Source organism: Billgrantia montanilacus (genome assembly GCF_003336675.1).
GTDB classification, from domain to species: Bacteria; Pseudomonadota; Gammaproteobacteria; order Pseudomonadales; family Halomonadaceae; genus Halomonas; species Halomonas montanilacus.
Map to the genome: position 1 here is coordinate 1 of NZ_QPII01000012.1, position 56,529 is coordinate 56,529.

General features: G+C 59.8%; 57 protein-coding genes (1 of these 57 only partly in view). 28 read left to right on the forward strand and 29 right to left on the reverse strand.

What is annotated here, in order from left to right:
- The 7 genes from DU505_RS14985 to DU505_RS15010 all read left to right on the forward strand — a co-directional run.
- Positions 1-1,629: OmpA family protein (locus tag DU505_RS14985; protein WP_114479802.1), on the forward strand; the 1,629-nt coding region annotated here is incomplete at its 5' end.
- A 282-nt stretch (positions 1,630-1,911) separates the two neighbouring features.
- Entirely contained in the window at positions 1,912-2,103 is a 192-nt protein-coding gene (locus tag DU505_RS22395; protein WP_147273088.1) for a hypothetical protein, read from the forward strand.
- A 57-nt stretch (positions 2,104-2,160) separates the two neighbouring features.
- Positions 2,161-2,991: an SH3 domain-containing protein gene (locus tag DU505_RS14990; protein WP_114479803.1), complete on the forward strand. Its 831-nt coding sequence runs from the start codon at positions 2,161-2,163 to the stop codon at positions 2,989-2,991.
- A 31-nt stretch (positions 2,992-3,022) separates the two neighbouring features.
- Entirely contained in the window at positions 3,023-3,688 is a 666-nt protein-coding gene (locus DU505_RS14995) for a hypothetical protein (RefSeq protein ID WP_114479804.1), read from the forward strand.
- Positions 3,685-4,404: a hypothetical protein gene (locus DU505_RS15000; protein ID WP_114479805.1), complete on the forward strand. Its 720-nt coding sequence runs from the start codon at positions 3,685-3,687 to the stop codon at positions 4,402-4,404. Before DU505_RS14995 ends, DU505_RS15000 begins: the two co-directional genes overlap by 4 nt.
- Before the next feature lie 32 nt (positions 4,405-4,436).
- Positions 4,437-5,468, forward strand: coding sequence for a hypothetical protein (locus tag DU505_RS15005; protein ID WP_114479806.1), 1,032 nt, complete (start codon positions 4,437-4,439; stop codon positions 5,466-5,468).
- Between the two features lie 2 nt (positions 5,469-5,470).
- Positions 5,471-5,779, forward strand: a complete 309-nt coding sequence (locus DU505_RS15010) for a GFA family protein (RefSeq protein WP_479688576.1) — start codon at positions 5,471-5,473, stop codon at positions 5,777-5,779.
- 14 nt (positions 5,780-5,793) lie between these two features.
- On the opposite strand, the gene DU505_RS15015 is transcribed toward DU505_RS15010, so the two are convergent.
- From DU505_RS15015 to DU505_RS15055, 9 genes are all read right to left on the reverse strand, one after another.
- Positions 5,794-6,315, reverse strand: coding sequence for a methyl-accepting chemotaxis protein (locus DU505_RS15015; RefSeq protein ID WP_245947983.1), 522 nt, complete (start codon positions 6,313-6,315; stop codon positions 5,794-5,796).
- A 90-nt stretch (positions 6,316-6,405) separates the two neighbouring features.
- Positions 6,406-7,851: a uracil-xanthine permease family protein gene (locus tag DU505_RS15020; RefSeq protein WP_114479808.1), complete on the reverse strand. Its 1,446-nt coding sequence runs from the start codon at positions 7,849-7,851 to the stop codon at positions 6,406-6,408.
- A 388-nt stretch (positions 7,852-8,239) separates the two neighbouring features.
- Positions 8,240-9,100, reverse strand: a complete 861-nt coding sequence (gene folD, locus DU505_RS15025) for a bifunctional methylenetetrahydrofolate dehydrogenase/methenyltetrahydrofolate cyclohydrolase FolD (protein WP_220250802.1) — start codon at positions 9,098-9,100, stop codon at positions 8,240-8,242.
- 14 nt (positions 9,101-9,114) lie between these two features.
- Positions 9,115-9,990 carry a formyltetrahydrofolate deformylase gene (gene purU / locus DU505_RS15030; RefSeq protein ID WP_114479810.1) on the reverse strand — a complete coding sequence of 292 codons (876 nt, stop codon included), beginning with the start codon at positions 9,988-9,990 and terminating at the stop codon, positions 9,115-9,117.
- Between the two features lie 141 nt (positions 9,991-10,131).
- Positions 10,132-10,305 (reverse strand): hypothetical protein, encoded by a 174-nt coding sequence (locus tag DU505_RS22910; RefSeq protein WP_245947985.1) that lies wholly within the window; start codon positions 10,303-10,305, stop codon positions 10,132-10,134.
- Between the two features lie 13 nt (positions 10,306-10,318).
- A complete protein-coding gene (locus DU505_RS23045; protein ID WP_340148279.1) occupies positions 10,319-10,609 on the reverse strand; it encodes a methylenetetrahydrofolate reductase C-terminal domain-containing protein in 291 nt (96 codons plus the stop codon).
- Positions 10,610-10,731: 122 nt separating this feature from the next.
- On the reverse strand, positions 10,732-11,901 hold the full coding sequence (locus tag DU505_RS15040) for a glycine cleavage T C-terminal barrel domain-containing protein (RefSeq protein ID WP_181872840.1): 1,170 nt from the start codon (positions 11,899-11,901) through the stop codon (positions 10,732-10,734).
- Between the two features lie 418 nt (positions 11,902-12,319).
- Positions 12,320-12,802: an Lrp/AsnC family transcriptional regulator gene (locus tag DU505_RS15050; RefSeq protein ID WP_245947987.1), complete on the reverse strand. Its 483-nt coding sequence runs from the start codon at positions 12,800-12,802 to the stop codon at positions 12,320-12,322.
- Positions 12,803-12,978: 176 nt separating this feature from the next.
- A complete protein-coding gene (locus DU505_RS15055; protein ID WP_181872841.1) occupies positions 12,979-14,403 on the reverse strand; it encodes a dihydrolipoyl dehydrogenase in 1,425 nt (474 codons plus the stop codon).
- A gap of 386 nt (positions 14,404-14,789) precedes the next feature.
- Here DU505_RS15055 and DU505_RS15060 point away from each other — a divergent pair, with 386 nt between their 5' ends.
- From DU505_RS15060 to DU505_RS15080, 5 genes are all read left to right on the forward strand, one after another.
- Positions 14,790-15,269, forward strand: a complete 480-nt coding sequence (locus DU505_RS15060; RefSeq protein ID WP_114479813.1) for an OsmC family protein — start codon at positions 14,790-14,792, stop codon at positions 15,267-15,269.
- Positions 15,266-16,066, forward strand: coding sequence for an enoyl-CoA hydratase (locus DU505_RS15065; protein ID WP_114479814.1), 801 nt, complete (start codon positions 15,266-15,268; stop codon positions 16,064-16,066). Before DU505_RS15060 ends, DU505_RS15065 begins: the two co-directional genes overlap by 4 nt.
- 162 nt (positions 16,067-16,228) lie before the next feature.
- Positions 16,229-17,869, forward strand: a complete 1,641-nt coding sequence (locus tag DU505_RS15070) for an acyl-CoA synthetase (RefSeq protein ID WP_114479815.1) — start codon at positions 16,229-16,231, stop codon at positions 17,867-17,869.
- A gap of 79 nt (positions 17,870-17,948) precedes the next feature.
- Positions 17,949-18,431, forward strand: a complete 483-nt coding sequence (locus DU505_RS15075; RefSeq protein WP_114479816.1) for a methylenetetrahydrofolate reductase C-terminal domain-containing protein — start codon at positions 17,949-17,951, stop codon at positions 18,429-18,431.
- Positions 18,428-19,471, forward strand: a complete 1,044-nt coding sequence (locus tag DU505_RS15080; RefSeq protein WP_114479817.1) for a methylenetetrahydrofolate reductase — start codon at positions 18,428-18,430, stop codon at positions 19,469-19,471. Before DU505_RS15075 ends, DU505_RS15080 begins: the two co-directional genes overlap by 4 nt.
- A gap of 49 nt (positions 19,472-19,520) precedes the next feature.
- On the opposite strand, the gene DU505_RS15085 is transcribed toward DU505_RS15080, so the two are convergent.
- The 8 genes from DU505_RS15085 to DU505_RS15120 form a co-directional block, all read right to left on the reverse strand.
- Positions 19,521-20,480 carry a LysR family transcriptional regulator gene (locus DU505_RS15085; RefSeq protein WP_114479818.1) on the reverse strand — a complete coding sequence of 320 codons (960 nt, stop codon included), beginning with the start codon at positions 20,478-20,480 and terminating at the stop codon, positions 19,521-19,523.
- Positions 20,481-20,635: 155 nt separating this feature from the next.
- Entirely contained in the window at positions 20,636-21,958 is a 1,323-nt protein-coding gene (locus DU505_RS15090) for an MFS transporter (RefSeq protein ID WP_114479819.1), read from the reverse strand.
- Positions 21,955-22,521 (reverse strand): TetR/AcrR family transcriptional regulator, encoded by a 567-nt coding sequence (locus tag DU505_RS15095; RefSeq protein WP_114479820.1) that lies wholly within the window; start codon positions 22,519-22,521, stop codon positions 21,955-21,957. The genes DU505_RS15090 and DU505_RS15095 overlap by 4 nt, the downstream gene beginning before the upstream one ends.
- Before the next feature lie 196 nt (positions 22,522-22,717).
- Positions 22,718-23,242, reverse strand: coding sequence for a phasin family protein (locus DU505_RS15100; protein ID WP_114479821.1), 525 nt, complete (start codon positions 23,240-23,242; stop codon positions 22,718-22,720).
- 326 nt (positions 23,243-23,568) lie between these two features.
- Entirely contained in the window at positions 23,569-23,904 is a 336-nt protein-coding gene (locus tag DU505_RS15105) for a hypothetical protein (protein WP_114479822.1), read from the reverse strand.
- A gap of 225 nt (positions 23,905-24,129) precedes the next feature.
- Positions 24,130-24,579 carry a YHS domain-containing (seleno)protein gene (locus DU505_RS15110; RefSeq protein WP_114479823.1) on the reverse strand — a complete coding sequence of 150 codons (450 nt, stop codon included), beginning with the start codon at positions 24,577-24,579 and terminating at the stop codon, positions 24,130-24,132.
- Between the two features lie 135 nt (positions 24,580-24,714).
- Entirely contained in the window at positions 24,715-26,136 is a 1,422-nt protein-coding gene (locus DU505_RS15115) for a coniferyl aldehyde dehydrogenase (protein WP_114479824.1), read from the reverse strand.
- Between the two features lie 113 nt (positions 26,137-26,249).
- A complete protein-coding gene (locus DU505_RS15120; RefSeq protein WP_114479825.1) occupies positions 26,250-26,990 on the reverse strand; it encodes a dienelactone hydrolase family protein in 741 nt (246 codons plus the stop codon).
- A gap of 170 nt (positions 26,991-27,160) precedes the next feature.
- Here DU505_RS15120 and DU505_RS15125 point away from each other — a divergent pair, with 170 nt between their 5' ends.
- Together DU505_RS15125 and DU505_RS15130 are read left to right on the forward strand one after the other, a co-directional pair.
- Positions 27,161-27,934 carry an ADP-ribosylglycohydrolase family protein gene (locus DU505_RS15125; RefSeq protein WP_114479826.1) on the forward strand — a complete coding sequence of 258 codons (774 nt, stop codon included), beginning with the start codon at positions 27,161-27,163 and terminating at the stop codon, positions 27,932-27,934.
- Between the two features lie 200 nt (positions 27,935-28,134).
- Positions 28,135-29,343: a DUF871 domain-containing protein gene (locus tag DU505_RS15130; protein WP_147273089.1), complete on the forward strand. Its 1,209-nt coding sequence runs from the start codon at positions 28,135-28,137 to the stop codon at positions 29,341-29,343.
- A 44-nt stretch (positions 29,344-29,387) separates the two neighbouring features.
- Here the strand turns inward: DU505_RS15130 and DU505_RS15135 are convergent, their stop codons facing one another.
- Complete coding sequence (locus DU505_RS15135; protein WP_114479828.1) at positions 29,388-30,029, reverse strand: DsbA family oxidoreductase; 642 nt, start codon at positions 30,027-30,029, stop codon at positions 29,388-29,390.
- 234 nt (positions 30,030-30,263) lie between these two features.
- On the opposite strand from DU505_RS15135, the gene DU505_RS15140 reads away from it, so the two are divergent.
- Both DU505_RS15140 and DU505_RS15145 read left to right on the forward strand, forming a co-directional pair.
- Complete coding sequence (locus DU505_RS15140; RefSeq protein WP_181872842.1) at positions 30,264-30,554, forward strand: nucleotidyltransferase family protein; 291 nt, start codon at positions 30,264-30,266, stop codon at positions 30,552-30,554.
- Positions 30,547-30,909: a HepT-like ribonuclease domain-containing protein gene (locus DU505_RS15145; RefSeq protein WP_245947988.1), complete on the forward strand. Its 363-nt coding sequence runs from the start codon at positions 30,547-30,549 to the stop codon at positions 30,907-30,909. Before DU505_RS15140 ends, DU505_RS15145 begins: the two co-directional genes overlap by 8 nt.
- Positions 30,910-30,959: 50 nt before the next feature.
- On the opposite strand, the gene DU505_RS15150 is transcribed toward DU505_RS15145, so the two are convergent.
- The gene (locus DU505_RS15150) at positions 30,960-31,613 is read right to left on the reverse strand and encodes a 5'-methylthioadenosine/S-adenosylhomocysteine nucleosidase (protein WP_114479829.1); all 654 of its coding nucleotides are present in this window, start codon (positions 31,611-31,613) and stop codon (positions 30,960-30,962) included.
- A 21-nt stretch (positions 31,614-31,634) separates the two neighbouring features.
- Entirely contained in the window at positions 31,635-31,967 is a 333-nt protein-coding gene (hmuQ, locus tag DU505_RS15155; protein WP_114479830.1) for a heme-degrading protein HmuQ, read from the reverse strand.
- A gap of 139 nt (positions 31,968-32,106) precedes the next feature.
- Between hmuQ and DU505_RS15160 the strand changes: the two genes are divergently transcribed.
- On the forward strand, positions 32,107-32,322 hold the full coding sequence (locus tag DU505_RS15160; RefSeq protein WP_114479831.1) for a hypervirulence associated TUDOR domain-containing protein: 216 nt from the start codon (positions 32,107-32,109) through the stop codon (positions 32,320-32,322).
- 125 nt (positions 32,323-32,447) lie between these two features.
- The gene (locus DU505_RS15165; RefSeq protein WP_114479832.1) at positions 32,448-32,834 is read left to right on the forward strand and encodes a GFA family protein; all 387 of its coding nucleotides are present in this window, start codon (positions 32,448-32,450) and stop codon (positions 32,832-32,834) included.
- Between the two features lie 117 nt (positions 32,835-32,951).
- On the opposite strand, the gene DU505_RS15170 is transcribed toward DU505_RS15165, so the two are convergent.
- The 6 genes from DU505_RS15170 to DU505_RS15195 are packed head-to-tail and all read right to left on the reverse strand — an operon-like array spanning position 32,952 to position 39,697.
- Positions 32,952-34,598, reverse strand: a complete 1,647-nt coding sequence (locus DU505_RS15170) for a dipeptide ABC transporter ATP-binding protein (protein WP_114479833.1) — start codon at positions 34,596-34,598, stop codon at positions 32,952-32,954.
- Positions 34,595-35,449 carry a metallophosphoesterase family protein gene (locus DU505_RS15175; RefSeq protein ID WP_114479834.1) on the reverse strand — a complete coding sequence of 285 codons (855 nt, stop codon included), beginning with the start codon at positions 35,447-35,449 and terminating at the stop codon, positions 34,595-34,597. The genes DU505_RS15170 and DU505_RS15175 overlap by 4 nt, the downstream gene beginning before the upstream one ends.
- Before the next feature lie 58 nt (positions 35,450-35,507).
- Positions 35,508-37,061 carry an ABC transporter substrate-binding protein gene (locus tag DU505_RS15180; protein ID WP_114479835.1) on the reverse strand — a complete coding sequence of 518 codons (1,554 nt, stop codon included), beginning with the start codon at positions 37,059-37,061 and terminating at the stop codon, positions 35,508-35,510.
- A 55-nt stretch (positions 37,062-37,116) separates the two neighbouring features.
- Positions 37,117-37,992, reverse strand: a complete 876-nt coding sequence (locus DU505_RS15185) for an ABC transporter permease (protein WP_114479836.1) — start codon at positions 37,990-37,992, stop codon at positions 37,117-37,119.
- Complete coding sequence (locus DU505_RS15190) at positions 37,989-38,921, reverse strand: ABC transporter permease (RefSeq protein ID WP_220250804.1); 933 nt, start codon at positions 38,919-38,921, stop codon at positions 37,989-37,991. Before DU505_RS15190 ends, DU505_RS15185 begins: the two co-directional genes overlap by 4 nt.
- Complete coding sequence (locus DU505_RS15195) at positions 38,915-39,697, reverse strand: HAD-IIA family hydrolase (protein ID WP_114479837.1); 783 nt, start codon at positions 39,695-39,697, stop codon at positions 38,915-38,917. The genes DU505_RS15190 and DU505_RS15195 overlap by 7 nt, the downstream gene beginning before the upstream one ends.
- A gap of 114 nt (positions 39,698-39,811) precedes the next feature.
- On the opposite strand from DU505_RS15195, the gene DU505_RS15200 reads away from it, so the two are divergent.
- The 10 genes from DU505_RS15200 to DU505_RS15245 all read left to right on the forward strand — a co-directional run bounded on the left by DU505_RS15200 (position 39,812) and on the right by DU505_RS15245 (position 50,766).
- The gene (locus DU505_RS15200; protein ID WP_114479838.1) at positions 39,812-40,705 is read left to right on the forward strand and encodes a LysR family transcriptional regulator; all 894 of its coding nucleotides are present in this window, start codon (positions 39,812-39,814) and stop codon (positions 40,703-40,705) included.
- A 206-nt stretch (positions 40,706-40,911) separates the two neighbouring features.
- Entirely contained in the window at positions 40,912-41,847 is a 936-nt protein-coding gene (locus DU505_RS15205; protein ID WP_114479839.1) for a LysR family transcriptional regulator, read from the forward strand.
- Positions 41,848-42,102: 255 nt separating this feature from the next.
- Positions 42,103-43,140, forward strand: coding sequence for a TRAP transporter substrate-binding protein DctP (gene dctP, locus DU505_RS15210; RefSeq protein ID WP_114479840.1), 1,038 nt, complete (start codon positions 42,103-42,105; stop codon positions 43,138-43,140).
- 59 nt (positions 43,141-43,199) lie between these two features.
- Positions 43,200-43,694: a TRAP transporter small permease gene (locus DU505_RS15215; RefSeq protein ID WP_114479841.1), complete on the forward strand. Its 495-nt coding sequence runs from the start codon at positions 43,200-43,202 to the stop codon at positions 43,692-43,694.
- Entirely contained in the window at positions 43,691-44,968 is a 1,278-nt protein-coding gene (locus tag DU505_RS15220) for a TRAP transporter large permease (protein WP_114479842.1), read from the forward strand. Before DU505_RS15215 ends, DU505_RS15220 begins: the two co-directional genes overlap by 4 nt.
- A 4-nt stretch (positions 44,969-44,972) precedes the next feature.
- Positions 44,973-45,752: a M15 family metallopeptidase gene (locus DU505_RS15225; protein ID WP_181872843.1), complete on the forward strand. Its 780-nt coding sequence runs from the start codon at positions 44,973-44,975 to the stop codon at positions 45,750-45,752.
- A gap of 288 nt (positions 45,753-46,040) precedes the next feature.
- A complete protein-coding gene (locus DU505_RS15230) occupies positions 46,041-46,871 on the forward strand; it encodes an SDR family oxidoreductase (protein WP_114479843.1) in 831 nt (276 codons plus the stop codon).
- Positions 46,872-46,959: 88 nt separating this feature from the next.
- Positions 46,960-47,376: a DUF6544 family protein gene (locus DU505_RS15235; RefSeq protein ID WP_220250806.1), complete on the forward strand. Its 417-nt coding sequence runs from the start codon at positions 46,960-46,962 to the stop codon at positions 47,374-47,376.
- 322 nt (positions 47,377-47,698) lie between these two features.
- Positions 47,699-48,520, forward strand: a complete 822-nt coding sequence (locus tag DU505_RS15240; protein WP_114479915.1) for a hypothetical protein — start codon at positions 47,699-47,701, stop codon at positions 48,518-48,520.
- A 413-nt stretch (positions 48,521-48,933) separates the two neighbouring features.
- Positions 48,934-50,766, forward strand: coding sequence for an AAA family ATPase (locus DU505_RS15245; protein ID WP_114479844.1), 1,833 nt, complete (start codon positions 48,934-48,936; stop codon positions 50,764-50,766).
- A 66-nt stretch (positions 50,767-50,832) separates the two neighbouring features.
- Here DU505_RS15245 and DU505_RS15250 read toward each other — a convergent pair whose 3' ends face one another.
- From DU505_RS15250 to recB, 3 genes are all read right to left on the reverse strand, one after another.
- On the reverse strand, positions 50,833-51,057 hold the full coding sequence (locus DU505_RS15250; RefSeq protein ID WP_114479845.1) for a hypothetical protein: 225 nt from the start codon (positions 51,055-51,057) through the stop codon (positions 50,833-50,835).
- A 210-nt stretch (positions 51,058-51,267) separates the two neighbouring features.
- Positions 51,268-53,844 (reverse strand): exodeoxyribonuclease V subunit alpha, encoded by a 2,577-nt coding sequence (gene recD, locus DU505_RS15255; protein WP_114479846.1) that lies wholly within the window; start codon positions 53,842-53,844, stop codon positions 51,268-51,270.
- Positions 53,841-56,529, reverse strand: partial view of an exodeoxyribonuclease V subunit beta gene (gene recB / locus DU505_RS15260; RefSeq protein WP_114479847.1) — the 3' portion only. 1,292 nt of this gene lie beyond the right edge of the window; 2,689 of the gene's 3,981 nt are visible here — the last part of the coding sequence; the start codon falls outside the window, past its right edge — the gene reads right to left on this strand; it ends in the stop codon at positions 53,841-53,843. Before recB ends, recD begins: the two co-directional genes overlap by 4 nt.

The following is a 56,529-nucleotide window of genomic DNA, read 5'->3' on the forward strand; positions in this document are numbered from 1 at the left end:
GACGCCCTGGCGGAGCAGGAGGCTACCGAGCAGGCCGAAGCCGACGCCCTGGCAGAGCAGGAAGCTACCGAGCAGGCCGAAGCCGACGCCCTGGCCGAGCAGGAGGCCACTGAGCAGGCCGAAGCCGACGCCCTGGCAGAGCAGGAAGCCACCGAGCAGGCCGAAGCCGACGCCCTGGCGGTGCAGGATGCCACCGAGCAAGTCGAAGCCGATGCCTTGGCCGAGCCGGAAGCCACCGTGCAGGGCGAAGCGGACGCACTCGTTGAGCAAGAAGCCGATCAGGCCGAAGCCGATGCCCTGGCCGAGCAGGAGGCCACTGAGCAGGCCGAAGCCGACGCCCTGGCTGAGCAGGAAGCCATCGAGCAGGCCGAAGCCGATGCCCTGGCCGAGCAGGAAGCCGCCGAACAGGCTGAAGCCGACGCCCTCGCGGAGCAGGAGGCCGCAGAGGAGGCCGAGGCACGCTCCGTCGCCGAGCAAGAGGCCATCGAACAGGCCGAAGCCGATGCACTGGCCGAGCAGGAGGCCAGTGACAAGGCGGATGCGGAAGCTCTGGCTGAGGCCGAAGCCGACGCCCTGGCCTCTGCCGCCGCCCTTGAGACCCAGGAAGCCAGTGAGACATCCGAAACGGTCGTGACTGCGGATACTACGCGTACCAGCGACGAAGAGGCCCAGGCCACGACGGCGTCAGAAGCCGATGATGACGACAACCAGATATGGAAATACCTGGGAGCCGCCGCAGTAGGTGCTGTCGCAGGCGCCTTGATCCCCCAGCTCGGTGGTCGGGTCGTCGAGAATCAAGGCGACCGCATGATCGTTGAGCGCGACGGCGAGCTGCATGTTCGCAAGGACGAGAATCTCCTGTTGCGTCGTCCTGGAGTAACCGAGACTACCGAATCCTTTGCCGATGGCATCACCCGCTCCACCGTCACTCGAGAGGATGGCAGCCGGATCGTGACCGTTCGTGATTCCGGTGGCTTCGTCCTCAAGCGCACTCGCTATCTACCCGATGACACCGCTATCGTGCTGATCGACGAAACGGTCAAGGCCGATAGCTGGGTGTCTTCCGTCGACCTCGAGGAGTCCCTGCCACCCCTGCGCTACGACATGCCGGAAGAACGCTACGTGGTCGAATACCGGCGTGCAGATGAGGACATCCTGCGCGAAGCACTGCTGGCACCGCCGGTACAGGAGTTCGATCGGGCCTTCACGCTCCGTCAGGTGCGCGAAAACTCACGAGTCCGAGACATGATGCCGCGTATTGATCTCGACGTTATCCAGTTCGCGACCGGCTCGTCGGCCATTCAGCCCTCCGAGGCCGAAGCGTTGAGGCTGATCGGGAACACCATGGCCGACATCATCGAGCAGCACCCGGACGAGATTTTCCTGGTCGAAGGCCATACCGACGCCGTGGGATCGGAGCTGATGAATCTCGGGCTGTCCGATCGGCGAGCAGAAGCCGTTGCCCTGGCACTGACCGAATACTTCGCCATTCCCCCGGAAAACCTGATCGTACAGGGCTATGGTGAACGCTATCTGAAACTGGATACGCAGGGTCCCAGCCAGGTAAACCGACGCGCGAGCGTCCGGCGCATCACCCCGCTGATCGATTCAGGATTGGTCAGCCTCTAGAAAGCCAGCACCGGAATAGCCGACAGACAATGCGCTCTGTCGGCTTTCTTGTAACGTCGTTTCCATAGGGCGCCCTAAGGCGATGATGGCAACGACTTCGGCGCCTATGGGTACTTTCTTTCGTGTGTGGGTAAAGGATGCCCACTGCGTGGCCCACGCGGTTGCCTTTCCTTTCATCGGATTCCATTGGCTCGATACATGGGAGGAATCATTTTTCAGTGCTACGCTGAAACGTAAGTCAACATAAAGATACAGCCGTACACACAGGCAGGGAGCGCCCGCATGGAAAGGGATTCCTTTCAGGCTTGCATTTCCCTGCACCCGTATAACCGCCGGCTGCAGGTGAAGCTTGGCGGCACACTTCTCGATGACACCAGCTGTGTCATCGAGCTGCGTGAACGCGGCGCCGCGCCTGTGCCTGCTGCATCCGGAACAACGCTTGTGGTTTTTTCAATGGAAGGTCAGTCCTGTTGAGTAAAGGTACATCGCGCGTGGCTTGGCTACGCTTCGGAAGGCGTAGAGGGGGTGCTGATGCGTGGGATGGTGCAAATCCTGGTGGCTGGATATTTCTCGCTGGCCACTGTGCTGGCGGCTTCGGCAGCCCCGGTCCTGGTGCAGGGTGAGGAGGTAGGGCAGGGCGTGCTTCGCGTGCGGAGCGGCGAGTGCTTCGCTATCGTGCCGGAACATGTGATCGGTTTCGGACTGGGACTCAGCGTGATGTCGGCGGGTCGCGTCTGGGCGCCGGCCTCGCTTGAGACCACCTACGGTGACGACATCGCGGTGATACGGGTGGCATCGCAAGGCAAGATCACCTGTGGTACGGGCTGGCCGGTAATCGATAGCCTTGATGCCACTCTGACCGACGCTGTTTCGCGCAGCCGCCAGGGAGCGATCCTACGGGTGCGTGAAACAGGCGGCATCGTTTCTTACCCCGTGCACTTCACTGGGGTGGATGATCGCCATGTGGAGGTGAGGCCGGTCGATCAGGTGGACGAGGCCTTCAAGGGTGTCAGTGGTTCGCAACTGCTGTTGGATGGCATGCCGGTCGGCATGGTGCTCGCGATAGAGGATGGCGTGGTAAGAGCCTATCGCCATGATGCCCTCAGCCATTTAGTGGCACGGTTCTTTCAGGCTTCCGGTCCGAGCCAACTTCCAGCATCACAGTTGCCGGTGGAACCCCATGACGGCGTGGCCATTGTCACAGAAAGAACGGCTATCCGTGAGGAGCCCAGCCAGTGGTCCCCCGTGGTGCGCTGGCTGAGCGTGGGTCAAAGCGTCGAAATAACTGGCAAGGTGACGGGGCTGCCATGGTGGCAAACCCGAGAAGGCTACGTGCGAGTGCGCAATACCACTGCGCGCTGACAACAACAATAAACCTGCGTGAGAGGTGCTCATGAAATATTTCCGTGTCTGCTGGATCAGCTTGGTTCTGGCTCTGGGCAGTGCGCCGCTAATGGCGTTAGATCTAGCTAGTCTCGAGGCAGCTCAGGAACGGGCCGGGATCATTGAGCGGGTGAGTAACCTGCTTGCCGACGATAGTGCCGCGGTCCGACTAGCGGTATTCGAGGAAGTAATGAACGGGGAGGATCCGCTACTGCGCAGCATGGCCATGGAGACGGCCCTAAGTAGTGATGACGAGCGGCTGCAGACCGCTGGGCTGCGTCAGCTGATTCACAGCCGGGACTTTCTGGTTGTCGAACTGGTGGAGCCAACTCAGGCCAGCCAGGCCCAAGCGTATACTTACAGCTTGTACCGTGAGCTCACCCTTGCTGACTTGAGGATCAATTCTGCAACTGACGAAATTACCGGAAATTTCCGAACCGCGTCCGTTAGAAATAACGACTTCGTTGGCCAGTTGACACGCGGAGGACTGCAAATTGAATTAAAAAGCCATCGACGTGGCAACTTGCACCAATACAATTGCACACTGGCATTGAATGAGCTTTCCGGCGTTGAATTGGCTGGGGTGCTGGACTGCTCCATAGGTGGTCAGTACACAGCAGAGGATAATGCTGACGGTAACAGTGCCAGACTGCCGGTACGGATCCACTTGTCATGACTGTGTGGTGGAGCCTTGGATTAGGCCTGCTGTTAAGCAGCCTGGCGTATGCTCAGCCGCTTCCCGAGAGGGAGGTCACTGCCCGTATGGTGGATGAGGGCTTCTCCTCCGCTGTGCCGGTTTCGGGACGGCCGCTTGCGGGCGCGATGTTCGAGCAACGTGGGAAACCCAGTGGCAAGGAACTCTATGTGTGGGTGCCGGGCGGTCTGGGTATCAGGGATGCCGAGCTCTGCCTGTCGCTGTTGGCAAGAGATGGGCGTTATACAGGATTGCTGAGGGCACCCCTAGAAGCGGATGAAACCCCCTTCCTGCTACGGGTGACGTTCGAGAGCCGCGAGCCGGTCTTCTATGCCGAGGATCGTTCAGGCGTGCTGGCGGCCCTGGCGGAAGTGAAGCAGAGCTGTGACCCTGGGGAACCTGTCCAGCATATCCTGCCCGTTTCCTGGGAACGACCCGAGGAAGCGCAGCGGTTGGCCATCATGATCAACAGCAGCCGTATGCAGGCATTTCTTGTTGTTCCTTACCAGAGTGGGGCACCGCAAGCCATTGAATGCGAGCTCATAACGGACCCTCAGCGTATCGCCTTCGACCGACAATGCCTGATTGATATTGCTGAGCTTCGCGACCACGGTGAACCGCTATTCAACCAAACGGAACTGGTTCGTCTAAGGGGACCCAACCGTGCCCCGCCAGTTCCTTTCCCCTTAGCGCCATGAAACCACCGAAGCTGCTCTCTTCCGTTAATCGCATGATTGCCGCGATTATGACCTCTCCTGCAAGAGCTCGAAATCTGGGCCGCCCAGTCATTGGCCTGATCCTTACTTTGGTACTGCTTCCCGGGGTGGTCTATGTGTTGGCCGAGTCGCTACGTAAGCCCAGCACATTCCATATCGCCGCAGATACGGAAGTGCTGGAAATGGTGACGACGGGGGTCAGTGCCACGCGTTGGTACATTCAGCAGGCGGATGCCATGCTGGGGGCTGCGGATCCCCTGAGCCAGCAGCCCCTGGATTCATTTCCGTTCAGCGGTCTAGTGGAGATTGGACCCCGCTCGAACGTGCGGATGGTGCGCTACGGCAACGGCCCATTGCAAATTACGCTGCAGGAACATGAATCGAGTGCGCTGGAATCTTCCGGTTCATTGTTCAATGCTCACGATGGCACACTGCAGGGAGAAGCAACGCAAGAAGAGGCAAAGGAACTGACTCGTGCGATTCCAGTGGTTACGTTGGAGAATCTATCGTCTCAACCGACCACTTGGCACTGGGAAGATACCGCTTCACTTAACGTCCATATTGAGGAACTCCCTGTCAGTGGTAGCTTACTGGCGGTCGGTGCCATTGGCAGTGAGACTTATGCAGCCTCGGTGGGCGAGCCACCACCGGTACTGCGAGCAGGCCGTGTGATAGTGATGGAGAAACGGTTGCTTTCGGACTTGCGCTATCCCGTGATGGAATTGGACCTACAGCTGGGTGATGAGGTCTATGTCATGGATGCCAACGGCAATCCGGCTGATACGGCCTGCGTATTCTCCGTAGTTGGACAACAGGGGCCAGGTATTGAAGTTGCTTGCCATGCCACCGGGAAAACGTTACAGGTTAGCCGATTCGGTGGGCATGTTGTGAGAATGGAGCCGGGGCCATGGGATATGATCCTTGCTGAGCCTACACTTCAGGCAATGATACCGCTGCTTTTCTCATTGATTTACTTGTTGCTGCAGTGGCTAATGAGGTTGATTTTTCCTCGCCGCATTAAATCTCCCGATACAATGAAGGAGTAATAATAACTGGGCCCACTGCTTCTTCAAGGGGGAATGCGGTGTACAACTTCTCCGATTTTTGCATCACCTTGGGCGCTGAATACCTGAAGGAGTATCGCGCCACGCCGAACAAGGCGCGGGTGTGTTGTTCGGCGTGTGGTAGCCCGCTCAACAGCGCCCGCGACGACGCTCCCGAGGTCAAGCGGCTACGGCTGGGCACCCTGGATACTCCGATATCGCCCAGCAATCGCTACCACGCCTGGGTTTCCTCCAAGGCGGAGTGGTTCGAACCGGCCGATGAGATGCCCAAGTTTTCTGAGTTTCCGCGCTAGAGCAACGACAACAATTAACCAGCGGCATAGCTCGTCTGGCCCGCCAGCCTTGGCACGTGCTCCGCTGTGAGGGAGCCCACTGAATGGGACGGCAGGCTGGCGGGCTCCTGAGATCTGTCTGCCAGTTTGAATCGCGCGACGGCTTCATCGAGACGCTGCGCTTCGGCCTGAAGCTGGCTTGCGGCCAGGCTTGCCTGTTCGACGAGCGCGGCGTTCTGCTGGGTGGTGTTGTCCATGTCGCCCACCGCGGTGTTGACTTCGCCGATGCCGGCGCGCTGCTCATTGGAGGCCACGGCGATCTCGTTCATCAGCTCGTTGACGCGCTGCACCGAGGCCATGATTGCGCCCATGGTGCTGCTGGCGCTGTCCGCCTGCTGGGTGCCGGCCTCGACCTGGCGCACGGAGGTCTCGAAGCTGCGCTGGCTGTGGTTGACCGCATAGAGTCCCATGGCGCTCAGCGCAATCAACAGGGCGAGAAACGCGAGCAGGACCAGCGTCCAGCTCATTTTCACGGAAAGATGGCTCAGGCTTTTCACTTATGACTCCTGGTGGCCCCGGGGCAGGGCTCGAGTTGCATCGCGATGAGGTGAGTCGCTCAGCCCGCCGGTGGCCGGGCTGAACCGACCTCAGGTGTTGCTGGCCGTGCCAGCCGAGCCTTCCTGGCGATGGGAGTCAGCGGCTGCTTCCCGGTCCTGAGTTGTACTGCAGTTGCTCTCCTCGTCGGCGCGGGCCATTTGCTCGCGCTCGCGCTCCTCGTCGGCCAGGCTGACCCGGGGCAGAGCGAGATTGAGGGTAAAGGCGGTAATGGCCGCGACCACGATGGGGGAGCCACCGATCACGCTCTGTATCCACTCAGGGAGCTGGGCTATCGCTTCGGGCACCTGTGAGATACCCAGGCTCAGGGCCAGCGCCAGGCCGACAATGGTCATGTTGCGCGCCGACAGCTCGTCCTTTATCAGCAGCTTGATGCCGGTCATGGTGATCATGCCGAAAACGATGACGGTCGCACCGCCGAGTACCGGGTAGGGGATGGTCGTCACCAGAGCGCCGAACTTGGGGCTCAACCCGGCCAGCAGCATGAAACCGCCGGCAAGCGCCAGCACGAAGCGGCTGATGACACGGGTCATCGCCACGATACCCACGTTCTGGCTGAAGGTGGCAGTCGGCAGGGCACCGAAGAAGGCGCTCAGCGTGGTGGTCAAGCCGTTGCCCAGCAGCCCCCCGGTGAGCTCGCGTGTCGTCAGCTCGCGGTTCATGCCCCCCACCGTAGTGGCCGAGAGGTCGCCGATGGTTTGCACGGAATTGATCACGCAGATGATCACCATGGCGATGATGGCCGAGGTGTGAAATTCCAGCTCGAAGGGCATGAACCGGGGCACCGCCACCCAGCCGGCATCGGCGACCGCGTCGAAGCTGACCATGCCGAGCAGCAGCGACAGCACGTATCCCACCACGATGCCGACGATAATGGCCGAGAGCTTCACCACCCCCCTGCCGAACTGCGAGGCGACCAGTACCGTCGCCAGGGTGACGAGGGCCACCAGCCAGTTGAGCGGTTCGCCGAAACTCGGGGCCTCGACGTTACCGCTGCCCGCCATGTAGCGCACCGCGATGTCATACAGCGACAGGCCGATCACCAGCACCACGGTGCCGGCCACCACCGGTGGGAACAGGTGGCGGATGTACTGGATGAAATAGCCCACCACCATCATGCAGATGCCGCCGATCAGCTGGGCACCGAGGATGCCGGCCAGGCCGTATTGGCCGCCTACGGCGACCAGGGTGGGCACATAGGCGAAGCCTACCCCGAAGATGGCGGGCAGGCGAGCGCCGAACTTCCAGGCGCCGTAGAGCTGGAAAAGCGTGCTGACGCCTGAGGCCAGCACCGCGATCTGGATCAGCAGTAGCCTCTCTTCCACGCTGGCACCCACGACCCCTGCAACGATGATGGGCGGGGTGATGACGCCGGCGATCATGGCCAGCACATGCTGAAGCGAGAGGGGCAAGGCCTTGCCCAGGGGCGGCCTGCCGTGAAAGTCAAAGATGGACGTATTGACCTGCTGCTTGGGCATGAGGACTTCCGATCTGTTCTTGGATTTGTAGTACATCTGCTAGCTGTGATGTCTACAGTATCTGAAAAAAATTGTATACTAGAAATATTTTTCACATACAGATCCGCCTCAGCACACGCATGGCTGGGCTGTTCCCCTTGGTGTGCTTGACGTCAGTCATCTCGATCAAGCTAGACTCGTCGAGTCGAACGATTCGATGTGGGATGGAGAGGGCGCCCCCCGGCCTGGGATGCACCAAAGCCAAGCGAGAACGCTAGGCCGAAGATGGTCGCCAGGCCGAAGATGGTCGATCGTCGTGGTGCTTTATGCGAGGTCCTCTGTTGTTGTTGTTGCTGTCGCGTCGTTTGGGGGACGCCGGGCACTCCTGGGGCGCGCGAGGGGCCAAAGGTCAGGCCAACTGATGTTTCGCTGCACGAGTCGTGTTCAAAAGCAGGCAGGCGATCGTCATGGGACCCACGCCACCGGGTACCGGTGTAATTGCGCCAGCGATGCGGGCAACCGATTCGAAATCCACGTCACCCACGAGTTTTCTCTTGCCATCGACATCAATGGCGTTGATACCGACATCAATTACCGTTGCACCAGGCTTGATCCAGTCAGCGTTGATGAACTCCGCCCGGCCGACCGCCGCCACCACAATATCGGCATTGAGGCACAGTGCTTCGATGTTCTGCGTTCGTGAATGTGCAATGGTGACAGTACAGTTTGCCTGTAACAGCAGTGCAGCCATCGGCTTTCCCACAATATTAGAGCGCCCCACCACTACGACATTTTTACCACTCAGGTCCGGATGGACCTGGCTCAGCATGATCATGCATCCTTGTGGCGTGCACGGCACTAGCGATGGCCGCCCAGAAGCAAGGGCCCCGACGTTTAGTGGGTGAAAGCCATCAACATCCTTAGCTGGATGGATGGAAGCTATCACCTCCTCGTCATTGAGATGTGAAGGCAGCGGCAACTGCACCAGAATGCCGTGCACCTTAGGGTCATTATTTAGATGATCGATAAGCTTATTCAGGACATCCTGGGTGCATTCGGCGTCAAGCCGGTGCGCGATAGAACACATCCCCGCTTCTTCCGCCCGTTTTACCTTGTTCCTCACATACACCTGGCTGGCGGGATCCTCACCCACCAGAACCACCGCCAGTGTCGGCACTATGTCATGTTCCGCCCTGAGTAGCTCGACTTCAGAGGCGACTTCTTGCAAAACCTGGTCCGAGAGCTGTTTTCCGTCAATTAATTGAGCCATCATGCCCTCTGCGTCTATTTGAAAATAACGGTTTTATTGCCCGAAAGAAACACACGGTTCTCTGTATGCAGTCTAACGGCGCTTGCTAGTGCTTTCGTTTCGGTATCGCGACCAAGGGCTACAAGTTCATCCGGGTAGTAAGCATGATTAACTGGTAGCACGGACTGTTCGATAATCGGTCCTTCATCCAGGTCTGCGGTCACGTAGTGCGCAGTAGCACCGATCAGCTTGACGCCACGCTCAAATGCCTGGTGATAAGGTTTGGCACCTTTAAAGCCGGGCAGAAAAGAGTGATGGATGTTGATGGCCCGGCCTTGCAGCTGCTCACATAGTTTATCAGACAAGACTTGCATATAACGCGCCAGTACCACCAGCTCGGTTTCGGTCTCGTTGATAATGTTGAGTAGCTCAGCCTCCTTTTCCAGTTTGGTTTCTGCTGTCACTGGCAGGTGAACAAAGCGAAAGCCTTCACGCTCAACTAGCGATTGGAGATCCAGGTGATTGGATACTACCGCGGTAATATCGATGTTCAGTTCGCCTTTGTGATAACGGTAAAGTAGATCGACCAGGCAGTGGTCAAACTTGGATACCATGATCAAGACTTTGGTCGGGTGGCTGACCTCATGCATCGCCCACTCTATGCCGTGCTTGTCTGCCAAGTCATTAAAGCCAGTGCGGATGTCTTCGAAGAAATAGCTGGAATCCGGAGAGATATTGAATAACGTCCGCAGGAAGAACTGGCCGCTGATCTTGTCATCGAATTGAGATAGTTCTGCGATATAGCCGCCGCGATCCGTAATATAAGATGCGATCCCAGCAACGATGCCAGGCGCAGTTTTGCAGCTGACAGTGAGAACGTATTGGTTGGAGTAGTCCGTGATTTGTCTCATGGCAGAAAGCCTTTATATATTGATGTTTTTGGTTGTTTCGCTGGCAGCAAGTTGATGTCTTTGGTATTGTTTATTCTGGCGTCAGGGCGAACTGTCTGGCGGGTCGTTCACTATTGTTATCAAGGCATGCATTAATTGAACTCACCTTGAGGCGTCCTTATGGTCCTGTGTCAGGTTCGAGGCGTTACGTGCTACACGCAGCCAGGACGAACTGCCCTTCCGGCTGTGATCAACGGGCAATTGCACCACATGGATCTTTTCGCCCCCTTTCATCTTCTGACTTCCATCCCAGGCTTCGACCCAGACACATCTCATCTCCGGCTTGACCTCACAATGGCCGTTGGCGCGTACCCCCCCCACAAGGACCGTTCCGCAAAGATTTAGGGCAGTTCATAGGGCATGACATTCCGGTAGAGCTGAGGATGCACTGACCACACATCTTGCAGTCGAACAGCAATCCCTTGCTGATTTTTTCCAGCACGCTGACCGGCATTTCTGCTCGCTGGTAGCCTATCGACTTCCAAAGCGGCTGCATCTTGACGATTACCGGTTCGAATATTCGGTATAGGCTCTCAAAAAAACTTGCGTGCCGTACGGCCCAAAGACGAATGGAATACATGTGTCTCTCCTTTCACGGCAATGTCACTGTGGAGCTGATCCCTGATCCCTGATCCCTGATCACCATTGGCGTCGTACAGCACTCGAACACAATTCCCGAATGCTCGCATAATGAGCTGGTATTCAAGCGGATATGGCGATTTTCTTTTTGGGGTCGAAGAAAGGTTTTTCGACCACAACAGCCTGCACGGGTCCAGATGCGGTTGGGATTTCCAGTTCAGTCCCGATCGCGGCATGCTCAGTGGCAACCATGGCCAGAGCAATATTCTGCTCAAGACGCGGGGAATAGACCGCAGACGTCACCTTTCCGACGGTTTCGCCATCTTTGCTAAGCGGCCAGAACCGGGTGTTGGGTCTTTTGAGGGGCGCCATGTCAATACGCAGCCCGACCTGCTTGCGACTCACGCCATTTTTACGGATGCGCTGCAATGCGGTCTTGCCGATAAACTCCGCCTCCATGTCCGGGTTCACCAAACGGTCCATCCCAAGTTCGTAAGGGTTGGTGTTGATGTCCGCGTCAGCGTGATAGGAGAGCATCCCACCTTCGATGCGGCGAATCGTAGAGGTATGACCAGGCTTCAGCCCAAAGGGCGCACCTGCAGCCATGATCTTTTCCCAGAGTTCGTCCCCTCGTGTGCCGTCACGCAGATAAAGTTCATAGCCAAGTTCGCTCGACCAGCCGGTGCGAGAGACAATCAGTGGGATGCCATCAAGCTCTATCTCGCGCAACCAGTAATAGCGCAGATCCATGATGCTCTCGCCAAAGAGTTTCTTCATAACCTCGCCCGAGTTAGGGCCTTGTAATTGCAAAGGAGAAACATCGGGTTCGCGGATGCTGATATCTAGCCCGGAATGAACCGCAACACCTTGCGCCCACAACAGAATGTCGCTGTCAGCCAGCGAGATCCAGAAGTGATTTTCTGCCAGCCGCAGGAGGATAGGGTCGTTCAGAATACCACCGTCTGCATTGGTGATGAGTATGTATTTACACTGTCCAACAGCCATTTCCGACAAATCACGCGGGGTTAGACTCTGCATGAATTTCGCCGCATCTGGACCTGTGATTTCTACCTGTCGTTCGCCGGCAACATCGCAAAGGATAGCCTCATTCACGAGATTCCAGAAATTCTGCTCCGGATCTCCGAAGTCACGCGGAATATACATGTGATTGTATACTGAAAAGCCTTTTGCTCCCCAGCGGACTGTTGCGTCAAAGTAGGGGGATTTTCGGATCTGCGTTCCGAACCCAAAGTCATCTTCTTTTTCTATGTTAGCTGAAGTAGCATTTGTCATTGTAATTACCTTTCGTGATGTGAAATTCAAGAGGCTGTTTGAACTGGCTGATACGCACCTCACTATAGACTCACATGGCTCTGTCAAGCGGTCTAAAATCACCGTTAATTAAAACTGAACAGGCCAGTTTTTTACGGACCGCAGACCGTTTGGTCCGGTTTATCCGAACAAGGCTTCGTCTCTTCCGCGTACGGGATCTTCGTGCCTGACCTGGTGGCCACCCTCGGCGGCCTGCCGTTGGGCGCCACCGGATGGCTATGGCTCTCGGTGGGTATCGCCGCTTTCGGCGGGGGTCTATCTCATGACCGGTATCTGACTGTTGCCGGCACGATTGTGGCTGGGGCCGGTACTACCCTTCATGGCGGTATCGCTGGGGCAGGCATTCGACTCGCCTGTCACCGATATCTGCGATCCCGGTTCAATGTCCTGATTCAGCCATCAAGCGGGAAAGTTTGGGGTGAGTCGACTTTATGTCTCTGGTTGCGATGTAGGTCATGTAGCGTTCGACCCCCAGCTCCGCCGAAAGAAGTTCGTCCATTACGTGCTGAAAGGCGGAAAGGCTGGGCGCGACGACTTTCAAGACGTAATCCATGCCGCCACCCGTGGCGATGCATTCGACGATCTCGTCCACCTGGCGGATATAGGCCTCGAAGCGTTCGAAAGCCGATTTTTGATGCCCCTTAAGCGAAACGGTCACGATGACTTTCGAGACATCCACGATCCTGTCCAGCGAGATGTCCGCATGATAGCCACGTATCAGGCCCGCTTCCTTCAATCGGTTGAAACGAATCCAGCAGGGCGTCGGAGAAAGGTTGACCAGCTCTGACAGCCTTGTCTTGCTGAGCTGCCCGTGCTGCTGCACTGCGGACAGAATACGCATGTCCGCAGCATCAATAGTCATTTTCCTCATGTATTCTCAGCCTCTTGTGTGATTCCCGAAGGAGGGGCCGTCGTCGTTTCATGTGGATCTGGCCTGAGTGCACAGTTTAGATCGTTGCGATGGAATTGGCCTCGTGACGGTCGACACATGGACTGATCGAGATGCTGCGTATTCCTCGCCATGATGAATGAGTCGGGTCAATGGCTCATGTTTTCGGCTGCGTAGCGCCTGCACTTGTCCCGGGCGTCGATCAAGACGTCGCGTAACAGCTCTTCGGCGCTGGGATGGTAGACCGGCATCGACAGGACCTGCTCGGCCGTCATGCCGTGCGTGATGGCCAGGGCAAGCAGGTGTGCCAGGTGTTCGGCCTTGTACCCAAGCAACTCGGCTCCCAGTATGACGCCGGTTTTCGCGTCCAGATAGACTTGGATGCGCCCTTGGACCTTGTTCCAGACCACATGGCGAGGACTGGTAAACGGCAGGTCGCCAATGACGATCTCCTGGCCTTCAAGTTGCCGGAAGCTCTGGCCGATGGTGGCGATCTGGGGATCGGTGAAGGCCACCATCAACGGTGGTCTGCGCGTTGCAGGCACCGGATTCGGAAAGCTCAATGCATTATCGGCGGCGATACGCCCCTCGTCGAAGGCCTCGTGCCACAATGGCAGGTGGTCGGTCACATCGCCGGCGATAAAAATCGGAAGATCCGAGCAGCGCATCGTCTGCGGATCGAAGGTCACAGCGCCTGATTCGGTGACTTCCACGCCCGTATGCTCCATACCCAACCGGTCAACGTTGGGGGTCCTCCCCGTGGCAACGAGTACCCTGTCGAACATCCTGGTGAGCCGCTGTCCATTCGATTGCTCATACTCGATCCAGGCGCCTTCAACGTCCTCCCGGGTACATACCACCCGACCCACGGGGTAGATATCCAGTTCGGCGCCGAGGAGATCGAGCGCTTGCTGCTGCATGGCCGGATGGGTGAGGGCGTTGATCCTTCCGGAGCGGCCGAAAATTGTCGTCTCGACGCCCAGTCGATGGAGTGCCTGCCCCAGTTCCAGCGCAATTATTCCCGTACCGATCACGGCTATCGAGCGGGGCAGGTCCTCCAGCTCAAAGACCGTATCGCTGGTGAGGACGCGGGCCATTACGGGCTCGAACACCTCGCTGATCGCGGGCCTGGAGCCGCAGGCTAGGATGAACTTCTTCGCATTGACCTCGACAGACTCACTCACCCGGAGGCGGCCCGGTCCGATAAACCGGGCACGCCCTTCAAGCTTGTGGTGGGCCGGAATCTTGTCGACGTAGCGGAGATTGTTCGCGACAAATCGATTATCTCGCTCTCGGCGCAACCGTTCGAAGACCTTGCGGCCATCCACACGACCGGTTGCTGTCACCCCGAAAAACTCGCTGGTGTTCAAGTGGTGTGCACAATCGGCAGCGGTGATCATCAGCTTGCTGGGCATGCAGCCGACTCGTGCACAGGTAGTGCCGTAGGGACCATCCTGAATCATCACCAGGCTGTCGGTCTTGCGGCTGATCTTCGAGTAGGCGCCCAGCCCGGCGGTGCCGGCGCCGATGATTGCGTATTCAACATTCAAGGTCTTCATGGCAGATTCGCTCATGCGGCGCCTCATCGTATAAGGTGTTTTTCAAGTCATAACTTGGTGATTGAGGGTTGTCGCGAGGCTGCCGTAGTAATCTTGAATAGCTAGTGCTGTTTTAAGTGAGATCAATTAAATGTCGTCAGCCCAAAGCAGGCTATCCGGGCTCTTTCGATCGGTAAAGCGATAGATTCTAAGCGTTTAGGTTATTTTTTCTAATCCATGTGTGATGGGCTGTCGGTTCGGGACCGGTCTTGGTAGAAGTTTATGGCGAGCCCAGTTCACGCTTTTACAATGTTGCAAGGCATCACGTTAGCCAAGCTAATCCAACCGGTTAGAAATCGTCGCTTTCCAGGCGTTTCCCGAATCACCTACGATTCGGAGATTCGAAAAAAGGAAGCCTATCCATGTCAGCACACCAGTCCGCCATCCGTTGGCAGCGAAACCCTCACGAAGCCGACGTACAAACCTACTCGCGCAACCATCAGGTTACATTGAATGGTGGCCAGCAGGTCAACGTTTCCGCGTCGGTTGAATTCAAGGGTGATTCAAGTTGCGCCGACCCGGAGCAGATGCTGGTCAGCGCGGTGTCCAGCTGTCATATGCTGTTTTTCCTGGCGATAGCCGATTATCAGGGCTATCTGGTCGAATCCTATGAGGACGACCCGGTCGGCCACCTGGAGAGCAATGACAGGAAAGGCATGGAGATCACGCGTATCGAGCTGTCGCCCCGAATTGCCTTCGGCGGCGACAAGGTGCCTGACCAGAAGGTGATATCCAGGATCCACGCCAGCGCCCATCGTAGCTGTTTTATCCGTAACTCGATCACCGCCGAGGTGACAATCAATGATGTTGAAGCAGCCATTTCTGGCGGGAGTCATTTATGAATTACAGCCAAACGTCGGAAAATATTCTGCTCAGAGAGAATAAAGACGGAGCTGTCTATCTCACCTTGAATCGGCCGGATAAGTTCAACACCCTTTCCGAGGCGATGTTGACCGCGTTGCAGCAGGAATTGGATGCGATCGCCGTCGATCCTGCCGTTCGCTGTGTGGTGATCGGTGCCAAAGGGAAGGGATTTTGCGCCGGTCACGACCTGCGGGAGATGCGTGCCAATCCGGATCAATCCTATTACCAGGCGTTGTTTCGTCGCTGCAGTCGAGTGATGCAGAGTATCGTCGCGCTGCCGGTGCCGGTGATCGCCAATGTCCAGGGCATGGCCACGGCGGCGGGGTGCCAATTGGTGGCCAGCTGTGACCTGGCCATTGCCGCCCAATCGGCCCGCTTCGCAGTATCGGGCATCAACGTGGGCCTGTTCTGTTCGACCCCCGCCGTGGCGCTGTCACGCAACATATCCTCCAAGCGGGCGTTCGACATGCTCGTATCAGGCCACTTCATCCATGCGGATACGGCATTGGAGTGGGGGCTGTTGAGTGGCGTCACCGATGATGCCGATCTGGACACTGCCGTGGCCGACAAGGTGGCACAGATCCTGAGCAAGAGCCCTGCGGCGGTGCGCTTTGGAAAGTCCATGTTCCACCCCCAGCGTCAGATGGCCCTGGAGGATGCCTACGACTTTGCCGGCGATGTGATGGCCGAAAACATGCTCAGCCCTGATGCAGGCGAGGGGATCGATGCCTTTCTGGCCAAGCGCAAACCTGTCTGGGAGCAGCCAGGCCGCTAGCGCAAACGTCAGGTAGCCGTGATACCGGTCATACCGCGGATTCGATGGTGGCGTGGCAGTTGATACGCCTGGTGACAGCTGAACAGCGAATGGCTTGTACCCCGCCGTGCCGGTTGAAGAGCCGGGTCAGGAGCCCTCCCTTACAAAAACAGGGGTTAAACCATGAGTGATATTTGCCATTTCAATGATGCTCTCGAGAAAACGGCGGCGAATCATGTACCGCTGTCACCCCTAAGCTTCATCAAACGGGCTGCTGCCGTTTATCCTGACAGGACGGCGTTGATCTACAACGAGACGCGTTACAGCTGGCAGCAGACCTATGCCCGCTGTTGCCGACTGGCATCCATGTTGAAGCATTTCGGCATTGAAAGGGGCGATACGGTGGCCGTCATGTTGCCGAATGTCCCGGCCATGTACGAAGCCCACTTCGGGGTTCCCATGGTGGGCGCGGTGTTGAATGCGATCAACGTTCGCCTGGACCCGGAGGCGGTGGCCTTTATCCTCGAGCATAGCCGCTCGCGCCTGCTGCTGGTGGATCCCGAGTACGTGGACGTGGTCGAAAAGGCCTTGGCCCGGTTGGAAGGACCGGCGCCCAGGGTAATCAACGTATCTGACCCGAGCCAGGGCGAACAGCGTCTGATCGGCGCCCTGGAGTACGAGGCGTTGCTGTCCGAGCAGCCGGTGCTGGCCGACTGGGAACTGCCGGTCGACGAGTGGGATGCGATTGCGTTGGGTTACACGTCCGGCACCACCGGCAACCCCAAAGGGGTTGTCACCCATCATCGGGGCGCCTACCTGAATGCGGTCAGCAATGTGCTGTCCTGGACCTTGCCTCCCAGCGTGGTCTACCTGTGGACCCTGCCGATGTTTCACTGTAATGGTTGGTGCTTCCCGTGGACGTTGGCGGCAATCGGCGGGACCAGCGTCTGCCTGCGCCGGGTCGACCCGGAGGTGATCCTGCGCCTGATCAGGCAGCATCGGGTCAGCCACTACTGCGGTGCGCCCATCGTCCACTCGATGATCGCCGATGCTGCCGGTGCCGAGCAGGGAGCGATCGACCATAAGGTGTCGGGGCTGATCGCCGGTGCGGCGCCGCCGGCGTCCGTGCTGGAGCGGATGGAGAAGCTCGGTGTCGAGCTTACCCACGTCTACGGGCTGACCGAGACCTACGGCCCCGCCTCGGTGTGTGTCAAGCAGGATGGCTGGGACCAACGCCCCCTGGAGGAGCGGGTCAGGCTCAATGGACGCCAGGGGGTCACCTATCCCTTGCAGGAGTGCATCGCGGTACTGGACCCGACCACGCTGGAGCCCGTCCCTGCCGACGGTGAAACGGTGGGCGAGATCATGTTTCAAGGCAATATCGTCATGAAGGGTTATCTGCGTAACGAGGCCGCTACCAGCGAAGCCTTTGCCGGCGGCTGGTTTCACTCCGGTGACCTGGCCGTGGTGGAATCGGATGGCTACATCAAGATTCGCGACCGACTGAAGGACGTGATCATCTCGGGCGGGGAAAACATCTCCTCCATGGAAGTGGAGGAGATTATTCAGCGGCATGAAGAGGTCGAACTCGCGGCGGTCGTGGCTATGGTGGATGCCAAGTGGGGCGAAGTCCCCGCGGCCTTCGTCCAGTTGCGCCCCGGTAGCGAGCTGAGCGAAGACGCCTTGATCAGCTTCTGCAGGGAGAATATCAGCCGCTTCAAGGCTCCCAAGAAGGTGATCTTCGGGCCGTTGCCGACCACCCCCACGGGTAAGATCCAGAAGTTCCTTTTGCGCAAGCAGCTCGAGACCGGGCTGTCCGCCTGAGTCGAGCGAGGATGAGGCGTTGAAGCAGCGGCGCTGGCGGAACGACGACACGGTCCCTCGACGAAAGAAGGAAACTATCATGCACAGGGTGCGTCGCTGGGTGGTTCGCCATGCCAGACTCTTCGAGATGATCTATCGACGCTTCGAGCCGGCGCTGGTCAAGCTCGCTCCAGTATGGAGACGACTCGGTCACGAACGTGTCGAGGCGCCGGTCAGGGTGGTGGAGAAGGCCGCCAAGGGGGCGCTTTTCGACTGCCAGATGTGCGGTCAGTGCATTCTCTCTGCTACCGGCATGTCCTGTCCCATGAACTGCCCCAAGACACTGCGCAACGGCCCCTGTGGCGGGGTGCGTGCCGATGGGCATTGCGAGGTGAAGCCAGAGATGGTGTGTGTCTGGGTCGATGCCTGGGAAGGAAGTCGTCGGATGAAGCAGGGCGATCTCATCCACGCCGTCCAGTTGCCGGTCGACCATCGCCTCACGGGAAGCTCGTCCTGGCTTCGCGTGGTCCGCCAGCGGGACGGTACCTCCTCTTCAACCGTCAACAGAGAGACAACAAGATGAAGTTCGAAGACGAGCCCGTGCCGGGCTACTCCCTGCCGATCCTGCCTGGCCATGTCTCCCCCGGGCGGCTGGAGAGGGTGCTGCGGGCGGGCAAGTTCGCCATCACCAGCGAGATCGACCCGCCGGACTCTGCCGACCCGGCCGAGGTGCTCAAGCGGGCGGCAATCTTCGATGGCTATGTCGATGCCATCAACGCGACGGATGGCTCCGGCGCCAACTGTCATATGTCCAGCGCCGGGGTCTGCTCGCTGCTGACCCGAGTCGGCTATGCCACCATCCTGCAGATATCCTGCCGTGACCGTAACCGCATCGCCATGCAGGGCGAGATCCTCGGTGGAGCGGCCATGGGCGCCTGCAACCTGCTGTGTCTGACCGGTGACGGTGTGCAGGCCGGCGACCATCCCCAGGCCAAGCCGGTATTCGATCTCGACTCCATATCGCTGCTGCAGATCGCCCGTGGCATGCGCGACGAGCAGCGCTTCGAGAGCGGGCGGCGCATCGAGACGCCCCCACGGATCTTTCTCGGTGCGGCCGAGAACCCCTTCGTGCCGCCACTGGACTGGCGACCACTTCGCCTGGCCAAGAAGGTGGCGGCCGGTGCCCAGTTCATCCAGACTCAGTACTGCTTCGATATCGAACGGTTGCGCGACTTCATGCTCAAGGTGAACGATCTCGGTCTGCTGGAAGGCCCCGACCGCGTCTTCATCCTGCCCGGGATCGGGCCCCTGGCGTCTGCACGCAGCGCACGCTGGATCCGCGAGCATGTCCCCGGGGTGCACATCCCTGACGCGGTGATTGCTCGACTCGAGGGGGCCGAGAACCAGAAGGAGGAAGGCAAGCGACTTTGCATGGACCTGCTTCACGAAATCCGCGAGATTCCGGGAGTCAGCGGCGCGCACATCATGGCCTACCGCCAGGAGCACAGTGTGGCGGAGATCATCGAGACGACGGGGGTGCTCGAAGGCCGCGTGCCCTGGTACCCGGGGCGCGACGACCCGAAAGCGCTCAACCCCGAATCCCCAGATGCCTTGCAGCTCTAGCGTGATGGACCTCGATACCGGCACCGGGACGGTGCCTGATTAACTTGCCCTAGACCTGAGCGGCGTCACCGGCTAGACCGGGCGAGGTAATATCGGCTTCCTCCAGCAACCATTCACGAAACTGTCCGGCGATCGGTCGCTCCAGGCCTGTTCCCGCACTCACCACGTAGTAAGCCTGGTCACAGTTCAGAGGACGATCGAACAACACCGACAACTTTCCGGCGCATACCTCCGCCTGGTGTAGATCCCGACTGCCTAGAAGGACGCCCTGGCCGGCCATGGCCGCCTCCAGCGCCAGCAGCCCGTTGCCGAATCGCAGCTCCCGTAGCCTTCCGATTTCACAGCCCTGCTGCCGGAACCATTCTTTCCAGCCGTAGGGCTCGTTGATGCGGGTGAGGGTGCTGTCACACAGCAACGGCAGTCCGCGCAGTGTGTCGACACCATCCACGGTGGCGGCCAGTTCCGGTGCACAGATTGGCACCAGATCCAGGCCCATCATCCGCTGGGGCTCCAGGTCCGCGTAGTTGCCGTAGCCGAGTCGCACGGAAACGTCGATGCCCGCGCGCTTGAGATCGGCCAGGCCGAAGACGCTGTCACGGAGGCGGTCCACCGTATGCAGGCTCGCCTGCAGCCGCACTTCGGCGTCCGGGCAACGGGCGTAGAAACGGTGCAGGCGTGGCACGATCCATTTGGTGGCGAACAGGGGCTCGGCGCACACGGTGACGATCAGGCGCTCTTCGCCATAGGCGCGGATCTTGTCCACCGCACGACCCAGTGTATGAAACCCCTCATGCAGCTCCGGCAGGGCCACGCGCGCGGCCGGGGTCAGGCTGACCCGCCGATGGTGGCGGACGAACAGATCGACGCCGAGATACTCCTCAAGCGACTTGATCTGGTGGCTGATCGCCGCCGGGGTGACATTGAGCTCCTTGGCGGCCGCAGCGAAACTCCTGGTTCGCGCGGCGACCTCGAAGTAGGAGAGTGCGATCAGGGGTGGGAGCCGTGACATGACGAATTCTCACAAGAATGGCGGTGGGGCACTGTGCAACCAGGTGCTCCATTTAAGGGTCCCTATAATCGCCGAACTGGCAGGCGGCCAGTCCTGCCTCGCGGCAGCCCGACTGCCCCGGTTTTCACTGGCGGGCCGCCGTGACATAGCCTCGACTACGGGCGTGGCGTACTCTTGGCATCCTCTTCCTCCGCAACGGGTTCGACTGGCTCGCCATTTTCGTCCAGCAATTGGCGATCATACGCCGCCTGGAGGCCGGCATCTTCAACCGGCAGCGGCACCTCTTGTTCTTCTGCTGCTGTTTCATCAGTCCAGTCTGCCCAGTAATCAATATGGCCCGGATAGATTGGCGACAGAATCGCCACCACAATGCCGATAACCGAGAATACCGAAAACGCATAGGCATACCCGAAGCCGTCCACCAGCATGCCTGCAATGGGTGATCCCGCTGCTTGCCCGAGCGCAACAGCCATGAAGGGCAACACCGGCCCCATCGAGAGTCGACCGGGCAGCAGGCGGATGCCAGTCATGAGATACAACCCCGTAAGACTCATATAGGCAAGGCCGAAGACCAGCGCGGAGAACATCGCCAACCCTAACTGACTTGGGCTGGCGGCCAGCAATACCAGGCTCGAGGACAGCATCATCAGCATCAATGCTTGCGTAATAGGCGGATTATTGCGGTCAGCCAAGTCACTGACCATGGCACCACCGAGGCCGGCGACACCGACCGCGAACCATAGCCAACCGGTGTGGCCAGTGGGCAGCGCACCGAGTGTAACCGCCAGGTCCGGGGCGAAAAGCCAATACGGTGCAGCGATAAAGCCCATGGCAAAGGCGAACAACGTGAGCCGGATGAGGCGCGACCACTGCAACCTGCTGATTGGGGGCGGCGGCGCTGCGTTGGCGGGCATGATCCGTGATACCGAGGGGAGGAAGTACCACGCCGCAACGATCCCAATGCCCGCTAGCGCAGCGAACATTGCATAAGTGAAACGCCATGCATCGGACAGGAACACCACGGTAGGCACCGCGACGATGATACCTATGCTGGTACCTGCGTTCATGATCGAGCTCACTCGCCCGTGCATCGTGCGGCTCACCAGTGCCTGCATGGCAACGGTTAGTGCCGGCATCATAAAACCGGTACAGATGCCGCAGATAAACACGCCAACACCGAGCGATAGTGCACCTGAGGCCTGACTGATCAGGGCAAGACCGACAGCACCCAAACCACTCGACAGTATCGCTAATTTACGAGCACCAAGGCGATCAGCGGCGAGCGGCGCGACCAGCGTGGCGAGTACGAAGCTGATTAACGGCAGCGCCCCGATAATACCGATGAGGTAGGCCGACAGGTCCAGGTCAGTGCTGATGGAGGGTACGAACAGGCCGAAAGCGAAGCGTGCGAGCCCGAAACTGATCGCGATCAGCGCGGCACCAAAAAGGGCAAATCCCATGTTCGACAAGGTTCTCATTGGGCCTTGCTCCGGGCTGTTGCAATCAGGGTATCGACCATCGTTCGCGTGTCATCCAGGGCCGTCTGCGGGCCCAGCAGGGCCGCCGCCGTATTGCTGCCTTCCAGCACCATGAAGAGATGCCGCGCCAGGTCGGGTCGCTGGTCCAGGCCATCGCGGGCCACGGCTGCTTCGAGGCGTTTCATCAGGTCGGCCTTGGCGGCAGCCGCCAGGGCATGGATCTCGGCGCTGTGCTCGGCGAACTCGCCCATCGCCTTGACCATGATGCAGCCATGCTGGCTATACCGCTTCAGCCAGTGGCCATGTGCATCGACCAGGGCTCGAGTCACCTGGCCTGGCGAGGCGGAGGCCGCTGCCGCATCGAGGCTGGCTATGAAGCGTTCATGGCGGGTCGACAGAACTGTCGCCACCAGGGCTTCCTTGGAAGCGAAGTGGTTGTAGAGCGTCATGCGCACCACCCCGGCGGCAGCCACGATGCGGTCGATGCCAGTGGCGTGGAATCCCTGCTCATAGAAGAGTCGCTCCGCCGTGGCGAGCAACTGGTCGCGCTTGGAGGCTGGCATCGTACGCTGTTCCTATATAGACCGATCTATCTAAATTCAAGCCTATCTAAGTACAGGACACCCGGCGGTGTCAAGCGACCCCCTCTTGGCCCATTGCTGGGCCCGTTCCGGGGCGATGACAGCCAGACAGTAAAAAGGCCGCTTTCCCGGGGAAAGCGGCCCTGCACGTTACCACTTACTTATCAAGCAATCAGCATTACTTATCCGACGTGCTGGTCGACTTCTTGCTGTTGTCGGCCTGCCGCTGGCTTTTCTGTTGAGAATTGCCTACCTCTTCCTTGCCCTTCTGGAACTGGCCCTCTACTTGAGCTTTCCCTTTCTGCATGTTTTCTTCGAGCTGCTTGCTGCCTGAGTGCATGCTCTCAGACGTCAGCTGCTGGGTCTCCTTCAGGTATTCCTGACTCAAGGCCTGAATCCTGTCAGCGTCTTTCTTCATCTGCTCACTCAATTCCCGGACGGCCTGCTGCTGCTTCTCGACGACCTGCCGAAAACTGTCGGAATCCTTCACCTCAAGCCAGGAGCGGGACTGTGCCAGGTTCTTGTCCGCAAAGACCCGAACCGACTCGAACTGTACCGAGAAGAGTTTCTCAAAGTAATCGGTGGTCAGTGCCCCGTAGGCACGCGCCGGCTCCAAAACGGCGTTGTCGAACTGCCCTTTGGCCCTTTCGCTGCTTCGTTCGCTAGACTGGTTGCCATCTGACTTGGTCTTTTCAGCGCTCATTTAATTTCTCCATGACTTGTAACAAACAAGTGAAGTAATGATTCAAGTAATCTTTGCAATTCAGCAAGTCGTTCCTTAACAAGCTGATGCTGATGTCGCCTGTTTGTGTAGATTCCTTCTCGGGCTGGCAACTGCGGCTACATCACTCGAACCATAAACAGTCAAAGAGAGTCTTTCTGTGCGGTAGCACACCCAATGACATCCAAACCAGCGTTATTCAGCAGGAGGGCTTGGAATAAGGAGCTTGGACAAGGGGCTTGGAATAAGGAGCTTGGAAAAGGGCCCGCGTGAGATCGCGAGCCCTGAAAGTACTTGCGGAGAAGGGCTTAGGCGGCTCCCGGCTCCCGGAAGTGTTGCCAGGCATGGTGGTAGAGTACGCCGGCATAGCCGTTGCGCTGAATGATCTTGAGGATCTTCGCGGGGTTTTCGTCATCCAGGGCCTTGTGCAGTTTCGCTCGCTGCTCGTCATCGAGGGCCTCGTACCAGTGGTAGGGCTTGCCCTGGGCATTGCCATCCTCGGCCTTGCGCATCAGGTCCATTTCGATGCGCCCGCCATGTCGGTACAGGATATCGAAGCCCTCCTGCAACTGGGTCGTCGGCACATCGCACGGCTTTTCGAGGCCTTCCAGCACGTTGTAGTAGTAATAGCTCAGCGGTTGCATGTGGCTCCTCCAGAGGTATGCCGTTGCTCATCCCTACTAGGCACCGTCCGATAACTGCCTACGCTCGCCGACTTTTCGGACAGTGCCTAACCTGCTTTCCTTTTCTCCATCCTGCCTGAGACAAGGCGGCAAGCTCAATTGAAAAATGCGCACCATCCGGACACTGCTCCACTCCCGGGGGGTGGCCACGGTGAAGCCGCGCGACAGAGGCTTATCGCGTCGGGATCACTGCTGGAAGATATTCGGCCAGTGCTCATCGGCCGTGGCGATGTAGTCGGGAATGTTTCTTTCCCAGCGCCATTGGATCCATTTGCTGAAGTTCAGATAGAGCTTGCCATCGACGATCTTCCAGGCCTCGGGAACGGTTGCAGCGGCCTCACCACGCGCCGCCGCCCAGGCACACCAGCCGCCGTACTGGGGCGCATAGGTTTCGGGGTCCGCCTGGAACAGGTCGCGATGCTCGGCCGACACGAACTGCCAGGTAGCATTGCCCCACTCCCACTGATAGTCGGGCGAGCCCTGTGCCGGCTGCCCCTGGGTGAAGTAGGCCACCGGGTCCGTACCGCCGATGGCCAGGCCATCGCGTGTAAAGATGCGCCCTTCGGCGAACGCAGTCATGGGCCAAGTCAGGCCGATCATCAGGGCGACTACCAGCCACCAACTCGCACGTTTCATGGTTTGCCTCCTCGCGACTCGTCGCTAAAGAGGTACTGTCGAGAAATGGCTCTCCACCTTACAGGCGCTACCGGAGCACGATTTTCGGCAGGGAGCCAGCAGGCCCTCGGCGAGGTAGCGCAGCACCACCCACGTTCACCGCAGGATGAAGCGCAGCAGCCGTTCTGCCATCCTGCCGAATGGCGGACGTAGCAGTGTCGTGACGTTCCAGCGGCCTTGCACGTAAATCCCCTTGGCATGGCTCAGCCGGCGGAAACCTTCTATGCCGTGATAGGCGCCAATGCCACTCGCGCCGACGCCGCCAAACGGCAGGTCGTCCTGGGCGATGTGCATGAGCGTGCCGTTGATGGTCACATTGCCCGACGTCGTGCCGTCGAGCACCTGGCGCTGCGCCGCCTTGTCGTGTCCGAAGTAGTAGAGCGCCAGTGGGCGGGGGCGTGCCTCGACGATGTCGATTGCCTCATCAAGCGTGCGATAGGGGAACACCGGCAGGATCGGCCCGAAGATCTCCTCATGGGCGATGGTCATGTCGTCGGTGACGCCGAGTACCACCGTCGGACGCATGGCACGGGGATGAGCACTCGGCGCCTCACGGCCGATCTCGCGTACCGTCGCGCCCTTGGCGCGGGCATCCTCCAGCAGGTCGTTCAGGCGGGCCAGGTGCCGGTCGTTGATCACCCAGGTGTAATCCTCGCTCGCCGGGCCATCGGGGTAGGCGGCCACCACGGCCGCCTCGTAATGGGTGAGGAAGGCCGCAAGCTCCTCCTCATGCACCAAAGCGTAGTCAGGCGCGATGCAGGTCTGGCCACCGCTTACCAGCTTGCCGAACACGATACCGGCGCAGGCGTGATCCAGTGAATGACCTTTCTCGACGATGACGGGCGACTTGCCGCCCAGCTCCAGCGTCACCGGCACCAGGTGCTCGCTGGCCGCCTGCATGACCTTGCGCCCGACCGCCGTACTGCCGGTGAAGACCAGATGATCGAACGGCAGGCCGGAGAAGGCCGCGCCGACAGATGCATCGCCGTTGACCACCGCCACCTGCTCCGCTGAAAACAGCGCGCCGAGTATCTCCTCGAGTAGCGCGTTGATCGTCGGGGTGAATTCCGAGGGTTTCAACAGCACCCGGTTGCCGGCCGCGAGCGCGGTTGCCAGCGGCATCAAGGCGAGCACGACAGGGTAATTCCACGGCGCCATGACCCCGACAACACCCAGCGGCTGGTACTCCACTCGTGCCGAGCCGAACTGCATGTGAACGGCCACATGGCGCTTTTCCGGGCGCATCATGCGGCGCAGGTGCTTGTGCAGATAGTCGATCCCGCTGACCGTGCTCCCGAGCTCCATGATGCTGGTCTCGTGGCGTGAACGATGGCCGAAATCGGCGCTGATGGCCTCCTCGAGCCGGGTACGGTTCTCGATCAGCGCGGCGCGCAGCCGTGAAAGATCGGCGCGGCGCTCGGCGAGTGATGGCGCACCGTCGCGGCGATAGGCCTCGCGCTGAGCGGCGAGCAACGGAGCCAAGTCGACGGCAGGCGAGGCGCTGGGGTCAGTGGTCATCGGGTAGCTCCTGGGTTCTGGTGACGAATGGTCAAGACTACTACTGTGTCGTCGTCGAGCTTGATGAAGGTTGGTCTGGCCTTGCCGACCTCCTTAGTCAAAGGGAAGGCTTGTTACAGCGTCTCCGCCAGGAGCAGGGCCAGCCGCTTGTGATGCAGGTCGTCGGCGGCTGCGTCAAAGGAAGGAGCGTCCTTGGCCGTGAAGCCGTGGGCGGCGCCCTTGTAGAGCTCGGTGGTGAAATGCACGCCTGCTGCGGCCAGCGCCTCGTCCATGCGGGCAATCTGCTCGGGTGGCAGCAGTTCATCCTTGTCGGCGTGGCCGAGATAGACCCGCCCCTCGATGGTGCCAACCACCTGGACCAGGCTGTCTGGGTCGTCGGCCTCCGCCAGCCGGGCCGAGTGGAAACCCGCCGCGGCGGCAACGCGGTCAGGGTGCTCGGCCGCCATGCGCAGTGCGAAGGCCCCGGTCATGCAGTAGCCGACCACGCCCAGCTTGCCGCCGGCGAACTCGGCCTGGGAATCGATGCACGCCAGCAAGGCGACGAAGTCACGCGATTGCGCCGCGGGCGTCAGGTGGCCAGCATACTCGAACAGTGTCGGTCGCACGTCCGAGTCGCGGAACGACTTGCCCGCCGGTACGACGGGGCCGCGCGCATCGCGGTAGTAGACGTTGGGCATCAACACGGCATAGCCGTTGTTCGCGATTCGCTGGGCTTTCTCGTGATAGCACGGGCGCAGGCCACCGATATCGGTGAACAGCACCACGGCCGGTAGGGGGCCGTCGGCATTGCCGGGCGTGACGATATAAGCATCGATGGTGCCGTCGGCAGCAGGGATTTCGATAGCGCGAGACATGGATGAGCTCCGGGGTGTCGTTGGCGAATGGACGCGGGCAGGGACGAATGCACTCGAGAGGAATCTAACCGGAGACAGGCCCGGTTGACGAGGTGGTGACTGTCCCGCTATGCATAAGGATAGATCCCGGTCAGGAGCCATACCGTAAGCACGCGCTCGAGGAGGCCAATATGCTCGGCGCCATCGCCGGCGATATCATCGGCTCGGTACACGAGGGAAGCGGCACCAAGCACCGCGACTTTCCGCTGTTCACGCCGCACAGCACCTTCACCGACGACAGCGTGCTCTGCGTGGCAGTCGCCGAGGTACTGCTGCACGGCGGCGACTTCGTCGATGCCTTCCATGACTACTTCCATCGCTATCCAAACGCCGGCTTCGGCGGCGGCTTCATGCGCTGGGCGGCGAGCCGTGATCGGCAGCCCTACTACAGCTGGGGTAACGGCTCGGCCATGCGGGTGCCCCCGGTGGGCTTCGCCGCCACGTCACTGGAGGAGGCGCTAAGCCTGGCCAGGCGCAGCGCCGAGGTCACCCACGACCACCCCGAAGGCATCCGCGGCGCCCAGGCGGTGGCGGCGGTAATCTTCCTGGCGCGCCAGGGCGCCGACAAGGCGAGCCTGCGTGCCGAGGTGGAGCGGCGCTTCGGCTATGACCTCTCCCAAGCCCTGGACGAGATCCGACCTAACTATCGCTTTGATGTCTCCTGCCAGGGCTCGGTGCCGCCGGCGATCCTCGCCTTCCTGGAGGCCGACAGCGTCGAGGCGGCCATCCGCAATGCGGTATCGCTTGGCGGCGATGCCGACACCCAGGCATGCATGGCGGGCGCCATGGCCGAAGCCTTCCATGGTGGCCTGCCTGAGTCGCTGCGAAGCGAGACACTGGCGCGGCTGACGCGGGAATTGCGCGAGCTGGTGGAGGCCTTTGAGGCCAAATTCCCGGCATCCTGATGCCACGTCCGCACAAGTGTGGGGAGCCGTTTGCAGGGCACTTGATCCCCTTCGGTTGAACGGGGGATGCCGGCGAGCGTGCTGATAGGCTGGGGTTCAGTGCGCTGCCGCCGAGCATCGCGCGTTACAACGAACAAGGAGGGAATAGGATGCCGTTTTCAGGCTATTGCCTTGCACGCCCCGGGTGGACAGCCCGCTTCATGGGAGCCGGCCTTCTGGCGGCGGGGATGGCACAAGCCAGTGGCAGCGAACCCGAAGAACGGATGCCCGCGGGCATGCTGTTCGACATGGTAGACCCCACGCTGTGCATGATGCCCCCGCAAGAGGTCGATGACGCAGCGCTGGTGGCCATGCTCGATAGCGACGACCCCGAGATGGCGCCTCCCGTCACCGGTGCCTGGGAACACCGCGGCGAGCACTGGCGAGCCTACGGTCAGGGGTGGTTCAACGTCAGCGACAGCAGCGGGATGGTCGCCGCCACGGAGCTCATCCTGAGGAGCGAAAGCGACGAGCTGCAACACCTCTGCCTGGTTCTTTCCCCCCACCAGGGCACGCAGATGGTGGCGGGCGAGGCACACCTGGTCGGGCCGACCGTCGAGAGTGTCGATGGTGATACCTTCATGGTCGTCGGGCTGTTGGGCGAGCGGCTTGAGGGAGAGTTCGACTCCCATGCGGAAGTACTCACGCAAACCGGCAGCCTCGAACTCGAACGGCCCGCCGATGACATTCTCGCAGGAAGCCTGGCGTTCGACGCCCGACTTGTCGACATGCAGGGACAGCCACTCGAGAATGCCGAGGCTTCTCTGACGCTGGAGATCGGCGAGCTTCACCGCGAAGCCGCCATGCGGGTGGTCAACTGGGGCAGCGACGACCTGGAGGAGGCGTCCGCTCCTGCCGTCAGCGAAGAGGAGCTGGCCGAGGTCAGGGCACTGTTTCTCGATGATATCCGCCTGGAGCTGGAGCCGGCCCTGACCCCCGACAACAACGATATCGTGCAGCACACCGTCTACCGCTACGACTACGCTACCTTTGCCTCGCGCTCCGAGGACAGCGGCTGGCGCAGCACACGGGAAACCTTCTTCTACCGCGACGGCGATCAGCTCGTACCGTTCCAGCGGCCCTCCACGGACATGGATCTGCCGTTCTTCGAAGGGCTGGTCGACCCCGACTTCGTCCTCGACGAGGCCTCCGCCGGCGACTTCCGCTCGCTGCTGATGACACTGACCGGTGAAGACTTCTTCGATGAAGACGAGGTCAAGCTGGACAACATCGTCAATGTCCGTCCCGACGAGTGGATCTTCTTCACCGGGACCTTCTTCGACCACTACAAGGCCTTCGCTGCCTACACCGACGACGAAGGGCGCGTGGAAAAAGTCGTTTATCGGCTCAAGCAGCAGCCGGCGTCCTGATTCGGGTGGGCCCACCCCACTGCAGCACCACCCACGACCGCCTTTCAACCCCTGCCGGCCGCCTCGAGAATCGCCTGGCGCAGTGCCTCGGGCGGTTGGGCGCCCGACAGGCCGGTGGTGCCGTTGAAGATGAAGGTGGGCACACCGCTCACTCCCAGGCGCCGAGCCTCGTCGAGGCCGGCTTTTACCTCGGCCCGGCCCTGGTCGCTGGCGAGAAAGGCGGGGATGTCGATATCCGCTAGCCCGCCGTCTCGGGCGGCGCTGGCCAGTACCGCACTGTCACCGATATCCTCACCCTCGACGAAGTAGCGCCGGAAGAGCGCGCTGACCACCGCCGACTGGACGCCATGTTCCCCGGCGAGCCAGATCAGCCGGTGGGCGTCGAAGGTATTGGGGGTTCGCGTCATGCGTTCGTGGTGGATCTGGATGCCGGCCTGTTCGGCGGCTGCCTCCACCTGGGCGTCGAGCGCCCGGGAGCGCTCCCAGGAGCCGAACTTGGCGGTGCGGTAGTCACGCCGTGACAGGCCTTCGGCGGGCATGTCGGGGTTGAGCTCGAAGGGGTGCCAGGCCACCGATACTCTGAATTCCTCGGGCAGTTCGGCCAGGGCGAGATCGAGGTGGCGTTTGCCGATGAAACACCATGGGCAGATGGCATCGGAGATCACGGTGATGTCGACGTGGGGCATGGTCGCTGAGCCATTGGGTAGGGTTCCATCGAACCTTACCATCCCCAGGTCGTGATCGGCGCTCCTCATGTAGCCGGGCACCCTGACGCAGGCCGAGTTGGAAGCACTGCGAGACATCGGGGTCCGCAAGGCGCAGGGCTACCTGCTGGGGACTTACGCTACCCCATGTTAGGCTATGCCAAGAGAGGTGAATTGGACCAGAGAGAAACCTCGACGTTTCTGAGGGATCGGGACATGAACAGAACCAAGACCTTGCAACTATTACGAGATCACCTGACGACGCTGTCCAGCGAATACGGCGTAACCTCGTTGGCACTTTTTGGTTCCATGTCTCGCGATGAGGCCCGTGAAGACAGCGATATCGATATCCTGGTGAGCTTTGATGGCCCAGCGACCTCGGCTCGTTATTTCGGGGTGCAGTTCTACCTGGAGGACCTGCTGGGCCATCCAGTGGATCTGGTGACTGACAAGGCACTACGTCCTGAACTCAGGCCCTATGTCGAGCGTGAGGCTGTTCGTGTCTGAAGCCCGCAGCATGCGCGAATGGCGCTTCTACATCGTTGACATGATCGGCTTTGCCGAGAAAATCCTGTCCTATACGGAAGGCCTGGATCAGGATAGCTTCACCGCCCACGACCTTACCTACGACGCTACGTTGCGTAATCTTGAGCTCATTGGCGAAGCGGCAACCCGCATTCCCGATGAGGTTCGTCAGCAGTATCCGGATATCCCCTGGCGGATGATCGTTGCTACCAGGAATCGCCTTATTCATGCCTATCTGGGTATTGATGACGATACCGTATGGAGCATCATCCAGGACAATATCTCCGAGTTGCTGGAGCAATTACGTGTAATCAAAGCTCAGCAAGCAGGCGAGTAATGCAAGTGTCGCCGTTCTTCTCAATCCAGCCGTCCTGATTCCGCTAGCGCTCAGCGCTCCAACAGGCCCTCGGCGAGCGCCTCACCGAGGCGGTCGACGGCGGTGGCCAGCTTCTTGTCGATGACGTGCAGATACTCGGTCCAGTCGTCCACGTGGTGCAGCTCAGCCTTGCCGTCCGAAATGCCGCGCAGCACGACCAGCGGCACGTCGAAGCGCATGCAGGCTCGAAGGCAGGCGTAGCTCTCCATGTCCACCATCTCGGCGGTGATGGCGTCATAGGCCGAGCCCGAGACGATATTGGCGCCGGTCGATAGTGTGGCCTCGCGAATGCCGGGAATGCGCAGCGGCAGCGGAAGTGTCGCCGGCAGGTCGAGAAAGGGCGTGGCGCCCTTCTCGAAGCCCAGCGGCGTGGCGTCCATGTCGCGATAGGAAACAGAGGTAGCCTGATAGATCTCGGTCTGCTCCAGCACCCGGCTGCCGGCCGAGCCCAGCGACACCACCAGATCCGGCAGGCGCCCTTGCTGTGCGAGGGCGGCAAGGGCAGCGGTAACCTCGACGGCCGCCTCCACGGGGCCCACGCCACTTATGCGCGGTGTGAAACGCTGCTTGAGATGGCGCCCGTATTCGGCCTCGGCCGCCATTACGAAGAGAATGTCGCGGCCGCCCAGTTGCGTCAGCGGCGGCGTGTGCTGAGCCGCGCTCATGCTTCGATCCTCACCTGAGCCTCAGGCATCGCTCGCGTTGCCGACCGTCTGGATGACCTCGAACCCTTCGAAGTTCGGCGGGCCCAGGTAGAGCCCCTCGCGCTTGCTCTTACCGGCGTTGGCATGCGCTGCGCGGAACGCCTCGGAGTGCGTCCAGGCCTCGAAGTCCTCGCGCGAGCGCCAGATGGTGTGAGAGGCGTAGAGCACGTGATCCTCATTCTCGGGGCCGCGCAGCATATGAAACTCGACGAAACCGGGCAGGCCCTGCAGGTGGGTCTCCCGCTCCAGCCAGATCTGCTCGAACTCCTCCACTCTCTCGGGATTGACCCGAAAACGGTTCATGGCGATGAACACAATATTGCTCCTTGCGGTCAGGCGGCCAATGGTGACCGTTTGACGATGACACCTTCGCCGATGAGGGGCAAGATCACCGCCATTCGCTGGGCTATGCTACCAGCACGGTGAACCGTTCATTAGTGATGGGAGGCGAACCATGGCCAAGCGCTTCAAGGTAGGCGACCACGTCAAATGGAACTCCGAGGCGGGGCACGTCAGCGGGAAGATCATCCGCGTGCATACCAAGGACACGGAGTACAAGGGACACAAGCGCCATGCCAGCGAAGAGGAACCGCAGTACGAGATCAAGAGCGACAAGACCGATCACATCGCCATGCACAAGGACTCGGCGCTGACCAAGATCGATGAATAGCGAAGTTATTGCTGAGGCGCCTAGAAGCCCACTCAGCATCGCCAGCCTTCGCAGTGTGGCGTACGAAGGCGCCACCTTTGCCTGAAAAGGGTATCGTCATCGAAAGCCACCGGGGAGAGACGCCGATGCTCAAGGGAAGCTGCCTGTGCGGCAAGGTCCGCTACGAAGTCAGCGGAGAAATTGAAGAAGTCTCGATGTGCCACTGCAAGCAGTGCCAGAAGGCCCAGGGCTCGGCCTTCGCCGCCGTGGCGCCGATCCGCTCGGCCGACTTCCGCATCACCCAGGGCGCGGAATACCTCAAGGAGTACCGCGCCACGCCGGATAAGGCGCGGGTGTTCTGCGCCGAATGCGGCAGCCCGATCTACAGTGCCCGCGACGACCGGCCCGAAGCCAAGCGGCTACGGCTGGGCACACTGGATACGCCGATATCGCCTAACAAGCGCTACCACGCCTGGGTCTCGTGGTTCGAGCTTGCCGATGGGCTGCCCAAGTTTCCGCAAGCCTCGCGCTGAAGTAGTACTACCCTCCTGAGTCGCGTGGGAGATGCTGCCCAACGGGTCGTTCCCGAGCCATTGAGTTCTCCTCTCTGGGCGGCTGACAGGTTGGGCTGCGAAAGTAAAGTGCGCTGGTCATAAGGCAGAGAGCATAGGGCTGCGAGGAGCCTGTCGGCGAGGCTCAACATGAGGAACTGCCTCGATCAGTTGCCGGGTATAGTCGTGTTGCGGGGACGCGAGCACTTGACTCGTTGAGCCAGTCTCGACGATACGGCCGCCAAGCATCACGGCGAGGCGGTGGCTTACTCGTTCAACGACCGCAACGTCATGTGTGATGAAGAGCAGCGATAATCCCAGGCGCTGCTGAAGCTCCTGCAGAAGCTCGGTGACCTGCTTGGCAATCGATACATCCAGCGCTGACACCGGCTCATCGGCAATGATCAGCCGTGGCCGGACGGAGAGTGCTCGGGCAATGCATAGACGCTGGCGCTGCCCCCCTGAAAATTGATGTGGGTAGCGTTCGTGGTGTTCGCTACCCAGCGCCACCTCTTCCAGCAGTGTCACTGCCAGGTCCCGGCGTTCGCGCTCTTTCACCAGGCCATGGATCAGTGCGGGCTCGGTCACCAGGTTCCAGGCCGGTAATCGGGGATTGAGGGCAGCAAAAGGGTCCTGGAAAATCATCTGCACTGCGCGACGCATCGGCAGCAGATGGCGCCCCTTCAGGAGGGAGACATCGCGACCATCGAGTCGAATGGCACCTGCATGTATCGGCGTAAGACGCAGGATCGAGCGCGCCAAGCTGGACTTTCCGCACCCCGACTCACCTACCAAGCCCAAGGTTTCTGCGTGGCCGATATGCAGGCTGACGCCATCGACGGCACGCACCTCTTGACGTGGCGCGAAAGGGTGGGGACGTCGGCTCGGAAAGATCGTCACCAAATCACTAACGTCCAGTACCGGCGCTGACTCTTTCGGTGGGACTGGCGACCCGGCGCCAAGGCGTGGCGCGGCTTCCATTAGCAGGCGTGTGTAAGGCTCGCGTGGCGTGTCGAATAGCGCAGAAACCGAGGCCTCCTCGATTTTGTGACCGTCCTTGAGCACTACCACACGGTCTGCTATTTCCGCCACAACGCCCATATCATGGGTGATGAAAAGCACGCTCATGCCGGTCTCTTCCTGGAGCTGGCGCAGCAGCGCAAGAATCTCGGCTTGGGTGGTCACGTCCAGGGCGGTGGAGGGTTCGTCGGCGATCAGTAAGCTCGGCTTGGCGGCGAGTGCCATGGCAATCAGTACGCGTTGACGCTGCCCGCCCGAGAGTTCATGGGGGTACTGGCGGAGCCGCTGGGCGGCGTGGGGCACCTTTACGCGCTCAAGTGACTCGATGGCCAGGCGCTGCAATGCCCTGTGGGTAATCGCTTGTTCTTTTCCTAGTGCCTCGAATAGCTGCTGGCCGATGGTCATGACCGGGTTGAGCGCAGTCATCGGCTCCTGGAAGACCATGGACACCAGTCGCCCGCGGATAGCTTGCATCTGCTTGTCGGTGAGTGCAGTGAGATCATGTGTCTCATCGCCGAACAATCTGATGCGCCCCTGGGTAATGCTGCCGCCCTCATGTTCGATCAGCCTCAGGATCGCCAGAGCGGTGGCCGACTTCCCCGACCCCGACTCGCCGACCAATGCCAGGGTCTCATGACGGTGCAGGGTGAAATCGAGCCCTTTTACCGCTTGATGTTCACCGAAGCAGATATGCAGGTTCGAGACGTCAAGTAGCGGGGCTTTCATGATATCGCCTGCGCTGAAGACCAATGGGATTCGGGCTGTAGCGGCTTGAACCAGCGACTTGCAGGTGGCGTGAATGTTACGCTCAACGGATCTTCGCCATATACCTGCCAGCTCACGCTGTCGCCAAGCTCAAGGCATCCCCAGGCGCCAGCAGGCTTGCCCAGGGTCGTAAAGCTTTCAGTAAGCGACTGCTGGGCGAGATAGAAGACACCCCCCGCCTGAGTGACGGCATTCCAGTGCACGTGCCCCGAGAGGTGCACGATGGGTACCTGGGCACAGGCCATAATGTCACGCACTTGGGCTGACTCCGGGTAGGCGCTCAGGTGAGGTGCGCGTTCGAAATAGTAGTTTCCTACCGGTGGGTTTGGTGCAACGGGGATATGGCTGACGACAAGCTGCGGACGCTGAGCTCGCTGCAACGTCTCGGCTAGCCACGCGATATCCCCATCGGGTAGGGCCAGATGTCTCTTCCCACCCGAATGTAGACGCGGATCGGCACGCCATAGCACCAAGTCCCACTCGCCCAGTGCGACGACTTGATGATCCAGTGCTTGGCCGAGAATCTCGGCATTGTCAGCAACCGACAGGTTCTCCAGGTCGTGATTACCGTTGACATGGAAGCGTGGGCAGCGAATCTCCGTCAGTACCTCGGCAATTTCATTGGCCAGGCGGCGGTCGGTTTCGGGATCGACATCCGAGATACGGTCGCCGAGTTCGACGACGGCATCCGGCTGCAGGGCGTTGACTGCTTCGACGAAGTCGCGTGTGAGGCCAAGCGCTGCATTTCCGCACTTGGTACGCGTGTCGGGACCATGATGAATATCGGTGACGACGGCCAGTCGCAGAGCCATGATGGATCTCCTATGAGGCGCGCCGCCTCCTGGACGGCGCGCCATTCAACTTGGGGGTTCAGTTCGAGGCCGGAGTGATTCGGCCAGCCCGGAAGTCCAGCACGTAGGGGATATGGCTCGGCAGTGGCTGCCAATCGATGCCCTCACGCATGCCCCATGCCTCATAGGGCCGATAGAGCGGCAGCACCGGCGGATCCTGCTCGATACGCTCCATCAGCTCGGCATAGGCGCTGCGGCGCTCTTCCACAGAGTCTGAAAAACGGAAGCGTTCCCAGGTCTCCTGGTAAGCCTCATCGGTATTGAAGCGATCGCAGCTCTCCGAAGGCCCATCCGGCCCCCACATCACGCCGAAGGAGCCAAACGGGTCGGCAAAGTACATGGGGTTTGACCAGTTGCGGGTCATCAACTCCGGTGTGCAACCCGTCCACGATTCGATCACGTTGATCTCGCCATTGACGCCCACGGCATCCCACATCTCCATGATCGCCTGAGCGGCCATCAGGCCATTGGTGTAGTAGGCGGAGTGAGTGTCGTAGGTGATGGTGGCACCGTCGTAGCCAGCTTCGTCGAGGAGGCGGCGTGCCTCCTCGGGGTCATGTCGAAAGGTCTCGAGTTCCGGCATGTAGAGCTCGCCAAATTCCTGCATGGTGTGCGTCGAGGGCACTTCGGCCATGCCTCCCCATAGCGACTCATTGAGCAGGTCGCGGTCGATGGCCAGGCTTAGCGCTCGACGAATGCGCGGGTCTTCCAGCTCGGGGTGGTTGACGTTCATGATCATGACATGGAAGAGCGGTGTCACCGAGCCAGCTGTCTTCAGGCTGGGGTCGTTGTCGACCAAGTCCAACTGGTCGGGTGCCAGGTTGGTGATCATGTCCACTTCACCCGAGCGCAGCGCGGTGACCCGGCTGACCGTTTCGGGAATACGCGAAGCGATGACCCGCTCATAGGGGGCCGGCTCGCCCCAGAAGTCGTCGAAGCGTTCGTAGACGATACGCTCTCCCGGTACGAATTCGGCGATCCGGTAGGGGCCGGTTCCCACCGGTGCAAGACCGAACGCCTCGTAGTCCGACACTTCATCGACCTCGGGGTGACCGGTGAGGCCCCTCAGGTAATCCTTGGGCACGATCATGGTCTGCTGCATCGACAGCAGCGTCTCGAAGATCGGCTCCGGCTTGGCCGTGTAGACACGTACCTTGCCATCCTCGGTGGCCTCGGCACGGGTAAAATTGCCAAGGCGGTCGCGCTTGCGTACCAGGTAAGGTGGATAGGTTGGTGAAAACATGCGGTTCAGGGAAAACACCACGTCCTCTGGCGTCATCTCCGAGCCGTCATGGAACTTGACCCCTTCACGCAGCGTGAACTCGATCATCTGTGGAGAGACGATTTCCCAGTCGGTAGCCAGGCCGGGGGCGAAGTCACCCGAACCGTCGTGGTCTCTGTCAATCAGGGTGTCGAAGCTGTTGTAGTAGTATTGCGAGCCGGCATTGGAGTGATCGCTGCCAGGATCGAGGTAGTTATTCATGTTTTGAACGCCGACGCGCAGCTCCTGCGCCAGGGCGGGCTGAGCCGCCAAGGTGGCGGCGGCGATGGTACCTATCAGTACTTTCTTCATGATGACCTCTTGGGACGACTTGAGCTGAATGTGTCAGACGGCACTTGCAGTTGATTCAGCGCTGGCGCAGCCGAATATCGGCGCGGTCACGCAGGAAATCGCCGATCAGCTGCACGACCAGGGTGACGAGCAGGATGAGCAGCGAAGGGACTATCACCAGCCAGGGAGCGCTTGGCATGTAGTCGCGCCCCTGGCCTACCATGCTGCCGAGCGTGGCGGTGGGCGGACGAACTCCCAAACCGAGGAAGGAGAGCGTCGATTCGAGAAGCACGATCTGCGAAAAACTGAGTGCGAACATCACCACCAGTGGTGATACCAGGTTGGGCAGCAGGTGACGGGTAGCGATACGCCAGGGAGATGCGCCGGCGGCCAGGGCTGACTCGATGAACGGCTGGTTGCGTAGCTTGATGACTTCACCGCGCACCACCCTTGCGAAGGTTTCCCAACCGGCGATACCTAATACGATGATCAGCACCAGCAGATCGCCGCCGAAGATTGCCACTGCCAACAGGGCCAGCAGGGTGAAGGGCACGGCGATCTGGATATCGATGGCACCGGCAACAAGGTCGTCGATCAAGCCGCCCTTGAGGCCGGCAACCAATCCCAGTGCCAGCCCCAGCAGCATCCCGAGTGAAGCCCCACCCAAGCCGATGCCCAGGGTGATGCGCAGTGCGTGCAGTCCACGCGAGAAGATGTCGCGCCCTAACTCATCTGTGCCTAGCCAATGGCCCATGGCGGCACCCTCGAAGCCCACGGGGGGACTTAACCTAGCGAGAAGCGTTTGCTGGTTCGGGTCGAAGGGAGCCAGCCAGGGGGCCAAGGCCGTGGCCCCTAGCAACAATAGGCCGACGACAATGGCCAGACGTACCAGCGGTGTGGCATCGGACCAAAAAGTTTGTGCGTGAAAAAAATACTTGGCGATTCGCTTCATGAGACTCGCGCTCCCAGACGCACGCGGGGATCAACCAGCGCATAGGCGATATCGATGAGGGTGTTGATCACCACCACGGCGGCCGCCACCGCCAGCACACCGAACTGCAATACCGGGTAGTCACGACGGATCGCTGCTCGCACCAGGAGGTCGCCGATCCCCCGCCAGGAAAAGATGCTCTCGATGACCACAGCGCCGGAGGAGACCAGGGCTGTGACCATCAGGCCGAATACCGACAGCACCGTGATCAGGGTGTTGCGCAAGACATGGCGCACGATCACTTCACGCTCCGACATGCCCTTGGCGCGCGCCGTGCGTAGATAGTCCTGCCCCAGCACATCCAGCGTGGCGTTGCGGGTATAGCGAATCAGTGCGGCAATATAGGTCAGCGACAGTGCCGTGACCGGCATCAGGTAGTGCGCCCAGGTGCTGTTGCCGGCACTGGGCAGGATCTGCAGCCAATAGGAGAAGACCAGCAACATCAGCGTGGCCAACACGAAATTCGGCGTGGCATAGCCGAGGAATGCCAGCGTCATCACGCTCTGGGCAGACGTGCTGCGGCGCCTCACGGCGGCAAAGACCCCGGCAGGAATGGCGACAACCAGGGTCATCAGAATGGCGCCGCCGATGAGCTGCAGCGTAGGGCCGATGCGTTCCCAGAACACCTGTGTAACCGGGCGTCGCTCAGTGAAGGAGAGTCCGAACTCTCCCTCGGTCATGCCTCTCAGGTAGCGCCAGTACTGTGTGAAAACATCCTCGCGCAGGCCATAGTAGGCGATCAGTTCCGAGCGGCTCTGGGCATCCAGCCCTTCGCCAGCGATAAAGTCGATGGCGTTGCCCGACAATCGAGTGGCAAAGAACACCACCGTCACGACCACGAACAGGGTGATGGCCATCTTTACGATGCGCATGATCAAGAATCTCAGCACGATGCCCCTCCCAATATTTGCCCGAGCCCGGCATTTGGCATGACCTCAAGAAAGGCGATATCGAGTGCCTGGGCGCCGGCTCCGTCGGTCATGACGTTGTCACCGATCATCATTGCCTGACCGGCATGCACGCCGGCGCGGGTAAGCGCTACGTCGAACAGGTGTCGCTCCGGCTTGCCGATCACTCGAAAGTCTTGCCGGGGCAGGACGCTGCAGATCGCAGACAGCAGCGCACCGGTTTCAGGGACAGGGGGGCCATCCAGGCTGGGATGGCTGACATCAGGATTGGCTACCAGTAGCTTGGCGCCCCCTTCGAGGTAGCCAATGATCCTTCTCAGGGCGGCATAGTCGAAGCCGGTGTCACGGCAGAGCAGCACCGTTTGCGGGCAGCGTTGCGTAATCTTTAGCCCTTGGGACTCGGCATGGGCGACCAGCGCTTGGCTGGCAAACAGCGCGACGCGGGACCCTGGTTTATGCCGGGCAAGATCGTCGATGGCTTCCACGCCGGCCAATATCAGTCTCTCATCAGCAATCGCCAGCCCCATACCGCGCAGTCTGGCCCCCAGGCTTGCGGGTGTATCAGTGGAGTTGTTGGAGACGATCCAGAGGCGGTCGCCCAGTCGCTGAAAGAGTGCCTGCGTACCTGGCAGCGGCAGCTCACCGCTTATCAGACAACCATCAAGGTCACAGAGAATCGCCTGCCAGCGCGGATCCGTGACATCAGGGTGTTGAGAAGGCGGCGTATCTGCTGCCGAGGGGGAAACATTCGCCTGCAAGGGTTGCGCTCCAGTCGTTGGGCTTACCCAGGCAGGTTGAAGTCAAGCTTTGACAATATTGTTGCAAACAAAAGCTGTTCTTGTGGTGAGTAGAACTTCTGTTAGGGGTACCCCATGAAACTTTCCAGCTCTGCTCGTCGCGCCCTCCATGCCGTTCTGATCAGCGGCTCCTACGCTGCTGCTGCTCGCCATGCTGGCGTGAGCCAACCGGCGATAGCGCAGCAGGTAAAGAGCCTGGAGCGGCATTGCGGCGCAGCGCTCTTCGAACGGAGGGACGGTTACCTGGCACCCACCTCCTTCTGTGAGGAGCTCATTGGTCTCACCGAGAAAATCGATGCCCTGGAGGAGCAGGCCGCGCGACTGCTAGAGCGTCGCCACTCCATCCATACGGGACAGCTGCGGGTTGGCTTGGGCAACTCGATGCCGGGAATGGCATTGATCGCGGCGTTCCAGCGTGAATACCCACAGGTGAACCTATCGGTGACGCTCAGTGACTTCGCCCACATCATCCAAGGTGTGGTAGAGGGACAACTGGATATTGGTGTATTGCCGAACGTCCCACCGGATGAACGCTTCGTTCGCGAAACTCTGATTCATCAGGAAGTGGTGGCCATTGCCCACCCCGATGATCCGATCTCGCGATTCTCCCGCATTGATTGCGAGCAATTGATGCAGGTCCCATTGATCTTTCGCAGTCGTGGTTCATCGACACAAGCGCTCGTCGATACGGCTTTCCGCAAAGCCGGGCTCAAGCCACGCGCCAGGCTAGTGCTGGATACACGCGATGGCGTCTATGAGGCAGTGGCCAACCGCTTGGGGGTTGGCTTTATGTGGCGCCATGGCACAGGACGCACCGACGCCATTCACCGCATTGCCGTGACCGGTATGGGCCCGCCGTGTCCAGAGTCGGTGTTTCGCCTGGTCGAGTCTCAGGATCCTGTCATCAGAGCCTTCTTTGTCGCGGCAAAGAACTTTCGTCGCCATGCCGAAGTGTTGCGGTCACGGTGACACTGGAGTCTCGGTGCTGGCCAAATAAGCGCAGGGCGGGAAATGTCTCCGGCCTGCGTAGTCATGACACGACAACGCCGAGGTTGGTGGCGGTGGCATGGCTGCCCTGATGATGGTCGCCACAGAGCGAGGATCTTGGGATAGGGTAAGCTGCAGTCGAGTGCAACCGCGTGCTCAACCCCACACCGTTGCCAGGAAGGTCCTTCATGCTGAATCCCCGTGCGCTTACCTACCTGAACGAAGTGATTCGGCGCGGTTCGTTGCGACGTGCCGCTGCCCACCTGAATATCGATCCCTCCGCCATCAGTCGCCAGCTCAAGCAGCTCGAGGAAGACCTGGGCGTGCGGGTATGCGAGCGCTATGGCGGCGGCATGCGTACCACGGCAGCCGGCAAGCTGCTGGTGCAGCATTTTCACGCGCAGCGCTCTGCGGAGGCGGCGGTGTTATCGCAGTTGGTTGCCTTGCAGGGCGTGGCGCGTGGTGAGGTGCGCATTGCCGTTGGTGAAGGCTTTATTGCTGATCTCATCGACGCCCCGATGAATGCCTTCATGAACGCCTTTCCCGGCATCGAAGTGGAAATCCGCATGGCCGGTGTCAATGAGGCCATGTCGCTGCTGAAGGACAGCGAGGTGGACCTTGCCTTGCTTTATGCCCCGCCCGTCGATCCATCGCTTCACTGTCATGTCGAGACGCGTCAGCCCCTGGATCTGATCGTTCCCCCCGACCACCCACTCCTGGAACTGACTCGCCCTCTATCGTTACGGGATTTGGCGAACTGGCCCCTGGCCCTGATGGACAATCCCTTCGGGATGCGCCAGATGGTCAACATGGTGGCCCATCAGGAGCGTGTGCACCTCAAGGCCAGGCTGCATACCAATTCGGTGGCGGTGCTGAAAAACTTCGTTCGCTCCGGCATCGGGGTGACCTTCATGCCGGAACTGACGGTGGTGGATGAAATTCAGCGCGATGAAATTCGGCATCTGCCCTTGTCGTATCCCATCATGAGCGAGGCGCGTGCCCAGATCGTGAGCCTGGACGGACGCGAACTGAGCGTGGCCGCCCAAACCTGCCTGACCCACCTTAGCCAGGGAATGCGGTTCTTCCGCGGCGATGCGCCAAGGCTGTTGGCCGAGCAGGCCTGATCGTTGCTTTTTTAACAACGCTTTGGGTATTGCATAGTCAACGGATCAATCCATACCCTGCTAAGGAAGTGCTGAATGAATCGGCGAGCGGGATGAAACACAAGGCGCACGGAGCACAGAAGCCGGAGCCTATGGGGTATAGGTGAGGATTTCGACCGGGCTGGCGCACCAGCACCGCGCAACGCAGTGATTCGCACGCGCAGACATTTATGCAGTGCTTCCGTAATGTCTTTACCAATAACAAGGAGATACCCAATGACATCCTCAAAGCGCTTTTCGCTGACTGCCCTGGCATCTGCCTGCCTGCTGGGCAGCGCGCTGCTCACCGGCCAGGCCATGGCCGCAACCACCATCAACCTGAGCTACAACGGCGCACCCGATCCCGACAAGAACGCCGTGCACGTCTTTGCCGCCAACCTCAAGGAGCTGGTGGAAGACAAGACCGATGGCGAAATCCTGCTGGAACTCTATCCCAACAGCATGCTGGGGGAAGAAGAGGACCGCATGGAGCAGACCATGAATACGCCCAAGCTGAACGTGGCGTCGTTCGCAGGCGTCTCTCCGCTGGTCGATGAAATTTTCGTCAGTGCGATTCCGTTCCTGTTCGATGACTTCGACGACGCTCGTGCCTTCTTCGATGAGGGCGATTACTGGCGTGAGATCGAGGCGACGCTCAAGGAGCGTGCCGGTGTCGATATGCTGGCGGTGGTAGAGGAGGGGGGCTTCCTGGCCTTTACCAATAACGAGAAGCCGATCACCCATCCCGATGAATTCGAGGGCCTGCGCTTCCGCGCCATGGATCCCAGCCAGGTCGCCCTGTACGAATCCTTCGGGGCATCTGGCACCCCGATTCCCTGGACCGAAGTGTACATGTCGCTGCGCACCGGCGTGGCCGACGGCCAGATGAACCCGCCGATGTACATCATCCTGGGCAGCCTCTACGAGGTGCAGGACTACCTGACGTTGGCCAACATCCAGTACTCCAACCAGTTCCTGGTCGGCAACAGCCAGATGATCGAAGGCTGGGACGACGACGTGCGGGATGCCTTCATGGAAGCCGTTGCCGAGGCGAACCAAAACGCCCGCGTTCACAACGAGTCGCAGGTGGAGGAGCGTATCGCTTTCCTCGAAGAGCAGGGCATGGAGGTGATCCGCCCCTCCGAGGACGACCTGGCAGCCTTCCGTGACATTGGCCAGCCGGCCTACCTGGAGTGGCTGTCCGATCGTGGCATCGAGCAGCGCTGGATCGACATGGCGCTCGAGGATGCCGGCATGAGCGACCTGACCGACTGATTCCAGCGGGTTTCCTTCGGGGCCGGGCACTCGGCCCCTTTTCACCACAGGACGTTTCCATGTCGTCACTGCGCCATCGCGTGCTGGCGATCAGCCGACCTTTGTCGCTGACAATCGCTGCCAGCCTGCTGCTGATCAACCTGGGCGTCATCCTCTATGGCGTCTTCATGCGCTACTTCGCCGGTGGCGCACCGATCTGGACCGATGAGCTCGCCCGGTTTCTCATCATCGGCACCGTCATGCTCGCCGCCGGTGCTGTCTGGGTAGAGGGCGGTCATATGCGTGTCGCGCTGATCGAGCGACTGCTGCCGCCTGCGCTGACTCGCCTGCTGAATATCTACCAGTGGCTGCTGACCCTTGGCATTGCGCTGGGTGGCGCCTGGGTCAGCTACCGCTACGCCCACTCTGTCAGCATGTTTACCACCTCGGGGCTGGGTGTAAGCCGCACGGTACCGCTCATGTCGCTGCCCATCGGTTTTGTCCTGCTGGCCTGGCATGTGCTCTGGTACGGCCCCGCTCCCCTGCGGGTCGCAACGGAGGACGCCTCGTCATGATCCTGACCATGCTGGCGGTATTTCTGGGCCATGTGCTGCTCGGCCTGCCCTTGTTCATTGCACTGCTCACGACGGCGCTGGTCGGCTTCCTCTTCGTCGACCCGAGCATGATTCCGCGCATGATGCCCCAGCAGTACTTCGGGGGTATCAATGTCTTCTCGCTGATGGCGATTCCACTGTTCATCCTGGCGGGTAACCTGATGAACGTCAGCGGGCTGACCGAGCGTCTGATGGGGTTGGCCCGCCTGCTGGTGGGGCACTTCCGCGGGGGCATGGGCCACGTCAACGTCGTTTCCAGCGTGTTCTTTGCCGGCGTCAATGGGTCCGCGGTGGCCGACACCTCGGCGCTGGGCTCGCTGCTGGTACCGGCCATGGAGCGGGAAGGCTACTCGCGCGCCTTCGCGGCTGGTCTCACGGCGGGTAGCTCGCTGATCGGGCCCATCATTCCTCCCAGTATCTTCATGATTCTCTACGCGTCGCTGACCAATACCTCGGTGGGGGACCTGTTCCTGGCCGGGGTGATCCCGGGCCTGCTGCTGGGAGTGGCGTTCATGGCAATGAACGCCTGGTATGCGTGGCGCAAGGGCCTGCCGAAGCGCGGCCAGTTGCCAAAGGCCAAGGAACTGGGTCTGGCAGCGGTCGCCGCCCTGCCGGCGCTGGTGGCGCCATTCATCATTGTGGCGGGCATCGTCATGGGCTTTGTCACACCGACCGAGTCGGGTGCCTTGACCGCCCTGTATGTCGCGCTGTGTGGCATCGTGCTGGGAGGGCTCAGGCTGCCTCAGTTCTGGCAGGCGATTGTCGATACCTCGCGTCTCACCTCGGCGATCTTCCTGATCATGGCGGCATCGGCCACCATCAGCTGGCTACTCTCCTACGCGCAGGTGCCGGCGCAGTTCGTCACGCTGCTCTCGCCCTATATCGATAACGCCTTCTTGATCCTGCTGATGCTCAGCGGCATCACTTTCATCACCGGGATGTTCATGGAAGAGGTCTCGTCGCTGATGCTGCTCACGCCGATCTTTGCGCCGGTCGCCATGATGGCCGGGATCGACCCCGTGCATCTGGGCATCGTCATCACGCTCAACATTACCATCGCCCTGATCACGCCACCCATGGGGGCCTGCGTGTTCGTGGCAGCGGCAGTCAGCCGGCTGGAGATCGTCTCGCTGTTTCGGACCATCTGGCCGTTCGTGTTGACGGCCATCGCGGTCCAACTGCTGCTGATTCTGTTCCCGCCGCTCACCTTGTGGCTGCCCAATGTCCTTGGATAAGACCATGCCGACCTCCAACTCCTCGACTGCCGACGGCGCCCCATTGCCCAGAGTCCCCAGCCTGGACGCTCCCGAGTGGGAGCGTGTGTCGGCGCTCCCGATCACCGAATGCGGTGAGCGTCTCATTCCGATGAGCCTCGCACCCGAACCCATCAAGGTATTTCCCGCCTATGCACGCTTGGGCATCCCCGGCGCCGTGCCCGAGTGCTTCGTGCGCGAAGGGGTCTATCGGGCGCTGCTTCAGGCCGCCCGGCGGCTACCCGAGGGAATGGGCATGGTGGTGCTCGATGGCTGGAGGCCGTGGCGCGTGCAGCAGTACCTGTTCGATACGCTGCATGAAGCGATCCACCACCATCATCCGTCTCTCGACGAGGGTGAGCTCATGGTGCGTACGCGTGAGTTCGTGTCGCTGCCGAGTCGCGATCCGCTGGCACCGAGCCCGCATCTAACCGGGGGCGCCGTGGATGTCACCCTCTGCGATGCCGACGGCATGCCCCTCGACATGGGCACGCAATTCGACGAAGCCATTCCGGCCTCGCATACCGATCACTTCGAGACGCTGAAGGCACCGAGCGCGGCGCAGCGGCAGGCTCGAAATAATCGGCGCCTGCTTTACCACGTGATGCATGTAGCGGGGTTTACCAACCTGCCGAGTGAGTGGTGGCACTACGATTACGGCGATCAACTCTGGGCACACTACAGCGGGGGTGGTGTCGCCCGTTACGGCCCGGCCGAGCTCGACACGATCGAAAACCGCTGGCGTCGGCAGTTTTCGGACAGCTAGGGCTCCCCCTGAACGCAATCCGCCGCAAGCCCTTGCGGCGGTTCGGCGTTCATGGAACTCGGCCACAAGGCCTGGGACATCGCATCGCAACGGCCAGGCCACCTGCTGAACCTGGCGTCCATATCGCCCTGCCCAAGGGCGTGGCGCTGACCGGGATCAAGGAAGGCGCACAATTATCCCGGTAACCACCGATCCCTGCGCGCCGGCAATTCTCTTTCAATCCTGCTTCTCCATACTGCAAGGGAATGTCTCGGGTACTGCCTGACAACTCAGAAAAAGGATTGCATTGTGAACAAGACCGTTTTGATCACCGGCGCGGCATCTGGCATGGGCAAGGCAACGGCGCTGCTGCTCGCCGAGCAGGGCTATACCGTATATGCCGGCGTCAGGAGTAACAGCCAGGAACTGATGGAGGAGGCGGGCAAGCGCGGTCTCGAGCTGAATACCGTGTCTCTCGATGTGCAGGATACCGCCTCGATTCAGAGCGCCGTTCAGCACGTTATCGAGAAGGAAGGAAAGATCGATGTGTTGGTCAATAATGCAGGCTTCGGTCTTCTTGCCACCCTTGAAGAAGGCACCGATGAAGAAATCTTCAAGCAATTCGATGTGAATGTCTTTGGTCTCATCAAGATGACCAGAGAAGTTCTTCCCCATATGCGAAAGGCGGGTAGCGGCGTTATCGTCAATATCTCTTCCTTCCTGGGCAGGATGGGGCTGCCTCTGCTCTCGCATTACAATGCCAGCAAATACGCGGTGGAAGGGATCACCGATTCCTTGAGATTCGAGGTGGCGCCTTTCGGAATACGGGTTCACTCCGTCCTTGCCGGTCTGTTTGGCACCAATTTCGTCAAAAAAGGGCTTGTCGCCAACAGCCAAACTACCGGTGACGACTCTCCCTACAAGGAGCTGGTGGCCCATTTCGTGCCGATCGTGGCCAAGGCCATCAATGAAGGCCCTGACCCCCAGCCCATCGCGCAGGCGGTGAAGGACATCATCGAGAATGAGGATAGCGAAATCGCCGTCAAGGTCGGCCAGGAGGCGGAACTGTTCGTGCCAATGCGCAGGGAGATGGATGACAAGGCGTTCGAAGCGAAGGTAAAGGAAACCTTTGGTCTATAAGCCGCCTCTCGCGTTCTACCCGGTACGCTGAGCTTTCTCGCCGCACTGACGAGAGGAAGAGCGCCAGGTGAAACGCAGGAGAAACCGAATGGCGTACGTGGGAATGGCCGCTGGCCTGCTGCTGGCGCTGGTACTGATAGCCGTCCTGGCGATGCAGGCCTGGCGCCTGGCCGATAACCGCGCGATGGACAATGCCTGGGCCTGGCTGCAATCCCAGGCGCTCGCCACCGTCGAGACCTTCGATCCCGCCATGGTCGAAGACCTGCCTGACGCGGCCCAGCGCTACTTCCTCTACACCATCGCCCCGGGTACTCCGCTGCATGTGGTCAGCGAAATCCACATGACCGGCGAGCTCGGCTTCGGCACCAAGGAAGCGCCGGGTTACCGCCCCATGCGGGCAAGGCAGATACTCGCCCCGCCGCATGGCTTCATCTGGTCCCCGACAGCGCTCTTGCCGCAGCATGGCGTGCGCTGGGAAGAGATCGACGAGCCAAGCAGGGCGTGAGCGGCGATAACCCGCGGAACACTGGATGAATTCCGAAATTTTGATAGTTTCACCCTGACCACCAGAGTGGAGGCAGGCTACCACTTCGGCGCGGGCGTACTTTCCGCTCTTCCGGTTGATGAGGTTGGGGGAGGTCTGCTACCCGTCTCCCTAGGGCTTTGCTTTGTTTAGGGTTGCGTGATCCTGCGCATGGGAAAAGCCATGCTCAAGTGCTAGGCTGAAACGCAAAGACACAGGACGACACAACCGTACGCTAGGGATAGCCCGCTGCGCTTTGTTCCGGCCGCTTACCCAAAAGCGTCAAGGCTATAGGTATATGAGTATGTCGGATGAATACAACCCAAGTGAGGAAATTCCGAAAGGCAAAAGGGTGGCAAAGTACTCACGAGGAGCGCTTCAAGCGATAGGCGGGGCGGTCCCTTTTGCTGGCGGCGTGTTTTCGGCTATAGCCGGTGCATGGTCCGAAGCGGAGCAGGAGAGGGTAAATCGTTTTTTCGAGCACTGGGTACGAATGCTTCAGGATGAGCTGAAGGAGAAGGAAGAGACTATCATTGAAATTATGGCTCGTCTTGACCTCCAGGATGAATCAATTGCATCACGAGTTGAAAGCAAGGAATATCAATCGCTGGTAAAGAAGACTTTCCGCGAATGGGCTGGTGCTGAAAGCGAAGAGAAACGAGTCTATATTCGTAACATTCTGTCCAATGCGGCAGCTACTTCAGTTTCCAGCGATGATGTCGTGCGCATGTACATTGACTGGATCAGCCAATATTCAGAAATGCACTTCCAAGTTATTGGGGCAATCTATAACAGTGGTGGCATAACTCGCGGTGAAATATGGCGAAAAATTGGTAAGGGGCCTGTACGAGAAGACTCAGCTGATGCTGATTTGTACAAACTACTATTCCGTGATTTAAGTACGGGCAGCATCATACGTCAGCATAGAGAGGTAGATCGGTTCGGGAATTTCGTATCAAAGCCCTCACAGAGAAGGCCCAGGGGAAGTGGCCCAAAACCGCCAGTGTCGGCATTTGACGAAAACGAAGGCTATGAGCTTACAGGGCTTGGACAGCAGTTTGTTCACTATGCGATGAGCGAGTTACCGCCGAAAATTGAATTCAAAGCTGAGGGTGAAGAGCCTTAGTATTTGGCTAAGGAATTGGCGAAAGAGATCACCATGTCCACCAGGGCCTAGGCTGCAATCATTTCAGGACAGAGACATACTTTGCTTTCTTGCGGATGAGAAAGGTAGAGATGCGGTTTCCCGCACGGATGTGATCCCCTTTCGTTGGACTCTGTTGACTCGTGAGATGGAATAGAAATATGCTTGGTCCTATCAGTTGGACATAAATTATGTATCGTGCCGCCAAAACCAAGAGATCCGGGGGCGGGTGTAGGAAATTAATAATCTTTGTTTTCTTAATTGGTGGGCGCAGATAGTGGCAGGTCATAAGAATGAGAGGGGAACATGATAGTTTCAATATTTCTTAGGAATTATAAAACTTACAGGTCTATAAATTATATACCTGTCTCTAATGGCACTTTTTTTCCTCTTTCATAGGAGATAATGGAGTTGGGAAAAGCTCCGTGCTAGAGGCGCTGGATTCTTTTTTTAATGACACGGAGTGGACGCTAAATCATAATGTTTTAGAAAAAGGGTTCTCTGAGCGGGAGCCTTATATATGTCCTGTGTTTCTGGTAGAAAAGAGAAGGGTTCATAAGTCAAGCAATTTGCATAAGTACTTAGAGGTGGTCAGCGATATAGTTTGGCAGATTGAGGCGGAAGACTTTATCTCTTCTCATGCGGCTGTAGCAAAGTTATTTTGTGAGCATAGAGATGATTTGTCAAAAAAGCACTCGTCAGAAGATTATTTCATTGTCCCTATAGGTATTAAAAAGCTCTCAAAAACTTCGCAAGGATTCACCTTGTCTGTTTTTGAGAGCATTGAGGATTTTTCTGCTAGACTAAATGATGAGGTAGGGATCGACTTGGATGAGTACTGCCAAGCTTCGTTTAGATTTGTGAAGAATGGGTATAATTACATTTATCTGCCTTCTGATATAGATTTTGGACAATACACTAAGATTGAAGGTGAGACAGTTCAGGCGCTTATGGGAGAGAAGGTTGAGGAAGTCGTTAGGGATTTTATATCTGATCACCAAGTTAGAGAAATCAACCAGCAGCTCAATTCTTTCATGGATTCAGTTTCATCTCGGCTTGAAAATTATGAGTATAAGAAACCGGCGAGAAAGCAGAATTTATTTAACCAGACTCATTTTGCGTCTAAAGTTATTGAGGCCTACTTTAGTTCAAAGGTTCTAAATTTAATAGCAGAGGGCGGTGTTCAGACTCCTATTTATGACTTGAGTTCTGGGGAAAAGCGTCGAGCAATTATAGATATTGCAAAAGCATTTTTAACGGGTGCAAGTGAGGAGAGGAGGGCGCAGGTTATTTTGGCAGTTGATGAGCCTGAGATTTCATTGCACACAGCTTCATGTTTTCCGCAATTTGAAAAGCTAAGATACATAGCTGAGAACCATGTTCAGGTTATGTTGACTACTCACTGGTATGGTTTTATGCCAATTGTTTCAAATGGCTCTGCTACTTATATTTCTGGTGGAAGAAATGAAAATTATCTGTTGAATCTAAAGAGATTTAGGGACGATATATCTAAATTGAGGGCAAAAACAAAAGGTAGTCTTCCATCAAACATAGAGCTGAAAGGCATAAATGATTTGGTGCAGTCTGTTATTTCGTCTGTTATGGGTGGGGAGTACAAGTGGATTATATGCGAGGGTGTGTCTGATAAGATATATTTAGAATGTTTCTGCGGTGGTGGGGAGAAATTGGTTATTCTCCCTGTTTCCGGAGCTCCAATGGTTAAGAAGTTCTACACCTATATTTATCTGGCTCTTCTAGATGAAAGATCCGATGTGAAAGGAAGAATCTATTTCTTACTGGACACTGACGAAGAACATGAGTTTTATGAGGCGAGAGATAAAATACCATCAATTAGAATTAGAAGGCTTCTTAATGACTCAGAAGAAGGATGTACAAAACTAGTTTCTATCACTAATAGCAAGGTATCTCCACCTACCGAGATTGAGGACTCCTTAGATGCTGAGGTTTTTTTGCTTTCAATGAGAGAAGTCGCTCGAGAAATTGGCACGCCTGATTTCTTGGATTTAATAGATGGTATGTCGATTAATGATGACTCTTTGCCATCTGGTCTTGCATTCGATTGGCGAGATTCTGAAAGAAAGGCAGTGGCTAATTTCCTTAAAATGCCTAGTGTTAAAGTGAGGCTTGCAGAAGCTTATAGTCGCCTGCATCGTGATGAAAAAACGCCTCAGTGGTTTCGGGAAGTTAAAGATTTTCTTTTGCTGTGAATTTTATGAGCAGAAAAATGCGTGCCGTTTGAAAAGCCCTCTAGAGCTAGAGGGCATGGTTACCTATCATTCATCTTCAATGTGTGCGAGCACTTTTTCGAGTTTTTCATGAGACCAGTATAAGCTTTTTCCGTTATTCCTTGAGACGCTCAATATTTCGCCTGGGTTCATTTTGTTTAGTCTTCTGACAATGCTGGTAACTGTAGTCTGGTGAACCTTTGCAGCAAGCTTGAGATTGTGTTCCTTTAATGTCTTACTGGTGAAGACGTAAACTTCTGGGTTCATGCTCATGGCTGAAGCTCCTTTAGGGGCGATGGGTGTGCCACTGCTAATGCACAAGAGTAGTATTGGCACGCATGCTGTGTTTGACAAGCGACTGATATATTGCTTTGCAGGCTAGGTTAGCCTATGCAGCGCACCCACGACGGTACTGGCTGATACAGCCTCCTGGAAAATTTGTTTTTTCACAGAAGCTGACAGCATTTCCGGCGACGCCAGCCTTCACCACAACCTCCCCAACCCACTCACCCTCACTACCTCCCTCATCACCGCCTCATCCAGCATTCCACGCCCTGTCTCAACCAGCGTCAGCCAGTGCTTGGCGCGGGTGATGCCGGTGTAGACCAGCTCGCGGGTGAGGATGGGGTTGGGGGCGTCCGGGAGCAGCAGGGCGGTGTGGGTGAATTCCGAGCCCTGGGATTTGTGTACCGTCATGGCGAATACGGTTTCCACCGCCTGCAGGCGGCTGGGTAGCACCCATTTGATGTCGCCGCTGCCGTCGCTGGCCGGGAAGGCGACGCGCAGCAGAGTGCGGCCGGGCGATTCGCTGGCGCTGCGGGCTTCGGGCACGGCGAGGGTGATGCCGATATCGCCGTTCATCAGCCCCAGGCCGTAGTCGTTGCGGGTGACGAGAACCGGGCGGCCTTCGAACCAGCCCTGTTCCAGCTCCAGGTCGCTGGCCTTGAGCCAGCCGGCGCGGCGCAGCGCACGGCCGATCCGCGGGTTCAGCCCCTCGATGCCCCAGGGGCCTTTCCTGAGAGCACACAGCAACTGGAAGTGGCCGTGGGTGGCAAGCAATTGCCGGGCCCAGTTATCATAGGGCTGGCGCGCTTCGCCTTCGCCGAAGAAGGGCTGCGCGGGGCGCGCTGCCTTCATCACTTCCAGGTAATGGCGGTAACCGACCGGCGGTGCGATGGTTTCGCCGCGGCGGTCGTAGCGGCCTTCGCCATTGTTGGCGAAGCCGGCCGGGTTGCCGTTCACCACCAGGCGGTCCAGCGCCGGGTCGTCGGCATCCGCCAGGGCGAGACGGGCAATATCGGCGTAGCCCTGCTGGAAGATCTCGCGCACGGCGCGCTTCTTTTCTTTCTGCCCATGATTTGAACTTAGCGGGCGGTTGACCGCTTCGGCGAGTTGGCCGATGCCGCTTGCCGAATCGAAACGGTGGCTCACCCGCAGCATGGCGATGGCCTGGTCCAGCGGCTGCCCTGCCTCGTCGCGGTATTGCTCGGGTATCGGCGTGCCGACCACCCGTTCCAGCCAGTCGCAGGTGGCCGGGGAGTAGTGGCCGCCTTCGGCGCGCTGACACAGGTCGCCAAGCACGGCGCCGGCTTCCACCGAGGCGAGCTGGTCCTTGTCGCCGAGCAGGATCAGTCTCGCCCTGGGCGGCAGGGCGGTGAGCACGGCGGCCATCATCTCGATATCCACCATCGAGGCTTCGTCGATCACCAGGGCGTCCAGCGCTAGCGGGTTGCCGGCGTGGTGGCGGAAGTGGCGGGTGTCCGGTCGTGAGCCCAGAAGGCGGTGCAGCGTGGTCACCTCGGTGGGGATGCTGTCACGCAGGATTGAGATATCCACACCCTGTTGGCCCACGGCGCTGGCCAGTTCCACCAGCGAAAGGCCCTGCACCTGCTTGGCGATGGATTCGTTGAGGCGCGCAGCGGCCTTGCCGGTGGGGGCGGCCAGGCGAATGCGCAGCGGGCGTGGGGCCTGGTTGGTAGCCGGCTCGCCGAGGGCCAGGGCTTGCAATAAGGCGAGCAGCTTGACCACGGTGGTGGTCTTGCCGGTGCCGGGGCCGCCGGTGATCACTGCAAAGTGTGCCTGGGCGGCGAGGGCGCAGGCGATTTTTTGCCAGTCGATGTCCGCGCTGCTGGGGAAGAGGGAATCAAGAGCAGTGGCGAAGCGGTTAGTGTCGGTGGCGTTATCCGGGCGCCTATCGGCGCCAGTCGTGAGCTGAAGCTTCCTCCTACAGATCTCGTCGCTTGTGTTGGCGGGTAAGGCGTTATCCGGGCGCCTATCGGCGCCAGTCGTGAGCTGAAGCTTCCTCCTACAGATCTCGTCGCTTGTGCTGGAGGGTAAGGCATCATCCGGGCGCCTATCGGTGCCAGTCGTGAGCTGAAGCTTTCTCCTACAGATTTCGTCGCTTGTGCTGGAGGGTAAGATGTCGTCGCTTGTGCCCAGTCTTGCTGAAATGTGGTGGCGAATATCCTGCTCGTACTGCCAGTAGCGGCGCAGGTAGAGCCGCACGTTGCCGTCGCGCTCGCTGCGCACCAGCGGGGTGTTTCCTGGGCCACTACCGTCTGCCACCAGGGCGGGGTGGTTCAGGGCGTCGCGCCAGGTGGCGAGTTCCAGCCCTGCCAGCAGGTCGCTGGGCAGCGGCGGCGGATCGCTCAGGTCATCGCCTTCCGGTGGCAGCGAGAGCGCCAGGTTGGGGGCGCCCAGGGTCTGGGCGAGGTCGAGACAGACGTGGCCGCGGCCGAGCTGATGGCTGGCCAGTGCGGTGGCAAGCAGCAGCAGGGGAGGGGCGTTGCTTACCTCGCGCTGGAAGAAACTGGCCAGTGCCCGGTCCAGAGCGCGCAGCCAGCCGCGCTCCACCCAGCGGTCGAGCAGGGCGAACAGCGCTTGGGTGTCGTGAAGCGCGGCATGAGGCTTTTCCGGCCTGGCAGGTTCGCTCTTGCCTGGTGCGTCGCTAATGCCTGCTTCGTGGCCAATACCGACTTCGTTATCGGCGCCTGATTCATCACCGAGATCGGCGAACAGGTCCGGGGTGGCGTCGTCGTGGTTCTTGCTGCGCTTGCTCATGCCGGCGCCTCCGTTGCCTGGGTCGCGGCGCTCGCCGCTTGGGTGTCGCCCCGGAAGAGCGCATCCATCGCTTCGATCAGTTGGCGCGGAGGGCGCTCGGCGTGCACGCCGCGGCTCTCCGCATTGGCCCCCCTGAGAAAGACCGTGAGCGAGCCGCCGATGTGGCGGTCGTAGTCGTAGCCCGGCAGGCGTGCCTTGAGCAGCCGGTGCAGGGCCAGCAGGTAGAGCGCGTACTGCAGGTCGTAGCGTTTCTCGGCCACCGCCTGGTGCATTGCTTCGGGGCTGTAGGCGCTGTCGTCCGGCCCCAGGTGGTTCGATTTCCAGTCGGCCACGTAGTAGCGCCCCTCATGCTCGAACACCAGATCGATGAAGCCCTTGAGCATGCCGTTGAGGGTATCGGCATCCAGCGCGGGACGCGGCAGGCTGGCACCTTCGCTGCCATCCGGGCTGGGGAGTGTGTAAGCACTTACGAGGGCGTCCAGCCGGCGGGTGTCGACCTTGCTGGCGGCGAACCAGAACTCCATTTCCACTTGGTAGCTGGTGAGGGTTTCGAGGGTGAGGCTGCCTGCGCCATTGGGCAGCGGCAGCGGGGCGGCGAGCAGGGTGCCGAACCAGGCGTGCAGGGTATTCAGCCACGGCTGCCAGCCACGCACCTGGCAGCGCCGGGCCAGGGTCTCCTCGCGCAGGGCCGGATCGCGGGCCACGCGGGCAAAGCCGTGCTCGCCGGCCCACTCCAGAATGCCGTGTAAAAAAGTCCCTGGTCCTGGCCCTCTAGGAAATCTATGAAGCGAGGGAAGCGGTTCGCTCTGGCCGCTGTCATGCGGCTCTTCGATCACTTCCAGCGCGGTGGCCTCCATGGCGGTGGCCGGTTCCGGCAGGCTGCCGTTTCGCTGCGCTTCGCTGTCATGGGGGGTAGCAGGTAAGTCAGCCCTTACTGGGGCGCTTACCATTTCTCCCGAGATACGCAGCGCCGAGTAGCTGGCGATCCACCAGTGCTCGCGGGCGGGGCGCGTGGGCGTGCGCGCTTCGCCCAGGGCATCGTCGCGCTCTGTCTGGGTGACGATCTGGGCGTGGGCCGGTGGGGCTGGGGCGATCTCGATGGCGGTGCAGTCCCCCTTGAGCCTCTTCAGTGCTTCTTCAAAAACGCTGGACCCGATCGGCTCGCCGTTGGCCAGCAGTTGGCCGATGGCGCTGCCTTCGCCGCCCTTGAGCGGGGCCATGCCGAGCCAGGTGGCGTGGCGCGCGCGGGTCAGCGCCACGTAGAGCTTGCGCAGGTCTTCGCCCAGGCGCTCGCGGTCGACGGTGGCCAGGGTCTCCTCGTCGGCCTCCAGGCTGATGCGCAGGCGGCCCTCGGCGTCGTGCCAGCGCAGCGGCGAGTCGTCCTTCTTCGTCGGGCGGTGGCTGCAGATAAAGGGCAGGAACACCAGCGGGTACTCCAGCCCCTTGGACTTGTGAATGGTGATGACCTGCACCAGGTCGGCGTCGCTCTCCAGGCGCAGCTTGTGGGTGTCGCCCTGGCCTTCGGGGTGGGCGATCGATTCGGCGAGAAAGCGGATAAGAGCATGTTCGCCGTCGAGCTCCTGGCTGGCGTGCTGTAGCAATTCGCCGAGATGAAGCAGGTCGGTAAGTGCTCTCTCACCGTCGCTGGCAGGCCCCCAGGCAAGCAGCCGCGTGGCAACGTCGAAGTCGTGGATGATCTTACGCACCAGTGGCAGCACGCCCTGGCGCTGCCACAGCCGGTGGTAGTCGCGGAACTGCAGTACGCGGCTTTCCCAGGCCAGCTCGTCTTCGTTCAAACGATCCAACGTGGCGATATCGAGCCCCAGCACCGTGGTGGCCAGGGCGGTGCGCAGCAATCGGTCGTCCTCGGGTTCGGCGCAGGCGCGCAGCCAGGCGTCGAGCTGGGCGGCGACCGGCGAGGCGAACACCTTGTCCTTGTCGGAGAGGTAGACGCTCTTCACGCCGCGCCGGGCCAGCGCCTGGCGGATCGCCCGCGCCTCGCCCAGGCCGTTGACCAGCACCGCCATATCGGAGGGCTTGAGCGGCTGCAAGCGCTCGCCTTCCTGGAAGCCTGCTTGGTCACTCTCCACAAACCCGGCGCAGCCGCTTTGCCCCTCATTGAGCAGCTCGACCATATAGGATGCGCAGCGCTCGGCCATCACGCCGTGGTAGGCGGTCTTGGAGAGCGGCTCGTCGCTGTCGAGCTGCCACAGGGTCATGGCCGGTAGCGGCTGGCCCTGGCGGGTAAGTGAGTCCTTGCGTCCTTTCGCCCCTACGCGATTGAAGGGCACCGGATTGCTACCGTCGGCTTCCTTGAACAGGAAGGCCCCTGGCGGGTGCGCCTCGGCGAATTCGAAGCAGCGGTTCACCGATTCGACCATCTCGCTGCTGGAGCGGAAGTTGGTGCCCAGGGTGACGTGGCGGCCTTGGGTATCGCGGCGTGCGCGCAGGTAGGTGTGGATGTCGGCGCCGCGGAAGGCGTAGATTGCCTGCTTGGGATCGCCGATCAGGAACACGCCGGTCTCAGGCGAGTTCTCGCGGATGCGGTACACGTAGTCGAAGATGCGGTACTGCACCGGGTCGGTGTCCTGGAACTCGTCGACCAGGGCGACCGGGAACTGGCGGCGGATCTGCGCCCCCAGAGCCTCACGGTTGGGGCCGGCGAGCGCCCGGTCGAGATGCGTG

What these genes read in the sequence shown, in the direction of transcription:
- DU505_RS22395 (WP_147273088.1), top strand. Translation starts at nt 1,912, where the DNA reads ATGGAAAGGGATTCCTTTCAGGCTTGCATTTCCCTGCACCCGTATAAC.
- DU505_RS14990 (WP_114479803.1), top strand. Translation starts at nt 2,161, where the DNA reads ATGCGTGGGATGGTGCAAATCCTGGTGGCTGGATATTTCTCGCTGGCC.
- DU505_RS14995 (WP_114479804.1), top strand. Translation starts at nt 3,023, where the DNA reads ATGAAATATTTCCGTGTCTGCTGGATCAGCTTGGTTCTGGCTCTGGGC.
- DU505_RS15000 (WP_114479805.1), top strand. Translation starts at nt 3,685, where the DNA reads ATGACTGTGTGGTGGAGCCTTGGATTAGGCCTGCTGTTAAGCAGCCTG.
- DU505_RS15005 (WP_114479806.1), top strand. Translation starts at nt 4,437, where the DNA reads ATGATTGCCGCGATTATGACCTCTCCTGCAAGAGCTCGAAATCTGGGC.
- DU505_RS15020 (WP_114479808.1), bottom strand. Translation starts at nt 7,851, where the DNA reads ATGCCCAAGCAGCAGGTCAATACGTCCATCTTTGACTTTCACGGCAGG.
- folD (WP_220250802.1), bottom strand. Translation starts at nt 9,100, where the DNA reads ATGGCTCAATTAATTGACGGAAAACAGCTCTCGGACCAGGTTTTGCAA.
- purU (WP_114479810.1), bottom strand. Translation starts at nt 9,990, where the DNA reads ATGAGACAAATCACGGACTACTCCAACCAATACGTTCTCACTGTCAGC.
- DU505_RS22910 (WP_245947985.1), bottom strand. Translation starts at nt 10,305, where the DNA reads ATGAGATGTGTCTGGGTCGAAGCCTGGGATGGAAGTCAGAAGATGAAA.
- DU505_RS23045 (WP_340148279.1), bottom strand. Translation starts at nt 10,609, where the DNA reads ATGTATTCCATTCGTCTTTGGGCCGTACGGCACGCAAGTTTTTTTGAG.
- DU505_RS15040 (WP_181872840.1), bottom strand. Translation starts at nt 11,901, where the DNA reads ATGACAAATGCTACTTCAGCTAACATAGAAAAAGAAGATGACTTTGGG.
- DU505_RS15050 (WP_245947987.1), bottom strand. Translation starts at nt 12,802, where the DNA reads ATGACTATTGATGCTGCGGACATGCGTATTCTGTCCGCAGTGCAGCAG.
- DU505_RS15055 (WP_181872841.1), bottom strand. Translation starts at nt 14,403, where the DNA reads ATGAGCGAATCTGCCATGAAGACCTTGAATGTTGAATACGCAATCATC.
- DU505_RS15060 (WP_114479813.1), top strand. Translation starts at nt 14,790, where the DNA reads ATGTCAGCACACCAGTCCGCCATCCGTTGGCAGCGAAACCCTCACGAA.
- DU505_RS15065 (WP_114479814.1), top strand. Translation starts at nt 15,266, where the DNA reads ATGAATTACAGCCAAACGTCGGAAAATATTCTGCTCAGAGAGAATAAA.
- DU505_RS15070 (WP_114479815.1), top strand. Translation starts at nt 16,229, where the DNA reads ATGAGTGATATTTGCCATTTCAATGATGCTCTCGAGAAAACGGCGGCG.
- DU505_RS15075 (WP_114479816.1), top strand. Translation starts at nt 17,949, where the DNA reads ATGCACAGGGTGCGTCGCTGGGTGGTTCGCCATGCCAGACTCTTCGAG.
- DU505_RS15080 (WP_114479817.1), top strand. Translation starts at nt 18,428, where the DNA reads ATGAAGTTCGAAGACGAGCCCGTGCCGGGCTACTCCCTGCCGATCCTG.
- DU505_RS15085 (WP_114479818.1), bottom strand. Translation starts at nt 20,480, where the DNA reads ATGTCACGGCTCCCACCCCTGATCGCACTCTCCTACTTCGAGGTCGCC.
- DU505_RS15090 (WP_114479819.1), bottom strand. Translation starts at nt 21,958, where the DNA reads ATGAGAACCTTGTCGAACATGGGATTTGCCCTTTTTGGTGCCGCGCTG.
- DU505_RS15095 (WP_114479820.1), bottom strand. Translation starts at nt 22,521, where the DNA reads ATGCCAGCCTCCAAGCGCGACCAGTTGCTCGCCACGGCGGAGCGACTC.
- DU505_RS15100 (WP_114479821.1), bottom strand. Translation starts at nt 23,242, where the DNA reads ATGAGCGCTGAAAAGACCAAGTCAGATGGCAACCAGTCTAGCGAACGA.
- DU505_RS15105 (WP_114479822.1), bottom strand. Translation starts at nt 23,904, where the DNA reads ATGCAACCGCTGAGCTATTACTACTACAACGTGCTGGAAGGCCTCGAA.
- DU505_RS15110 (WP_114479823.1), bottom strand. Translation starts at nt 24,579, where the DNA reads ATGAAACGTGCGAGTTGGTGGCTGGTAGTCGCCCTGATGATCGGCCTG.
- DU505_RS15115 (WP_114479824.1), bottom strand. Translation starts at nt 26,136, where the DNA reads ATGACCACTGACCCCAGCGCCTCGCCTGCCGTCGACTTGGCTCCGTTG.
- DU505_RS15120 (WP_114479825.1), bottom strand. Translation starts at nt 26,990, where the DNA reads ATGTCTCGCGCTATCGAAATCCCTGCTGCCGACGGCACCATCGATGCT.
- DU505_RS15125 (WP_114479826.1), top strand. Translation starts at nt 27,161, where the DNA reads ATGCTCGGCGCCATCGCCGGCGATATCATCGGCTCGGTACACGAGGGA.
- DU505_RS15130 (WP_147273089.1), top strand. Translation starts at nt 28,135, where the DNA reads ATGGGAGCCGGCCTTCTGGCGGCGGGGATGGCACAAGCCAGTGGCAGC.
- DU505_RS15135 (WP_114479828.1), bottom strand. Translation starts at nt 30,029, where the DNA reads ATGCCCCACGTCGACATCACCGTGATCTCCGATGCCATCTGCCCATGG.
- DU505_RS15140 (WP_181872842.1), top strand. Translation starts at nt 30,264, where the DNA reads ATGAACAGAACCAAGACCTTGCAACTATTACGAGATCACCTGACGACG.
- DU505_RS15150 (WP_114479829.1), bottom strand. Translation starts at nt 31,613, where the DNA reads ATGAGCGCGGCTCAGCACACGCCGCCGCTGACGCAACTGGGCGGCCGC.
- DU505_RS15160 (WP_114479831.1), top strand. Translation starts at nt 32,107, where the DNA reads ATGGCCAAGCGCTTCAAGGTAGGCGACCACGTCAAATGGAACTCCGAG.
- DU505_RS15165 (WP_114479832.1), top strand. Translation starts at nt 32,448, where the DNA reads ATGCTCAAGGGAAGCTGCCTGTGCGGCAAGGTCCGCTACGAAGTCAGC.
- DU505_RS15170 (WP_114479833.1), bottom strand. Translation starts at nt 34,598, where the DNA reads ATGAAAGCCCCGCTACTTGACGTCTCGAACCTGCATATCTGCTTCGGT.
- DU505_RS15175 (WP_114479834.1), bottom strand. Translation starts at nt 35,449, where the DNA reads ATGGCTCTGCGACTGGCCGTCGTCACCGATATTCATCATGGTCCCGAC.
- DU505_RS15180 (WP_114479835.1), bottom strand. Translation starts at nt 37,061, where the DNA reads ATGAAGAAAGTACTGATAGGTACCATCGCCGCCGCCACCTTGGCGGCT.
- DU505_RS15185 (WP_114479836.1), bottom strand. Translation starts at nt 37,992, where the DNA reads ATGAAGCGAATCGCCAAGTATTTTTTTCACGCACAAACTTTTTGGTCC.
- DU505_RS15200 (WP_114479838.1), top strand. Translation starts at nt 39,812, where the DNA reads ATGAAACTTTCCAGCTCTGCTCGTCGCGCCCTCCATGCCGTTCTGATC.
- DU505_RS15205 (WP_114479839.1), top strand. Translation starts at nt 40,912, where the DNA reads ATGCTGAATCCCCGTGCGCTTACCTACCTGAACGAAGTGATTCGGCGC.
- dctP (WP_114479840.1), top strand. Translation starts at nt 42,103, where the DNA reads ATGACATCCTCAAAGCGCTTTTCGCTGACTGCCCTGGCATCTGCCTGC.
- DU505_RS15215 (WP_114479841.1), top strand. Translation starts at nt 43,200, where the DNA reads ATGTCGTCACTGCGCCATCGCGTGCTGGCGATCAGCCGACCTTTGTCG.
- DU505_RS15220 (WP_114479842.1), top strand. Translation starts at nt 43,691, where the DNA reads ATGATCCTGACCATGCTGGCGGTATTTCTGGGCCATGTGCTGCTCGGC.
- DU505_RS15225 (WP_181872843.1), top strand. Translation starts at nt 44,973, where the DNA reads ATGCCGACCTCCAACTCCTCGACTGCCGACGGCGCCCCATTGCCCAGA.
- DU505_RS15235 (WP_220250806.1), top strand. Translation starts at nt 46,960, where the DNA reads ATGGCGTACGTGGGAATGGCCGCTGGCCTGCTGCTGGCGCTGGTACTG.
- DU505_RS15240 (WP_114479915.1), top strand. Translation starts at nt 47,699, where the DNA reads ATGTCGGATGAATACAACCCAAGTGAGGAAATTCCGAAAGGCAAAAGG.
- DU505_RS15250 (WP_114479845.1), bottom strand. Translation starts at nt 51,057, where the DNA reads ATGAGCATGAACCCAGAAGTTTACGTCTTCACCAGTAAGACATTAAAG.
- recD (WP_114479846.1), bottom strand. Translation starts at nt 53,844, where the DNA reads ATGAGCAAGCGCAGCAAGAACCACGACGACGCCACCCCGGACCTGTTC.